Below are 56,991 nucleotides of genomic sequence, written 5' to 3'. Positions count from 1 at the left end.
ACCTACGGCACCACCGAGACCGCCGAACGCGCCGGCGCCCGGGTGCGTGCCATCCACCGCACGCTGTCCGCCACCGATCCGGACACCGGCGAGCGCTTCCCCGTGGACGACCCCGCTCTCCTCCTCTGGGTGCACTGCGCACAGATCGACAGCTTCCTGCACGTCCTGCTCCGCTCCGGCGTCCCGCTCACCCCCGCGCAGGCCGACCGCTACGTCGACGAGAACCGGGTCAACGCCCGCCTCGTCGGCCTGGACCCGGCCGGGGTACCGGCCGACACGGCAGCCCTCGCCGCCTACTTCGAAGCGGTCCGCCCGCAGCTCGCCGCCGGCCCCGACGCCCACGACGTGTACGACTTCCTGTGCGCCCCGCCCGTCCACCCGCTCCTCGTCCCTGGCCGAAACCAGCTGTGGCGCCCGCTCGCCGACCTCGCCTACGGAACCCTCCCCGGCTGGGCGCACCAGCTGTACGGGCACCCCGCACCGGCCCCGCGCAGCACCACCCGCCGCCTGCGCCTCACCGGACGCGTGCTGCGCAGCATTCCCGCAGGTCTGCGCTGGCAGCTGCCGCCAGGTCACATCTTGAAGGCGATGCGTCGCATGGGCCCCGGGAGTCGCCCCTCGCCGTACACACTGCGTGCATCAGCGGCCATACTGGACCGGCCGGGGAGGGCATCGCACGACGACGGGGGCGGCTTCAAGACATGGCGGAGTCCAGACTGATCCAGGGCCGGTACCGGTCGCTCGATCTGATCGGCCGCGGCGGCATGGGCGAGGTATGGCGCGCCCGCGACGAGTCACTGGGCCGTCAGGTCGCCGTGAAGTGCCTCAAACCGCTCGGACCGGAACAGGACGCCCACTTCACCCAGGTGCTGCGCGAGCGGTTCCGCCGCGAGGCGCGCGTCGCCGCGTCCCTCCAGCACCGGGGCGTCACCGTCGTCCACGACTTCGGCGACGACAGCGCCGCGGGCGGGCCGCTCTACCTCGTCATGGAGCTCCTCGAAGGCCGCAACCTCAGCCAGCTCCTCGCCGACAACGAGACCCGCCCGCTCCCCGTGGACGTGGTCGTCGACATCGCGGAGCAGATGGCCGCCGCCCTCGGCTACACCCACGACCAGGGCGTGGTCCACCGCGACCTGAAGCCGGCCAACATCATGCGGCTCACCGACGGCACCGTGAAGATCTGCGACTTCGGCATCGCCCGCCTCGCCCACGACATCGGCTTCACCGCCAAGCTCACCGGCGGCGGCATGGCCATGGGCACCCCGCACTACATGTCGCCCGAGCAGATCGCGGGCGGCGAGGTCGACCACCGCAGCGACCTCTACTCCCTCGGCTGCGTCCTCTACGAGATCGCCACCGGCGCCCCGCCCTTCGACCTCGGCGACTCCTGGTCGGTACTGGTCGGCCACCGGGACACCGCGCCCGTGCCGCCCCGAGAGCACCGCCCCGAACTGCCCGGCTACTTCGAGCAGGCCGTCCTCGACCTGCTCGCCAAGCGCCCCGAGGACCGCCCCGGCGACGCCCGCCACCTGCACCGGCGCCTCGTCGAGGCACGCCTCGGCCCGGGCGGCCTGCCCGGCGCCCAGGCCCCGCTCCCGGCCTGGGCCCGCGGGATGACGGCCGGGCGCAAGGCCGGGATCGACGCCCGCCCCGCGAGCGGCGCATGGGCCGTGCTCACCGGCTCCTGGACGGCCGCGCGCTCCAGCGGCGAGCAGCCCGCCCAGCCGGCCGGGCCCGCCGAGCCGGCTCTCGCGGCCCCGGCGGTGCTGCCCGCGCAGTCCGCCCAGCCCGCCCCCCGGCCGAGCGGCGGGCACGCCGCCCCGCACGCGAGCGGCCCCCAGCGGATCGTCCGCCCCGCCCCCGACGAGGACCCGCGCCTCACCGCCGCGTACGGGATCCCGCGCGTCCCCGGCCCGCGGGAGAACGGCCCCGAAGCCCTCGCCGCCAGCCACACCCGGGCCTTCGCCCTCAGCCGCGCGGGCCGGCCGGAGGAGGCCCTGGCCGTGTACGAAGCCGTGGCCGAGGGGCGCACCCGGGCACTCGGCCCGGACCATCCCGACACCCTCGCGGCGCGCCAGGAAGCGGCGTACGAACTGGGCAGGCTCGGACGCCACCGGGAGGCCTACGACATCTACAGCGCGGTGCTCGCCGCCCGTCGGCGCACCATGGGGCCGCGCCACCCCGACACCCTGCGCTGCCGCCACAACCTGGCCTGCGCCCTGGGCGCCCTCGGCCGGTTCACGGAGGCCCACCACGCCGCCGCCGAGGTCGCCGCAGACCGGGCGGCCGTGCTCGGCGCCGAGCACGCGGACACGCTCCTGACCCGCTACGAAGTGGCGTACGCGCTCGGCCGGCTGGACCGCTGGGAGGAGGCCCTGGCCGGCTTCCGCGAGGTTGCCGCCGTGCGGGAGCGCGTCCTCGGCCGCGACCACCCCGACACGCTGGCCGCGCGCTACGAGGTCGGCATCGCGCTCGGCCGCACCGGCAACAGCGCCCAGGCCCTCGACCTCTTCCGGGCCCTGGTCCGCGACCGCACCCGTGCCTACGGGGCCGCCGACCCCGAGACGCTCCGCGCCCGGCACGTCCTCGGCGTCAACCTGGGCCGCCTGGACCGCTGGGAGGAGGCCGTCGCCGAGGCCCGGCAGGTGGGCGCCGCCCGGGCCAAGGCCCTCGGCCCCGAGCACCCCGACACCCTGGTCAGCCGCCGGGAACTCGCTGCGGGGCTCGGCCGGCTGGGCCGCTGGGACGAGGCGCTGCCCATCTACCGGGACCTCGCCGGCATCCGCGAACGGTCCCTCGGCGACGAGCATCCCGACACCGCCCTGGCCCACGCCGACGAGGCGCACTGCCTGGAGCGGCTCGGCCAGGTGTGCTACCAAGAGCCATGACAGCCATGCGGGGCTCCGGTGCCTTCGGGCGCGACGTATACGACGACGTGATCGTGGGCGGCGGACACAACGGCCTGGTCGCCGCCGCGTACCTGGCCCGGGCGGGCCGCTCGGTCCTGGTCCTGGAACGGCTCGGGAACACCGGCGGGGCGGCGATCTCCAGCCGCCCCTTCGCCGGGCTCGACGCCCGCCTGTCGCGCTACTCCTACCTCGTCTCCCTGCTCCCCGCGAAGATCGTGCGCGATCTGGGCCTGCGCTTCTCGGTGCGGCGGCGCACGGTGTCCTCGTACACGCCCGTCGAGCGCGGCGGCCGGCCCGGCGGGCTGCTCGTCGGCGGCGGCGAGGCGCGCACCGGGGAGTCCTTCGCCCGGCTGACCGGCTCGGAGCGGGAGTACGAGAGCTGGCGCGCCTTCTACGGGACCACGGGCCGGGTCGCCGAGAGGGTGTTCCCGACCCTCACCGAGCCGCTGCCCACCCGGGAGGAACTGCGGGCCCGGATCGACGACGACGCCGCCTGGCGGATGCTGTTCGAGGAACCCCTCGGGCGGGCGGTCGAGGCGCACTTCGCCGACGACCTGGTGCGGGGCGTGGTCCTGACGGACGGGCTCATCGGCACCTTCGCGGACGCCCACGACCCCTCGCTCGCGCAGAACCGCTGCTTCCTCTACCACGTCATCGGCGGCGGCACGGGCGACTGGGACGTCCCGGTCGGGGGCATGGGCGCCCTGACGGACGCCCTGGCGGCGGCCGCCCGGCAGGCCGGGGCGGAGATCGCCACCGGGCACGAGGTGCTGCGGATCGACACCGATGGGATCGCGCCGGCCGAGGTGGTGTTCCGCACCGCGGTGGGGGAGGGGCGGGTCGTCGCGCGCACGGTGCTGGTGAACGCCTCACCGCGAGCGCTGGCCGAACTCCTCGGCGAAACCCCGGCGGCGGAGCCGGCCCCCGAGGGCGCCCAGCTCAAGGTCAACATGCTCCTGCGGCGGCTGCCGCGGCTGCGGGACACCGCCGTGGACCCGCGCGAGGCCTTCGGCGGCACCTTCCACATCGCCGAGGGGTACGCCGAGCTCGCCCGGGCCTACGCGGAGGCGGCCTCCGGCGAACTGCCGTCCGTACCGCCCTCCGAGATCTACTGCCACTCGCTGACCGATCCGACGATCCTCGGGCCGGAGCTGGTGGAACAGGGGTACCAGACGCTCACCCTCTTCGGCCTGCACACCCCGGCCCGGCTCTTCGGGCACGACAACCAGCAGGCGCGCGAGGTGCTGCTGACCGCCACCCTGGCGCAGCTCGACGCGCACCTGGCCGAACCGCTCACCGACTGCCTCGCCTTCGACGCGGACGGCCGCCCGTGCATCGAGGCGAAGACCCCGCTGGACCTGGAGCGGGACCTGCGGCTGCCCGGCGGCCACATCTTCCACCGGGACCTGTCGTGGCCGTACGCCGGTGCGGGCGGCCGGTGGGGTGTGGAGACCGCCCACCGCAACGTACTGCTGTGCGGTGCGGGGGCGGTCCGGGGCGGCGGTGTGAGCGGCGTTCCCGGGCACAACGCGGCGATGGCGGTGCTGGGGCACTGACCGCCCGCCTCGCTAGCGGGCCGTTTCGATGACGACGATCGGGATCTCGCGGTCGGTCTTGGCCTGGTACTCGTCGTACGGGGGCCAGTGCTTGACCATGAGCGGCCAGTACGCGGTGCGCTCCTCGGGGGTCGCGGTGCGGGCGGTGCCGTGCAGGGTCTCGGGGCCGACCTGGATGCGGACCTCGGGGTGCTCGGTCAGGTTCCGGTACCAGAGCGGGTGTGCCGGGTCGCCGCCCTTGGAGGCGACCAGGAGGTAACGTCCGTCGTCCTCCCCGTAGATGAGGGGGGTCCGCACGGGGTTCCCGGAGACCCGGCCCACGGTGGTCAGCAGGAGCGTCTGGGTGCCGTTCCAGTAGTGGCCCTCGGCCCCGTTCGAGCCCACGTACAGCTTGACGTGGTCCAGCTGCCAGCTTCCCGGCCTGGGGTCGGTCGGGTCGTCCCAGTCGATGTCGACGGTCATACGGTCAGCCTGCCTTCGTGTTGAACGGTCAACGAACCTCAACAACGAGTGCCAACGCCCGCAGGCACGTTCTTCATCCCGGGACGGCGGAGCGCGCGCCCGGCCGGTCTAGGATCCAGCCATGATCGCTGAACTGCAGTGCGTGGTCCTGGACTGTCCCGATCCGCGGCGGCTCGCCGGGTTCTACCGGTCCCTGCTGGGCGGCACCGTCAACCGCCAGGACCGCCGGTGGCAGACCGACGAGGACTGGGCGACGCTGCACACCCCGGCCGGCCTGGTCCTCGCCTTCCAGCGGTCCCCGGACCACAGGCCCCCGCAGTGGGGTGACCCCGCCCGCCCGCAGCAGTTCCACCTGGACTTCGGCGTCCCCGACCTGCACGCGGCCCGGGAGGAGGCCCTGTCGGCCGGCGCGGCCCTGCTCGACGAGGGCCCCGCCGACCGCGGCTGGCACATCTACGCGGACCCGGCGGGCCACCCCTTCTGCCTGGTCCGCCACTGAACCCGGGCCACGCGCGAACCGCCTGCTAGTCCGCCGACCTCGTCCAGCCGGTCGCCTCGATGCGGGCGGCGTCAGCGGGGCGGTCCTCCGCGAAGAGCAGGCGGGCCGGTTCGGATACGCGGATGGCGTCCACGTAGATGCCGCGGCCGACGTAGCGGCCGGTCGCGGTGTGGCGGAAGCGGAGCCGGACCTCGCGGCCCGCCCAGGCGGACGTGAGGGGGGCCTCCAGGCGGTGCCAGATGCGGCCGGACCAGCCGCCCGCGGAGCCCCGCGGCCACGGCTCGGCGGCGCCGCCCGTGGCCCGGACCGTGCTGAACGGCAGCGGCTCCCAGCTCTCCCCGTCGGGCGAGGCCTCCAGGTGGAAGGCGCCCTCGCCGGGCACGGTGTCCCACCACACGGCGCAGCGCAGCCGGGCGGAGCCCGTGGCCGGGGTGAGCGGCGGCAGGGTGAGGGTGCCCGAGCCGCCCGTTTCCATGCCGGAGTACCAGGCGGGGCCGCCGTGCCGGGTACGGACGGGGACGGCGCGCGCGAAGCGGTTGCCGACGGCGACGCGGGGCGCGCTGCCGGCCCGCCAGGTGCGGACGGGGTGCACGGAGTTGCCGAGCAGGATCAGGAAGGAGTCGGTGGAGGGGTCCAGGACGAGGGAAGTGCCGGTGAAGCCGGTGTGGCCCGCGGAGTGCGGGGTGGCCATGGCGCCCATGTACCAGTGCTGGTAGAGCTCGAAGCCCAGACCGTGGTCGTCGCCGGGGAAGGCGGTGTTGTAGTCGGTGAAGAGCAGCTCGACGGAGGCGGGGCGCAGGATGCGCCTGCCCGCGTAGACCCCGCCGTCGAGGAGGGCGCGGGCCAGGACGGCGAGGTCCCAGGCGGTGCCGAAGACCCCGGCGTGGCCGGCGACACCGCCGAGCGCGTACGCGTTCTCGTCGTGGACCTCGCCCCACACCAGCCCGCGGTCCAGGCCGGACCAGGGCGGGCGCTGCACCTCGGTGGCGGCGGTGACCCGGCGCCAGGAGCGCGGTGGGTTGTAGCGAGTGCGGTGCATCCCGAGCGGAGCGGTGATCTCGTCGTGGAGCAGGACATCCAGATTGCGACCGGTGATCCGTTCCAAGAGCAGCTGGAGGGTGATCAGGTTCAGATCGGAGTACCGGTAGACGGTCCCCGGAGTCTCCTGCGGCTGCACCGACCACAGCAGCCGCAGCCGGCCCTCGCGTGTGGTTTCCCGGTAGAACGGCGCCCACGAGCGCAGCCCCGAGGTGTGCGTGAGCAGCTGACGGACCGTGATCAGCTCCTTTCCGCCGCCGGTGAACTCGGGGAGGTACCGGGCCACCGGAGCCTCCAGCTCCAGTCGGCCCCGCTCCATCTGCTGCACGGCCAGGACGGAGGTGAACAGCTTCGTCAGCGAGGCCAGGTCGAAGACGGTGTCCTCGGCCATCGCGATCCGCTCGGCCGCCGGGAACTCGCTCACCCGGTCGGTCCGCCCGTCGTAGTCCGCGTACCGCACGGCATCGCCCATGGCCCGGTGCAGGGCGATGGTGCGGCCCCGGCCGGCGAGGACCACCGCCCCCGCGTAGTAGGGGTGCACGGGCGAGGGGCCCAGGAACCGCCGGGCCTCGTCCGCCACCGCCTCCAGGTGCCGTTCCACCAGCCCGGCCTGGCGCGCGGATCCGTAGCGCAGCTGCAGTCCTTGCAGCGCGCGCCGCTCCGCCGGGTTTCCGGCCGCCCCGGCGCTGCCGGGGAGCGCGGCGTGCAGTACGAGCACCCCGCCGAGCGCGAGCAGCCGCGCCCCCAACCGCCGCCGCGTCAACCCCGGCCCGGGCGAGTCCGTGTCCTCGCACCCAGGCACGTCCCCCCACCCCGGCGAGTCGGTGTCCCCGCACCCGGGCACGTCCCCCTGCCCCGGCGAGTCGGTGTCCCCGCGCCCGGGGACGTCCCCCTGCCCCGACGCGCCCGTGTCCCCACGCCCCGGCAAGTCCGTGTCCCCGCACCCGGGTGCCTGCCGCAGTCCGTCGGCCCCCGTCACTCCTGCCATCTCCGGCCCTCCTGTCCGCTCACGCGCTGCCAGCCGCCTGCTGTCCGCCGCCTGTTGCCCGCTGCCATCCGCAACGGCCCGCACTGCCGCTCCGGGAGGGGGCCACCCCGGGAGCGGGCGCCGCCCCGAGATCCGGCCCCGGGACCCCGAGTCATGCCGAGCGCGCCGCAGGCGACCCGCACGCTAGTGGGTATCTGCCCCTCCGTCGGCCAACGCCCGCACCGACCGCCCCGTAAAGAATCTGACACTGCATCAGAAAATCTCTTCCCTCGCATGCCGGGCTGCGGCATCCTGCCGCCCATGGAGACGGAGCTGAGCAAGAAACTGGGAGTCGAACACGCCATCTTCGGCTTCACGCCCTTCCCGGCGGTCGCCGCCGCCATCACCCGGGCGGGCGGATTCGGCGTCCTCGGCGCGGTCCGCTACACCGCGCCCGACGACCTCAAACGCGACCTCGACTGGATGCAGGCGCACACCGACGGCAAGCCCTACGGCCTCGATGTCGTCATGCCGGCCAAGAAGGCCGTCGACGGCATCAGCGAAGCCGACATCGAGGCGATGATCCCGGCGGGGCACCGCGCCTTCGTCCGCGACACCCTCGCCAAGCACCACGTGCCCGAGCTCGCCGAGGGCGAGGCCTCCGGCTGGCGGATCACCGGCTGGATGGAGCAGGTCGCCCGCAACCAGCTGGACGTCGCCTTCGACTACCCCATCAAACTCCTGGCGAACGCCCTCGGTTCACCGCCCGCAGACGTCATCGCGCGCGCCCACGACCACGGCGTCCTCGTCGCCGCTCTGGCCGGCAGCGCCAAACACGCCCGCCGCCACGCCGAAGCCGGCATCGACGTCGTCGTCGCCCAGGGCTACGAGGCCGGCGGCCACACCGGCGACATCGCGACCATGGTCCTGGTCCCCGAGATCGCCGAGGCCGTCGCCCCGCTCCCGGTGCTCGCCGCCGGCGGCATCGGCAGCGGCGAGCAGATCGCCGCCGGCCTGGCCCTCGGCGCCCAGGGCGCCTGGCTCGGCTCCCTCTGGCTCACCACCACCGAGGCCGACCTCCACTCCCGCGCCCTCACCGAGAAGCTGCTCGCCGCCGGCTCCGGCGACACCGTCCGCTCCCGCGCCCTCACCGGCAAGCCCGCCCGCCAGCTGCGCACCGAGTGGACCGACGCCTGGGACGACCCCGAGGGTCCCGGCGCGCTCCCCATGCCCCTTCAGGGCCTGCTCGTCGCCGAGGCCGTCTCCCGGATCCAGAAGTACGAGGTCCAGCCGCTGCTCGGCACCCCCGTCGGCCAGATCGTCGGCCGGATGAACACCGAACGCAGCGTCCAGGCCGTCTTCGACGACCTCACCAGCGGCTTCGAGCGCGCCATCGACCGCGTCAACCGGATCGCCGGCCGAGTCCGAGAGGTGTGAGCAGCATGACGACGACCACCACGACCGCCACGACCGACCGGCAGCAGCCCCCCAACGGCTTCTGGGCGCAGGCCGCCGCCGACCCCGGGCGCACCGTCCTCATCACATCCGAGGGTGAGGAATGGAGCGCGGGCCGGCTGCACGCCGACGTCAACCGCCTCGTCCACGGCCTGCGCGCCGCCGGCCTGGAGCGGGGCGACGTCTTCGCCGTCGTCCTGCCGAACGGCGTCGAGTTCTTCACCGCCTACCTCGCCGCCGCCCAGGCCGGTTTCTACCTCGTCCCCGTCAACCACCACCTCGTCGGCCCGGAGATCGCCTGGATCGTCTCCGACTCGGGCGCCAAGGTCCTCATCGCCCACGAGCGCTTCGCCGACGCAGCCCTCGCCGCGGCCGACGAGGCCGGCCTGTCCGCGAGCCACCGCTACGCCGTCGGAGCGGTCCCGGGCTTCCGGCCGTACGGGGAACTCCTCGACGGACAGCCCGCCACCCCTCCCAGGGGGCGCACCCTCGGCTGGGTCATGAACTACACCTCCGGCACCACCGGCCGCCCGCGCGGCATCCGGCGCCCGCTGCCCGGCAAGCTCCCGGAGGAAACGTATCTCGGCGGCTTCCTCGGCATCTTCGGCATCCGCCCCTTCGATGACAACGTGCACCTGGTCTGCTCGCCGCTCTACCACACCGCGGTCCTGCAATTCGCGGGCGCGGCCCTGCACATCGGGCACCCGCTCGTTTTGATGGACAAGTGGACCCCGCAGGAGATGCTGCGGCTGATCGACCGGCACGCGTGCACGCACACCCACATGGTCCCCACCCAGTTCCACCGGCTCCTCGCGCTCCCCCAGGAGACGAAGGACGCGTATGACGTCTCCTCGATGCGCCATGCCATCCACGGCGCCGCGCCCTGCCCCGACCACGTCAAACGGGCCATGATCGACTGGTGGGGCCGGTGCGTGGAGGAGTACTACGCGGCGAGCGAGGGCGGCGGGGCCTTCGCCACCGCCGAGGACTGGCTGAAGAAGCCGGGAACCGTCGGCAAGGCCTGGCCGATCAGCGAACTCGCCATCTTCGACGACGACGGCAACCGGCTGCCGCCCGGGGAACTGGGCACCGTCTACCTGAAGATGAACACCGGCGGCTTCAGCTACCACAAGGACGAGGGAAAGACGAAGAAGAACCGCATCGGCGACTTCTTCACGGTGGGCGACCTGGGCCTGATGGACGAGGAGGGGTACCTCTTCCTCCGCGACCGCAAGATCGACATGATCATCTCGGGCGGGGTCAACATCTACCCCGCCGAGATCGAGTCCGCCCTCCTCAGCCATCCGGCGGTCGCCGACGCCGCCGCCTTCGGCGTCCCGCACGCCGACTGGGGCGAGGAGGTCAAGGCCGTCATCGAACCGGCCGAGGGATTCGAGGCGGGGGACGCGCTGGCCACGGAGATCCTGCACCACTGCGCGCAGCAGCTCGCCGGCTACAAGCGCCCCAAGACGGTCGACTTCATCAAGACGATGCCCCGCGACCCCAACGGCAAGCTGTACAAGCGGCGGCTGCGCGACCCGTACTGGGAAGGCCACGACCGCGCCATGTGACGGCGTCTGCCGCGCCCGGATATCTGGTGAGAAGTGCCACGTCGGGGCCCCGGAGGCGCGCCTTGCGCCGCACGGGAGGAACAGTTCTGGCAACTTGGCTGACATGAGTACGGCAACGCGCACCTCCCCCCTGACCGACTGGACCCTCCTGGTCCCCGTGGTGGCCCTCGTGGCGCTCGTCTTCAGCTGGGGGCGCGACCTGCCCGGGTTCGCGGTGGCGCTGGTATCCCTCTGCCTGGCGGGCGCGGTGCTGGCGGCCGTCCACCACGCCGAGGTCGTCGCCCACCGCGTCGGCGAACCCTTCGGCTCCCTCGTCCTGGCCGTCGCCGTCACCGTCATCGAAGTGGCGCTCATCGTCACCCTGATGGCCGACGGCGGCGGCAAGACCGCCTCCCTCGCCCGGGACACCGTCTTCGCCGCCGTCATGATCACCTGCAACGGCATCGTGGGCCTGTCCCTGCTCGTCGGCGCCCTGCGCAACCGCGTCGCCGTCTTCAACGCCGAAGGCTCCGGCGCGGCCCTCGCCACCGTCGCGACCCTCGCCGTCCTCAGCCTCGTCCTGCCGACCTTCACCACCTCCAAGCCGGGTCCCGAGTTCTCCACCGCCCAGCTGACCTTCGCCGCCGTCGCCTCGCTCGCGCTCTACGGCCTGTTCATCACCGTCCAGACCGTCCGCCACCGGGACTACTTCCTGCCTGTGGACACTGGGCGGAGACCCGGCACGCACGCCGACGACTCCGCCCACGCCACGCGGCCCACCGCCCGCGCCGCCCTCGCCGGCCTCGGCCTGCTGCTGGTCGCGCTCGTCGCGGTGGTCGGCAACGCCAAGGCCGTCTCGCCGACCATCGAGAAGGGCGTCGCCGACGCCGGCCTGCCCAACGCCGTCGTCGGTGTGATCATCGCCCTGCTCGTCCTGGCCCCCGAAACCCTGGCCGCCGTCCGCGCGGCCCGCCGCGACCGCGTCCAGACCAGCCTCAACCTGGGCTACGGCTCCGCCATCGCCAGCATCGGCCTGACCATCCCGGCCATCGCCCTGGCCTCGGTCTGGCTCTCGGGCCCGCTGACGCTGGGCCTCGACCCGGTCCACATGGTGCTGCTCGCCCTGACCGTCGTGGTCAGCGCCCTGACCCTCGCCCCCGGCCGCGCCACGCTGCTCCAGGGCGGTGTGCACCTCGTCCTGCTGGCCGCGTACCTCTTCCTGGCCGTCAGCCCGTGAGGGCCGCGGCCAGGAAGAGGGAACGGGTCACCGGCGCTCGCGCGGCCACACCACCTTCAGCTGCGGCGAGGTGAGGATGTCCCGCTCGCAGAACCTCGAGGTCACCCAGCGCTCCTGCGAGAACAGCCGGGTCTGGTCCGCGTAGGAGGGCGAGTTCGGGTTCGCCGACTGGCTGTACGTCAGCAGGGTGCGCGCCACCGGGCAGCGCCCGCCGTCCCAGCCCACCGCCTGGATGTGGCTGGAGCCGTGCACGACCTCCGGGTAGCCGCCGGCCGCCGCGTTCCACGGCGCCTCGATCTTGTTCCAGACGCCGAGCCCCTCCGTACCGCCGCCCACCGGCAGCTTCTGCCCGCCGCGGACCACGAACTGGTGCTCGCCCAGCGGGGCGTCCAGCGCGATCCCGGCCCCCCTCAGCTCGGCGACCGCGTCCGCGAGGGACCGCCCGATGCCGGGCGCGGCCTGGTTGAGCGTACGGGGCGTGTGTACGGGATCGGCCGCCGAGAACGGCACCAGCCACAGGTCCTTGGCCGGGGTCGTGGCCGTCACCTTGCGCCAGAACCGGTCGAAGAGCAGCGCGCCGCGACTGGAGCTGTCGGCGGTACGGTCCCAGCCCGCCAGCACCCCGCACGCCGCCGAGACGTCCACGGCGCTGCCGTCGCTCGCGGTCGCCGTACCACCGGGCAGGGCCGCGCAGGCCCGCGCCGCGTCGGCGGCCGCCAGATCACCGGCCGGCACCCGGTTCGCGAACTGCTGCTTCTGCAGGTCGGCCACGGTCAGCCGGCCCTTCGCGGCCATCGCCGACACGTCCTCCACCGCACCGCGCGTACGCATCGAGCGCGGGGTGGAGACGTTGCCCCAGACCCGCTCGTAGCCGGTCAGCGGACGGTCGGCATTGGCCAGCCAGGCGCTGTCGTTGGAGTTCTCCACGTACGGGGCGTCGCGCAAGGCCGGCGCCTTCCCCGGCCCGAACACGCCCGGCTGTACGGCGTCCGGATCCGCGCCAAGCGCGCAGTCGCCGCGTGAACCGTCCAGGACCGCCAGCCCCGAGGCCGGATACGTGGCCCGGCCGAGCGGGGTGGAGCAGCGGGCGGCGAGCTCGTCGGTGATGCGGGGGAGCACCTGGGACTGGGTGAAGAGGGTGCCGCCCGCGGAGTCCGCGGCCACCGTGTTGACCCAGGGCAAGCCCTGCGTGCGCCGCAGGGCGTCCTGGATGCCCGTGACCGAGCGGGCCCTGCCCATGGCGAGGGCGGTGTCGGAGCCGCGCAGGTTCGCCGCGTTGGGGTCGTTCAGCGCGTACGCCGTCCCTGCCGTCCAGGGCAGGGGCAGGCTCGGGCCGAGGCCCGTGATCACGGGCCCGTAGCGGGTCCACCACTGGGTGCGGGTGACCGGATCGCCCGTCGCCACGGGGACGGTGACGGTCCGCCGGGTCATCTTCTCCGGCTTCCCGTCGACCAGGTAGGCGGTCGGATCGGCCGGGTCGAGGGCCAGCTGGTGCAGGTTGACGGGGGTGCCGGTGGCCACCGTATGGCTCCAGGCCACCTTCTCGTTGAAGCCGATGTTGACCACGGTGGTGCCGAGCAGGGAGCCGCCCGAGACGTTCAGCTCGCCCGGTATGGTCTGCTGCGACTGCCAGAAGCGGCGGCCGCCCTGCCAGGGGTAGTGCGGGTTGCCGAGCAGCAGACCGCCGCCGCTCGCCGTGGTGGAGCCGGCGAAGGCCACCGCGTTGGAGCCCATGTCGTAGCGGGTGGTGTCGAAGAACTCCCGGGCGGCCTCGGCAGCGGCGGCCGGATCCGCCTCCTGTGCGTCCGCGGTACGGGCACCTGACGCGCTCGGCGTCTGCGGGGCCGGCGCCTGAGCGCCCGGTGGCTGCGCGCCCGTGATGCCGTCGATGCCGCGCCCCTGGCCGCCGAGGACCGAGACCGCGAAGCCGCGGGCGGCCACGTCCGTGGCGGTGACCGGGTGGACCCAGGCCGCGCCCTTGCAGGCCGGGTCGGTGACCTCGTTCTGGGCGAGCCAGGCGTTGTAGCCGGCGGCCCAGCCGCGCATCAGCTCCTTCAGGTGCGTGCTGGGACCGGCCGGAGCGGGCGTCGAGAGCAGCCGCTCGACCGTGCCGGACTCCCGTACGCCCTTGAAGTACAGGTCGCTGGAGAGGTTCCCGGTGGCGGACGAGAGCGACCCGTCGGGGGCGGCTTCGGGGCCGAACCAGTGCGAGCGCTCCCCCGCGACGGTCACGAACCCGTCGGCCAGGACGCACACCTGGTCGGCGGCCTGCGCCCAGCCGGTGCCGAAGCCGAGGTGCGCGTAGTCCCGGGCGACTATGTGGGGTATGCCGTTCTCGGTGTAGCGGATGACCGCCGAAAGCCCGCCGCCGGAGGCGGTGTTGTCGTCGGTGGCCGCCGCGGCCTGCGGGATCGCAGCGGTGGCGGCTAGGAGGGCGGCGCCGAGCAGGGCGACGCGGCGGAATACGGGTCGGGTGGGGCGGTGTGCATCGAAAGCGCGCAACATGTCTCCCAAGTAGCCTGCGATCGAGCGTGGTTGCTCGTGAAGCCGGTGGTGCTCGGGCTGCCCCACACTCATGCAGGTGATCGGATGATCTGTCAACATCCCGTTTGGTATCCAACGGGGGAGACGAGGTTCGCGTCATGAAGGCAGTGCGGCAGAACACGGTCGACGGACTGGTGCGGGACAGCGCGCGGCGGACCCCGGACCGGACGGCGCTCCGCTACCGGGAACGGAGCTGGAACTACGCCCGGCTCGACGCGGCCGTCTCCACCGCCGCGGCGCTCCTCAGGGGGCACCACGGGCTGGCCCCCGGCGACCGGGTCGCCACCTTCGCGCACAACTCCGACGCCTACCTGATCGCGTTCCTCGCCTGCGCCCGGGCCGGGCTCGTCCACGTCCCGGTGAACCAGAATCTGACGGGCGAGGACCTCGCCTACATCCTGCGGAACTCGGAAAGCGCCCTGGTGCTCGCCGATCCGGAACTGGCCGGCCGGGTGCCGGCGGGGTACGAGGTACGGCCGCTGCGGGACCTGGCCGATCCGGAGGCGGAACAGACGCCGTACGAAGGGACCGGCGACCCCGACACCGTGGTCCAGCTGCTCTACACCTCCGGCACCACGGCCCTGCCCAAGGGCGCGATGATGACGCACAAGGCCCTCGTCCACGAGTACGAGAGCGCGATCGAGGCGCTGGACCTGGCCGAGGGGGACCGGCCGGTGCACTCGCTGCCGCTCTACCACTCGGCGCAGATGCACGTCTTCCTGCTGCCGTACCTGGTGGTGGGGGCGGAGAACACGATCCTGGACGCGCCGGTCGCGGAGCAGATCTTCGACCTGGTCGAGGCGGGGCGGGCGGACAGCCTCTTCGCCCCGCCGACGGTGTGGATCGCCCTTGCCAACCACCCGGACTTCGGGCGGCGGGACCTGGGCGCGCTGCGCAAGGCGTACTACGGGGCCTCGATCATGCCGGTGCCGGTCCTGGAGCGGCTGCGCGGCCGGCTGCCGGGGCTCGGCTTCTACAACTGCTTCGGGCAGAGCGAGATCGGGCCGCTGGCCACGGTGCTGGGGCCGGCGGAACACGAGGGGCGGATGGACTCGTGCGGGCGTCCGGTACGCCATGTCGAGGCGAAGGTCGTCGACGAGGAGGGCAAGGACGTCCCGGACGGCACGGCGGGCGAGGTGGTCTACAGGTCCCCGCAGCTGTGCCTGGGGTACTGGAACGACCCGGAGGCGACGGACCAGGCCTTCCGGGACGGGTGGTTCCGCTCGGGGGACCTGGCGGTGCGGGACGCGGAGGGCTACTTCACGGTGGTGGACCGGGTGAAGGACGTCATCAACTCGGGCGGGGTACTGGTCGCCTCACGGCAGGTGGAGGACGTGCTGTACACCCATCCGGGCGTGGCCGAGGCGGCGGTGGTCGGGCTGCCCGACGAGCGGTGGATCGAGGCGGTGACGGCGGTGGTGGTCCCGCGCGGGGAGGTGACGGAGGCGGAGCTGATGACGTACGCGCGGGAGAAGCTGGCCCACTTCAAGGCCCCGAAGCGGGTCCTGTTCGTGGCCGCCCTCCCGCGCAACGCCAGCGGCAAGATCCTCAAGCGCGAACTCCGCGACCGCTTCGGGCAGCCCCCGGCCGGCGCCCACTGAGCCCACCCGGCCGCCGCCCCCGTGTGGTGGCCAAGAGCTGACAGGCGGCTCCTGTATATCCCGGCATCGCCGGACCGCTCGGTCAGCCCGGTCCCGGATCATGGGAAGGGGAGTCGTCGGGGGGAAAGACTCCGCTGTGGCGCAGGCGCTGCAGGGTGAGGTGCTCATGGAAGAGGCGACCGACGAGGGCCCCTCCGTAGACCACGAAGCCGATGCCGACCAGCCAGGACTGGACGACCAGCAGGGTTCCGAAGGGGCCGTAGGTCACGGCGTTCGAGGCGATCAGCGGGGAGAACACCAGCTGCGAGAAGACCCGCAGTCCCAGCAGCCCGAGGCTGGTGGCCACGGCCCCCGGGATCAGGGCGCGCCAGCGGACCCGGCCGCCCAGCAGCAGCCGCTGCGAGCCCCAGAAGAACAGGCAGGTTCCGAGGAGGTCGCCCATGGTGCCCAGGATCGGGCCCATGGCGTTGTCCGACGGAGCCGGGATCTCGACGAGCAGGGCGAGGTAGCAGACCAGCAGGGCCAGCCAGATGACGTGCCGCCACATGGTGTGCCAGCGGGCGGTCGGAAGGTCCCAGACCTTCTCGTAGCCGGTCTGCACGGCCGAGCCGAAGGTCAGGCCGAAGACGGCCAAGGCCGCGAGCCCGAAGGCGGTGGTCCGCTCCAGCGCCAGGTCCGCCGCGCTGAACAGCATCTCGACCCGCGCCCGCGAGGACTCCGTCACCCCGAGGGCCTGGCCGAGCCATCGGCCGAACCCCGAACCGCTGCCGGGCGCGGCGGCCGCCACCACCACCAGCAGCGGCACCAGGGTGAGGAACCCGAGGGCGGCGAAGCCCATGGCCCGGTGCATCAGCTCCATCTCCCGGCCGCGGCTCCAGGCCAGCCCGACAGGGGAACCCTGGAGACGGTCGTAGAGCTGCCGGATGAGGGAGATCACGCCTCATGCACTACCCGGCAGCGCCCGCCGGCTCCCGGGAGCCGCCTCGAAATAGACCCGAAGGGGTGGTTTCAGCCGCCCCCAGGCGCATCTCCTCCCTCTCCGACCCCGCGGAGGTCCACCAGCCGCTTGATCTTCCCCACGGAGCGTTCCAGCGTCTCCGGATCGACCACCTCGACCTTCACGGAGACCCCGATCCCCTCCTTGACGGACCGGACCACGGCGGCGCCCGCGGTCTCCCGCCGGGCGGCGTCCGCCTCCCGGCGCGCCTCCACCCGTACCGTCAAGGCGTCCATCCTGCCCTCCTTCGCCAGCCGCAGCTGGAAATGGGGAGCGAGACCGGCCGTCCGCAGGAGGATCTCCTCGATCTGGGTCGGATATATGTTCACCCCGCGCAGGATGATCATGTCGTCGCTGCGGCCCGTGACCTTCTCCATCCGGCGGAAGGCCGGACGGGCCGTCCCGGGCAGCAGCCGCGTCAGATCCCGGGTGCGGTAGCGGATGACGGGCATGGCCTCCTTGGTGAGGGAGGTGAACACCAGCTCTCCGGGCTGGCCCTCCGGCAGGACCGCGCCGGTCAGCGGATCGACCACCTCGGGGTAGAAGTGGTCCTCCCATATGTGGAGCCCGTCTTTGGCGGAGGCGAATTCCTGCGCCACGCCCGGACCCATGACCTCGGACAGCCCGTATATGTCCACCGCGTCGATGCCGAGCCGCTCCTCGATCTCCCGGCGCATCTCCTCGGTCCACGGCTCCGCGCCGAATATGCCCGTTCTGAGCGAGGTCGCACGCGGGTCCACCCCCTGGCGCTCCATCTCGTCCAGCAGGGTCAGCATGTACGAGGGGGTCACCATGATGACCTCCGGGCGGAAGTCCTGGATGAGTCGGACCTGCCGGTCCGTCATCCCGCCCGAGGCGGGCACGACCGTACAGCCGAGGCGCTCGGCGCCGTAGTGCGCGCCGAGGCCCCCGGTGAACAGTCCGTAGCCGTAGGCGATGTGGATGATGTGGCCGGGCCGTCCGCCCGCGGCCCGTATGGACCGGGCGACGACATCTGCCCAGGTTGAAAGGTCCCCGTCGGTGTATCCGACGACGGTGGGGCGCCCGGTGGTGCCGCTGGAGGCGTGGATGCGGCGCACCTGCGCGCGGGGAACGGCGAACATGCCGAAGGGGTACTGGTCGCGCAGATCGGTCTTGGTGGTGAAGGGGAACAGGGCGAGATCGGAGAGGGAGCGGCAGTCGTCGGGGTGCAGGCCGGCCTTGTCGAAGGCCTCCCGGTAGAACGGCACCCGGTCGTAGGCGCGGTGCAGGGTCGCGCGCAGTCGCGTCAGCTGGAGCGCGGCCAGCCCGTCGCGGCTCAGCCGCTCGCCTTCGTCGTGGAGATCCGCGTAAGCCGCCATGCCGTCACCTCATCGTGGAGAAACCGACCGATCATTCGGTAGATTGCCAGTCGCCGGCCGGGTAAATCAATGACTCGAACGAGTGATCGTCTGTTGTGATGAGCCGCATGCCTACCTCCGTCCGGGCTGGATGGTTGGCCGGTCTGGACGGTTTGACCGGGGACGGGGACGGGGCGGGGTGTTGTCCGGGACGTAAAACGTGATTTGTGGCGCGCGCCGAGCCTGTACAGGGCACCTCCGATGGGGCGCCGCAAATCATGAGTCCCGGACAACACCCCACCCCGGCACCGGCCCCGGTCCCCGCGAAGCTTCCGTCAGGGACCCCGCCCCGCCGCGGCTCCGAATAGGGACCCGCTCCGCCGCAGCCCCCGGCCCGGGGACCCTCCCGGCGGCGACCCTGGCCGGGTACCCGTTGCGGCCCCCGGCCGGGGACCCGTTGCGGCCCCGGCGGCCGGGGAGCCCGTTGCGGCCGCGGCGGCCGGGGAGCCCGTGAGCCCCCGGCCGGGACGCCGCCGAGGTCCCGTGGAGCCCCCGCCGGGGGAGACCGCCGAGCCCCCCGCAGGGGCTACGCGTTTGCCTCCGTTGCCACCGTTTTTGCCCAGCGGTAGTCCGCCTTGCCGCTCGGGGAGCGTTGGATGGTGGGCGTGATGACCAGCTGGCGCGGGATCTTGTAGCCCGCCAGCCTGGTGCGGCAGTGGTTCTGGATCTCGTCCAGGGTCGGTTCCGGGGCGCCCGCGCGGAGTTGGACCACCGCGGCCACGTGGCTGCCCCATTTCGGGTCCGGGACGCCCGCCACGAGGGCGTCGTACACGTCCGGGTGGGACTTGAGCGCCTGCTCGACCTCCTCCGGATAGACCTTCTCGCCACCCGTGTTGATGCACTGCGAGCCGCGCCCGAGGACGGTGACGATGCCCGCCTCGTCCACCGTGGCCATGTCGCCGAGCAGCACCCAGCGCTCCGTGCCCTTCTGGAAGAAGGTCTCGGCGGTCTTCGCCGGGTCGTTGTAGTAGCCCAGCGGGACATGCCCGCGCTGCGCGAGACGCCCCGGTACGCCCACCGGCACCGGCTCGTGCGTCACCGGGTCCACCACCTGCGTACGGTCGTTGACCTCCAGGCGGAAGCCCTTCTCCGGGCTCGAGTCGCTCGCCGCCCGCCCGTTGGAGCCGGACTCCGACGATCCGAAGTTGTTCAGGAGCAGCACGTTCGGCGCCAGCCGCTGGAACTCGGCCCGTACCGTCTCCGACATGATCGCGCCTGACGAGGAGACGCTGAACAGCGAGGACAGGTCGGTCCCCTTGAGCGGGCCGTTCAGGGCGTCGATGAGCGGCCGCAGCATCGCGTCACCCACCAGCGACACGCTGGAGACCTTCTCCTTCTCGATCGTACGGAGCACCTCTTCGGGCGCGTACTTGCGGTGGATGACCACCCGCTGGCCGTAGTTGAAGGCGATGAACGAGGTGAGGGTGGACGTGCCGTGCATCAGCGGAGGGGCGGGGAAGAAGGTCAGCCCGGCGCCCTTCGACGCGACCCGCTCCGCCAGCTCCTCGGGCCGTTTGACCGGCTCCCCCGAGGGCTCGCCGCCGAAGAGCCCGGCGAAGAAGAGGTCCTCGGCCCGCCACATGACGCCCTTGGGCATACCGGTCGTACCGCCGGTGTAGATGATGAACAGGTCATCGGGCGACCTGGGTGCGAAGCCGCGCTCCGGTGAGCCGGCCGCCTCGGCGTCCGGGTACGCGACCGGCGCGATCGAGGGCTCCGGCGCCCCCTCGGGGGCCGCCCCGACGCGGATCAGGTGGCGGAGCTTCGTCGTCTGCGGGAGGGCGGCGGCCACCCGCTCGGTGAACTCGCCCTCGAAGACGAGCGTGGCGAGGCCGGCGTCGTTGTAGAGGTAGACCAGCTCCTCCTCCACGTACCGGTAGTTGACGTTCACCGGAACCAGCCGGGCCTTCAGGCAGGCCAGTACGGTCTGCAGGTACTCGATCCCGTTGTAGAGGTGCAGGCCCACGTGTTCGCCGGGCTTCAGCCCGCTGTCCAGCAGGTGGTGCGCGACGCGGTTCGCCGCCGTGTCCAGCTCCGCGTACGTGAGGCGGCGCTCGGCGCCGGTCCCGGGGTGGTCCACGTACACGAGGGCCTCGCGGTCCGGAACCACGTCCACGACCGATTCGAACAGGTCGGCAAGGTTGTACTCCACCGTTCCTCCTGACCCCGAAAAATGCCCATGGCTGGTCTGCTCCGGCGGTCATTAGAGCGCCGCCGACCGCAAGTGGGAAGGGAGCGGCCCAAGAAATCTGACTGAGTGTCAGAAAACTATTGAACTGCACCGGCCCCTACTGCAACCTGTTCTAGGTCTTGAGACGGGAGGACGGCAATGGGTGGGACGGAACACCTGACCGTGGAACGCCACGGCGCCACGCTGGTGCTCACCATGAACAGGCCCGAGGCGAAGAACGCGCTCTCGCTGCCGCTGCTGGTGGGGCTGTACGACGGCTGGCTGGAGGCGGACGCCGACGACGAGATCCGCTCCGTGGTGCTGACGGGCGCGGGCGGGGACTTCTGCGCCGGAATGGACCTCAAGGCGCTGGCCGGGAAGGGGATGGCGGGCGACCAGTACCGGGACCGGCTCAAGGCCGACCCCGACCTGCACTGGAAGGCGATGCTCCGCCACCACCGGCCGCGCAAGCCGGTGATCGCGGCGGTGGAGGGCTACTGCGTGGCAGGCGGGACCGAGATCCTGCAGGGCACGGACATCCGGGTGGCGGGGGAGGGGGCCACCTTCGGGCTGTTCGAGGTCAAGCGGGGGCTCTTCCCGATCGGGGGCTCCACGGTGCGGCTGCCGCGGCAGATCCCGCGGACGCACGCGCTGGAGATGCTGCTGACCGGGCGGCCGTACCCCGCGGAGGAGGCGGCGCGGATCGGGTTGATCGGGCGGGTGGTGGAGGAAGGGACGGCGCTGGAGGCGGCCCTGGAGATCGCCGAGCGGATCAACGCGTGTGGGCCGTTGGCGGTGGAGGCGGTGAAGGCGTCGGTCTACCAGGCCGCGGAGCTGACGGAGGCGGAGGGGTTGGCCGCGGAGCTTGTGCGGGGGTGGCCGATTTTTGACACCGCGGATGCGAAGGAGGGGGCGCGGGCCTTTGCGGAGAAGCGGGCCGCGGTGTATCGGCGGGAGTAGGACCGGGGCGCTGCCCCGGACCCCGCGCCTCAAACGCCGGCGGGGCTGTAGGTGTCCCGGCCGGGGTCGGGGTGCCGCGGCTGAGCTTGAAGATCTGGGGCACCCCCCAGACCCCGCGCCTCAAACGCCGGCGAGCTGGATTTGTCCCCGGCCGGGCTGGAAGTCCCCCCGGCCCGGGCTGGTTCGTGCCCCCAGGCTGAGCTTGAAGATCTGGGGCGCCGCCCCAGACCCCGCGCCTCAAACGCCGGCGAGCTGGATTTGCCCCCGGTGTGGGTGGGGAGTTGGAGCTGTTCGTTACCCCGAAGTGAGAATCGGAGAGTCGCCCATGACAGCCGCCGCGTCACCGCCAGAGGTGCTCCGTGCGCCTCTCGTCGTCGAGTTTCCCTTTACGCGGTCCCTGGGACCCGTTCAGTCCGCGTTCCTCACCGGGCTGCGCGAAGGTGTCGTGCTCGGGGTCAGGACCTCCGGCGGCAAAGTGATGGTTCCGCCCGTCGAGTACGACCCCGTCACCGCCGAGGAGATCCGCGAGCTCGTCGAGGTCGGCGCCACCGGCACCGTCACCACCTGGGCCTGGAACGGCCGGCCCCGCCCGAACCAGCCCCTGGGCACGCCGTTCGCCTGGGTGCTGGTCAGGCTCGACGGCGCCGACACCGCTCTGCTGCACGCCCTCGACGCCCCCGGCCCCGAGGCCGTGCGGACCGGGATGCGGGTGCGGGTGCGGTGGGCCGCCGAGCGGGCCGGGGCGATCACCGACATCGCCTGCTTCGAGCCGTACGAGGGAGCCGAAGCCGAAGCCGAAGCCGCCCCGCACGACGGGGTCTTCGCGGAGCCCGTCACCGGCATCGTCGCCCCGGCCCGCCTCGACTACACGTACAGCCCCGGCCGCGCCCAGACCGCCTACATCAACGCCCTCTCCGAGCAGAAGACCGTCGGCGAGCGCTGCCCCTCCTGCCACAAGGTGTACGTCCCGCCGCGCGGTGCCTGCCCCACCTGCGGGGTCGCCACCACCGACCAGGTCGAGGTCGGCCCGGCCGGTACGGTCACCACCTTCTGCATCGTCAACATCAAGGCCCGCAACCTCGACATCGAGGTCCCGTACGTCTACGCCCACATCGCCCTCGACGGCGCCGGCCTCGCCCTCCACGGCCGGATCGGCGGCATCCCGTACGACCAGGTCCGCATGGGCCTGCGCGTCGAACCCGTGTGGACCGAAGGCGGCCGCTACCCCGACCACTACCGCCCCACCGGCGAGCCGGACGCGGACTACGACGCGTACAAGGAGCTCATCTGATGCCCAGGACGAGCAGGCACGCACGCGACGTGGCCGTCGTCGCCTTCGCGCAGAGCGACCACCTGCGCCGCACCGACGAAGTCAGCGAAGTCGAGATGGTGATGCCGGTCCTCCACCAGGTGCTGGCCCAGACCGGCCTGAAGGCCGGCGAGATCGGCTTCACCTGCTCCGGCTCCAGCGACTACCTGGCCGGCCGCGCCTTCTCCTTCACCATGACCCTCGACGGAGTCGGCGCCTGGCCGCCCATCTCCGAGTCGCACGTCGAGATGGACGGCGCCTGGGCCCTCTACGAGGCCTGGGTCAAGATCCAGACCGGCGAGGCCGACACCGCGCTCGTCTACGCGTACGGGAAGTCCTCGCCGGGGCCGGTACGCGACGTGCTGACCCGCCAGCTCGACCCCTACTACCTCGCCCCCCTCTGGCCCGACTCCGTGGCCCTGGCCGCCCTCCAGGCCCAGGCCCTGATCGACGCCGGCGAGACGGACGAGCCCGCCCTGGCCGCCATCGGCGCCCGCAGCCGCGCCGCCGCCGAGGCCAACCCGCACGCGCAGCTGCGCGGTTCGGTGGCCCAGGGCGACTACCAGGTCCGCCCGCTGCGCACCGGGGACTGCCCGCCCATCGGCGACGGCGCGGCCGCGGTGATCCTCGCGGCCGGAGACACCGCGCGGCGGCTGTGCGAGCGCCCCGCCTGGATCACCGGCATCGACCACCGCATCGAGGCCCACAGCCTGGGCCTGCGCGACCTCACCGACTCGCCGTCCACGCGGACCGCCGCCGAGCACGCCGGGGTCTTCGAAGCCCCGGTGGACACGGCGGAACTGCACGCGCCCTTCTCCTCCCAGGAGGTCGTGCTCCGCAAGGCCCTCGGGCTCGGCGACGGCGTCACCGTCAACCCCTCCGGCGGAGCACTCGCCGCCAACCCGGTCATGGCCGCCGGCCTCATCCGGATCGGCGAGGCGGCCGCCCGCATCCACCGCGGCGAGTCCGACCGGGCCGTCGCCCACGCCACCTCCGGCCCCTGCCTCCAGCAGAACCTGGTCGCCGTCCTGGAAGGGGACCGAGCATGAGCACCTCGGGCAAGGAGCCGGTCGCCGTCGTCGGGATCGGCCAGACCAAGCACGTCGCCGCCCGCCACGACGTCTCCATCGCAGGCCTGGTGCGCGAGGCGGCGGCGCGCGCCCTCGCCGACGCCGAGCTGACCTGGGCGGACATCGACGCGGTCGTCATCGGCAAGGCCCCCGACTTCTTCGAGGGCGTGATGATGCCGGAGCTCTACCTGGCGGACGCGCTCGGGGCGGTCGGCAAGCCGATGCTGCGCGTGCACACGGCCGGTTCGGTCGGCGGGTCCACGGCGCTCGTCGCCGCCAACCTCGTCGCGGCGCGCGTCCACCGGACCGTCCTCACCCTCGCCTTCGAGAAGCAGTCCGAGTCGAATGCCATGTGGGGGCTCTCGCTCCCCGTTCCCTTCCAGCAGCCGCTGCTGGCGGGCGCGGGCGGATTCTTCGCCCCGCACGTGCGCGCGTACATGCGGCGCACCGGGGCGCCGGACACGGTGGGCTCGCTGGTGGCGTACAAGGACCGGCGCAACGCGCTGAAGAACCCGTACGCGCACCTCCACGAGCACGACATCACTTTGGAGAAGGTCCAGGCCTCGCCGATGCTGTGGGACCCGATCCGGTACTCCGAGACCTGCCCCTCCTCGGACGGGGCCTGCGCGATGGTCCTCACCGACCGGGAGGGCGCGGCCCGTTCGCCGAAGCCGTCGGCCTGGGTGCACGGCGGGGCGATGCGGAGCGAGCCGACGCTCTTCGCGGGCAAGGACTTCGTGTCGCCGCAGGCGGGCAAGGACTGCGCGGCCGACGTCTACCGGCAGGCCGGGATCACCGACCCGCGGCGGGAGATCGACGCGGTGGAGATGTACGTGCCGTTCTCCTGGTACGAGCCGATGTGGCTGGAGAACCTGGGCTTCGCGGAGGAGGGCGAGGGCTGGAAGCTCACCGAGGCCGGGGTGACCGAACTCGACGGGGACCTCCCCGTCAACCCGTCCGGCGGGGTGCTCTCCACCAACCCGATCGGCGCCTCCGGCATGATCCGCTTCGCGGAGGCGGCCCTCCAAGTCCGCGGCCAGGCCGGGGAACACCAGGTTCCGGGCGCCCGCCGGGCCATGGGGCACGCCTACGGCGGCGGCGCGCAGTTCTTCGCGATGTGGCTGATGGGGGCCGAACCTCCCGCCTCCTGACCACGATCGTGGGTCCGGCCGCGGGTGCCGGACCGGTCACAGGTGACTCACCGTGGCCTGTGCGGCACCCGCTGCGGTGGTTAACCTTGCCCCCGGATGACGTACCGGGAGGAGCACGCAGGTGGCAGAGAGCATGACTTCACAAACCCGCGCCGGCTGGGGCAAGCCGGACCTCGACCTCACCGAGGCGGACTGGCAGTCGAGCAGCCGGGGAGCGGGGGACGTCCAGATCGCCTTCGTCGAGGGCTTCATCGCCATGCGCAACGGTGACCGGCCGGAGAGCCCTTCGCTGATCTTCGCGCCGGACGAGTGGCGCAAGTTCGTGCTGAACGCGCGGGGCGGGGAGTTCGACCTCACGTAGTTCCCGCACGGGTACGCGGCGCACCACCGGGCGCGGGGCCGCCGCCCCGGTGGCTGCCGGCGCTGCGCCAGGGAACATCGTCATCCGGCTCGCCCAGGTCATCGCCCACAGCGACCGGCTCGCCGAGGCCTCGGACTCCCTCGCACGGGAGACCCCCCACCCAGGACGTCCGGCCCGGCTGCGCCTGCAGTCCGAGCAGTCATGTGGGACGCCTTCAACGCCGCCGGGACCGACTCCCGGACCACCGAGACCTTGCTGGGCCTCGGCGGCGGCCTGCCGTGCCGGTCGTCCTGGGAGGGCGGGCTCACGGAGAAGGAGCTCCGCGCAGCGCGGCGCGCGGCGGCCGGGCCGGCCGGGACGGCCCCGGCCTGGGCGGTCCCGGCCATGACTGGGTGCTGTCCTCGGCCTGCCGCAAGCTCGGGGCCGGCCTCTCGGGCTCCCGGCCGCCGTGGCGGCGTACGTGCCGTAGGCCGTCGGCGGGGACGTCGGCTCCTGTCGTTCACGCCGAACGTCGGCCGGGCCCGGAACGGGGGCGTGATCGGATTCACGGCGCACCGAGAGGGGAGGAACCGCGGGAGCGTGGGAAGGGTGATCCCATGGACCACACCGAGCGGATCAACCACCTCCGCGCCGAGGCGTCGGCCTTCGAGCAGGCCGTCCGCCGCGCCCTCGAACCGGGCCGGGCGGCGCCCCTGGTCCCCTCCTGCCCCGGCTGGTCGGTCTCCGACCTCATCGGGCACCTGGGGGGAGTGCAGCGCTACGTCGCCCACATCCTGCGGGAGCGCCTCACCCAGGCGCCGGACCCGAGCGATCTCTCCCTGTACGGGCTCCCGGCCGACCCGGACGTGCTCGCCGCCTGGCCGCGGCCCGAGCGGGCGCCGAACCGCGGGCCGGCGCCGGACGCGCTGACCGCCTGGTACGCCGAAGGCGCCCGGTCGCTGGCCGGGCTCTTCCGCGAGCTCGGCCCCGACGTGCCGGTGTGGTCCTGGTCGGCCGAGCAGAGCTCCGGCTTCTGGCTGCGGATGCAGACCATCGAGCTGGCCGTCCACCGCTGGGACGCGCAGTCAGCGACCGGCACACCCGGCCCCCTCGACCCGGCGCTGGCGGCCGACGCCGTGTCCCAGGCCGTCGAGGTGATGGCCCCGGCCCGCCACTCCCAGGAGGCGGCCCGGGCGGGCGCCGGCGAGCGGTACCGCTTCCGGCGTACGGACGGCCCCGAATCCTGGACGGTCCTCTTCTCCGGGGACGAGGTCGTGGCGGAGCCAGGCTCCGAAGTTCCGGCGGACATCGAGGCCGAAGGCTCCGCGTCGGACCTGGCGCTCTTCCTCTGTGGCCGGCGGCCGGCCACCGCCCTGCGGGTCCGCGGCGACGCCGGCCTGCTCCCGTACTACTTCACGCTCGTCCCACCGGTGTGACCACCCGGGAAGGGGACCCGGGGCCGGAAAACCCGTCCGGCCACGTACCATGGCGGCATGTCCTTCCTCCGCCGCCACCGCGCCGCCACACCCGCCGGCCCGGACTTCGACGTCCTGGCCATGGACCCGGGGGACTGGCCGGGCAATCTCGGGGCCGGGCTGCTGCCCGCGCCCGACGGGAGCTGCCAGGGCGTGTTCCTCCGCTACGACCTGTTCGGCGGACGCGGCCCCGCGATGATCATCGGCAACCTTCCCGAGGGCTCCCCCGCCAGGGACCTCTCCGACGGCCAGGTCCCCTTCGAGGTGGCCCAGCTCCTCGAAGCCCTGGAGAACGACGAGGAGGTCGAGGTCACCGGCGCCGAGGACTGCCCCGTCATGCAGGGCGACAACCTCCTCATCGTCCGGAAGATCAAGCTGTCGGAGTCCCGCATCTCCTGCGTGCAGTTCGACCGCAGCGACAACGTGCTGGTCACCATCGCCAGCTGGGACCGCCCGATCACCGATGACCTCTACGCCCTCCTGAAGCCGCTCCCCGCCGAGCTCTTCCAGCAGGGCTAGGACCGGTCCCGCGGCTCACGAGTCCGCGATGTCGTTCGCCGCCACGTAACCGAACGTCATCGCGGGGCCGATCGTCGATCCGGCCCCCGCGTAGCTGTGGCCCATCACCGCCGCGCTCGCGTTGCCCGCCGCGTACAGGCCCCGGATCACCGAGCCGTCCGCACGCAGCGCACGGGCCCGCGCGTCCGTCACGATGCCGCCCTTCGTCCCGAGGTCCCCCGGCACGATCTTGAAGGCGTAGAACGGCGGGGCCCAGACCGGCGCCAGACACGAGTTCGGCGTCACCCCGGGGTCCGTGTAGTAGTGGTCGTACGCCGTGTCGCCCCGGTGGAAGTCGGAGTCGGTCCCGTTCCACGCCTGCGTGTTGAACCGGCTCAGCGTCGTCCGCAGCGCGGCCGCCGGGACTCCGATCTGGCCGGCCAGCGCGTCCCAGGTCCACGCCTTCTTCGCCGCACCCGCCTCGTACCAGGAGTCGGGGAAGACGATCGTCGGCAGGATGTCCTTGAACAGGTACTTGTTGCGGTAGTTCTGATCCACGATCAGCCAGGCCGGGATGTGCGAGCCGACCGCGCCCCGGTCCTTCTCGTACATCACGTGCACCACATCGCTGTACGGCGCCGCCTCGTTGACGAACCGCGCGCCGTTCCCGTTCACGATCAGCCCGCCCGGCAGGGTCCGTTCGGCGAGGCAGAAGTACGGCTCCCCGGGCAGCGGGATCGACGGACCCCACCACGCGTCCTCCATCAGGGCCAGCGCCGCCCCGGCCCGCTGCCCCGCCCGGATCCCGTCGCCCGTGTTCTCCTTCGCGCCCACCGACCACTGGGTGCCGATCGGCTGCTGATGGTACTGGGCCCGCATCTCCGCGTTGTGCTCGAAGCCGCCCGAGCCGACGATCACCCCGCGCCGGGCCCGTACGGTGCCCTGTACGCCCTCCTTCTCCACCACGACCCCGGCGACCGCCCCGCCCTCCTGCACCAGGTCGACCAGCGGGCTGTTCAGCCACACCGGCACCCCGGCGCGCATCAGACCGGCCCGCAGCCCGGCCGCCAGGGCCTGGCCCATCGTCAGCGGCTTCTGCCCGAGCAGCGCCGCCTTCGTGCCGCGCGCCAGGCACTCGGTGGAGACGGCCAGGCCCTTGGCGTTCACCGCCGCGAGGTTCAGCCACTTGTAGTCCTGGCTGAAGACCACCATCCCGGCCGGGACGGGCATGTACGCCGGGTTCAGGCGGGCCAGTTCGGCGCCCAGGATGTTCCCGTCGATCTGGTCCGGCTCGATGGAGCGGCCGTTCGGCAGCCCGCCCGGCAGGTTGGGGTAGTAGTCGCTGTACCCCTCCATGAAGCGGAACCTGAGCGGGCTGTTGGCCGTCACGAAATCCAGCATCCGCGGCCCGTTGGCCAGGAACGCCGCCTGGCGGTCGGCCGGCACCTCGGACCCGACGACGGCCGCCAGGTACGCCGCCGCCTTCTGCGGGGTGTCCGGCACGCCCGCGCCCAGGATCACCGAGTTGTTGGGCAGCCAGATGCCGGCCCCCGAGCGCGCGGCGGATCCGCCGAAGGTGGGCGCCTTCTCCACCACCAGCACGCTCAGGGCCCGACGGGCGGCGGTGAGCGCCGCGGTCATCCCGGAGGCCCCGGAACCGACCACGACGACGTCGTACTCGCTGAGCGGGGCTCCCACTTGGGCGTCGGCGGCTCGCGCCGCGGCGGCCGGCAGCACGGTGGCGGCGAGCACCCCGGCGCCCGTCCCGGCGAGGACGGTACGTCTGGACGGGAGGGTGCCGGGGGAGGTGCGTGAAGCGCTTGCGGACATGGGCAGGCTCCAGCGGTGTGGGGAGGAGGCAAGTGGCTCCAGCACGTCTGATGCTGAGTCAGAAAAGGTGTTCGGGGGATCATGTGATGTCAAGGCATCCGGCGCCGCCGCCTCCAGTACGCCACCGTCACCACGCCCAGCAGCCGCTGTCCGCTCGGAGTGGTCGACGAAGAGCAGGCCGAGCCGCCAGACAGAAGACGGCAGGACGGTGAAGGGGATGGCGGCCGCCGCGAACCAGGCGTAGCGGGGGACTCCCGCGACCGGGGTGTGCGCGGCCTTCCAGGCGGCGCGTGCGCGACCGCCCGAGGGTCTGGACGCCCTCGTCTCGGCATGCACGGACACGGCTTCCTCCGGAGTGGCGGGCACTGCTTGCCCGGTCTGCTCCTAAGATCGCAGCCGCGCCGGCGCCCGCGGAACGCCCGCCGGGCGGATCCGGTTCCACCGTGCGGGGGAGGCGGGTCGGCCTCGCGGCGTACGAAGGCAACGTACGCACCCGCGTACGAGCGAAGTCCCGTGGCGGCGGGGGCCACGGGACTTCGCGTCAGGGGAGGCGGGACGCGTCAGCGGGTGCCGACCGCCGCGCGGATCGCCCCGCGGGCCATCCCGGCGTCGTCGTGCAGGCGGCGCAGCAGCAGCCGCTGCTCCTCTCCCGAGGAGAGGGCCCCGGCCTGCAGGGGCTGGGTCGGGGCGGTCGCCAGCATGGAGCGCTGGACGGCCGTCTCGGACATCCGGATCTCCCGGGTCAGCACCAGCATCAGGTTGATCAGGAAGGAGTCCCGTACCGCCGGACCGGCCGACTGGGCGAGCCGGCTGATCTGGCTGCGCGCCGCCGGGGCGTCGCCCAGGACAGTCCACAGGGTGGCCAGGTCGTAGCCGGGCAGGTACCAGCCCGCGTGCTCCCAGTCGAGCAGCACCGGCCCGGCCGGGGAGAGCAGCAGGTTCGACAGGAGCGCGTCACCGTGGTTGAACTGGAGCGCCGTGCCCGACAGCTTCACGCCGTGCAGCAGCTTCTGGAGGTCGCCGAGGTCCCGGTCGGTCAGCAGGCCCAGCTCGTAGTCACGGGCGATCCGCCGCGCGTAGTTCAGCGGGGTCCCGAAGAGCTCGGCCGGCGGACGCCACTGGTTGACCCGGCACACCGCGCCCAGGGCCGCCCGCAGGTCGACCCGCGGCGGGGCCTCCACCGGGTGCCGCTGGAGCGCCGCGACCCGGCCCGCCATCCGCTCGACGACCAGTACGCAGTTCTCCGGGTCGGCCGCGATGAGCCGGGGCACCCGGACGGGCGGGCGGTGCCGGACGAAGGTCCGGTACGCCGCTATTTCGTGCCGGTAGCGCTCGCGCCATTCCGGCGAGTGGTCCAGTAAAACCTTCGCGACGGCGGTCATCCGTCCCGTGGTCCCGACCAGGAGGACCGAGCGGCCGCTGCGCCGCAGCACCTGCACCGGTGCGAACTCGGGACAGATCCGCTGCACCGAGGCGAGCGCGGTGCGCAGTTGCGCCCCCTGGGGCCCCGAGAGGTCGATTCTTCCGCTGAGCGGCTGAGGACCGGTTCCCGGCATCCGCCGCGCCCGTACGGCGCCCGGTGCCGGAGCGGCGGCGGGGCAGCCGGGTTCGAGGTAGGGGCCCCCGCCAGCCGGGAGCGTGCGGTGCGGCCGGACCGGGGCGGACACGGAGGACGTTGATGCGTACATGGCGTTACGGATCCCTTCGTGCGCCGACGAGTTGCGTACGCCGCCCCGCCGATCCCGTACTTCACCCTGGGGAGTTCCGCCGGTGACCGGGTCGGGGAGGCGCATTCCTACCTGACACCCGGCCGTGGGTGGCGGACCACGGAGCGTGCCCTGGCGAAGCCTGGCGAATAGTCGCTGGGCATCTGACGCCGGGTTACTGTCAACTCAGCCGAGAACCTGGGGGCTTGACGTGAGCAAAGGTCCGAACACCCGCCTCAACGACCTGTTCGGCCTCGCCGGCTGGTCGAAGGGCGAGCTGGCGAGGATGGTCAACCGGCAGGCGGCGGCCATGGGCCACCACCAGCTGGCCACCGACACCTCGCGGGTGCGGCGCTGGATCGACATGGGGGAAGCCCCGCGCGAACCGGTGCCCACGGTACTGGCAGCACTGTTCACCGAGCGGCTCGGTCGTGTCGTGACCATCGAGGACCTCGGGTTCGTACGACAGCGGCGCGCATCCAAACGGCAGCCGGACGGGGCTCAGGAGAACCCCGACGGAATGCCCTGGGCGCCCGAACGCACAGCCGCGGTCCTCACCGAATTCACGGGAATGGACCTCATGCTCAACCGTCGCGGTCTGATGGGCGCGGGCGCCGTGCTCACCGCCGGCTCCGCCCTCAGCAACGCCATGTACGACTGGCTCCACACCGACCCCGCCCCCGCCAAGGAGGCGCAGCGCTTCGGGGACTTCTTCCAGGGCGACCCCGCGGCGTACGACCGCTACGAGGCGGCCCCGATCGGCTCCCAGGAGATCGAGGCGCTGGAGCGCTCGGTCGAGGTGTTCCGCGCCTGGGACGCCTCCAGAGGGGGCGGACTGCAGCGCAAGGCCGTCGTGGGCCAGCTCAACGAGGTGGGCGGAATGCTCGCCTACCACCACCCCGACCACCTCCAGCGCCGGCTGTGGGGGGTGGCGGCCAACCTCGCAGTGCTCGCGGGCTGGATGTCCCACGACGTGGGACTCGAACCCACCGCGCAGAAGTACTTCGTCATCGCGGCGCACGCGGCCCGCGAGGGCGGTGACCGGCCCCGCGCCGGCGAGGCGCTCTCCCGGGCGGCCCGCCAGATGGTGCACCTCGGCAAGCCGAACGAGGCCCTGGACCTGATGAAGCTGGCCAAGTCCGGCTCCGGCGACCAGACCCTCCCGCGCACCCGCGCCATGCTGCACACCATCGAGGCCTGGGCGCAGGCCGCGATGGGCAAGGGCCAGGCCATGCGGCGCACCCTGGGCGAGGCGGAGGAGCTCTTCGTCTCCGACAAGGGCGATGTCCCGCCGCCAAGTTGGATGCAGCACTTCGACGAGGCGGACCTGCACGGCATGCAGGCGCTCGCGTACCGCACCCTCGCCGACCATGACGCCACGGCGGCGCCGGTCGCCGCGCGCCACGCCAGGGAGGCCCTGCGGCTGCGCGGGGACGGCTACCAGCGCTCGCAGATCTTCGACTACATCTCCATGGCCTCGGCCTGCTTCATCGCCGACGACCCGGAACGGGCCGACCGCTACGCGCGCCTGGCCCTCGTGTCGATGAATGAGACCTCCTCGCACCGGACATGGGACCGGCTGCGCGAGATGTACCGGCTCACCGGCCAGTACGCCGGCTACGCGCGCATCGAGGACCTGCGCGAGGAGATCGAGCTGGCCCTGCCCGACAGCCCCGCGCCGCGGGTTCGGGGTACGGCCGTCTGACCCGGGAAGCACGAAGACGGGAAGCGGGAAGACGGGAAGCGCGAACAGGGGAAAGGCCGCGCCCAGTGGCGCGGCCCTTGGCCCCCGTCCGTTCGGCCTACGGCCTGTGATCGGCCTCCGGCCACCGTCCCGAGGGGCGCGACCTCAACCGCCGACCCGTGCGACCAGGACGCACGCGTCGTCCTCGCGCTCGCTCTCCCCGAACTCCTCGATCACCATCCGTACGCAGTCCTGCGCCGACCGCGCCGCCGAGAACCGCGGCGCCAGCGCCAGCAGCCGCTCGGTTCCGTCCGCCCGGCTGAACTCGATGCTGCGCGGCGTGAGTCCGTCCGTGTGCAGGACGAGTACGTCGCCCACCTCGAGCCGTTCCTCGGCCTGCCCGTACGAGGCGCCGGAGGTGGCGCCCAGCAGGACGCCCTCGGGCGGCAGCAGGGAGCGACCGGACCCGCGGCGGAACAACAGGGGCGCCGGATGTCCGGCCTGCGCCCAGGACAGGACCCGGCGCGCGGGATCGTAACGGCAGCACACGGCCGAGCCGAGCGCGGGCTGTACGGAGGTCTCCAGCAGCTGGTTGAGCCAGCCCATCAGCGGGCCCGGCTCGATGCCGGCCATGGCCATGCCGCGCAGGGCGCCGAGCATCATCGCCATCCCGGAGGTGGCGGTCACTCCGTGCCCGGTCAGGTCACCGACCGTCAGGAGCGAGCGTCCGTCGGGCAGTTCGAGTGCGTCGTACCAGTCGCCGCCGATCAGCGCGCTGGTGGCAGACGGCAGGTAGTGCGCGGCCACGTCCAGGGTGCCGGTACTGCTGTGCGGGAACCGCAGGGAGCCGCGCCACGGGGGGAGCACGGCTTCCTGCAGCTCGACCGCCAGCCGGTGTTCGGTCTGCGCGATCTCCCGCTGGCGCTGGAGCGAGTCCCGGGACTCGCGCACCGCCCGCTGGCTCCGGCGCAGTTCACTCACGTCCCGCAGTACGGCCCACATCGAGGCCGTGCAGCCGTCGGAGTCGAGTACCGGCTCGCCCCTCATGTGCAAGGTCCGGACCCGGCCGTCGGCCCGGACGATGCGGAACTCGCCGTCGATCGCCTTGCCGTCCACCAGGCAGGCGGTGACCCAGGCAGTGAGCAGCGGCTGGTCCTCGGAGAACAGCGTCGAGCCCAGTTCGTCGAGGGGGAGCGCGCCCGCCTCGGGGGACCGGCCGAAGATCTGGAACAGTTCGTCGGACCAGCTGACCTCGTCGGTCAGCAGGTTCCATTCGGCGCTGCCGACGCGCGTGTGCGCCTCGGGTCCGGCCTCGGGGGCCGCCTGCGGCAGCTCGAGGGTCTCGGGCGCGGGCGGCAGACCTTCCTTGAGCTGGCCCAGGTGCTCGCGGAGGTCGTCGAGGTGGTGCACGGCAAGATCGCACAGCGCGCGCTGCCAGCGGCCCTGGGCGTCGTCGTCGTCGACGACGGTGTCGCGGCGGACCGCGTCCACTTCTCCCCGCAGTCGGCGGGTCTGCGAGATCAGCGCGTCCACCGACCCTGGCTCTGGAGGCTGCGCGGGACGGTCCGCGAACAGATGGGACGGCATGAGAACTCCGATACAGGCGCGGCACGGCCAAGTCTGAAGGAAGGACCGGTTACGACTGTTGCACAGGCAGCAACGGCGTGTAAGGCGTTTGGCAACATCCGTAACGGGCTTGCTCATGGCATATGCCGCAGGCCTCCAGCCCCCCCTGCCGTGTGCGAATGAATCCGGTCAGCCGGCCATCCCTACACGCTGAGCGGCACCGGGTGAATCTCGTTCGCCGGGTGCCCGGTCCGCTCGTGGATGCGCTGGACCGCGTCAGCGGACGGGGCCGTCGACAGGCAGTAGACCGTGCCCGCCTCGGGATCGGCCCATGCCTTCTCGAAGTGCACGCCCTCCTCGGCCTCGATCGCCAGGTCTGCGCGGTGCGCGGCCATCAGCTGCTCGGACGTGATGCCTTTCATGCCCGTGTGGACATCCATGAAGGTGGCCATCTCGGTGCACCTCCTTCCCTCCCCTCCATCGTCCGCCCGCGGCCGGAAACCGGCCTTTCGGCGGGGCCGGATCGATCGTACGGACGAGGTGTGCGAGGCCCCCGGACCGCCGTACTCGTGTAAACACGGGATCAAGGCGGCGCCCGCGGTACCCCTCGAACGAAGGACCCCACCGGCCGGCGGATGCGGGCCGACGTCGGGAAGCGGCGGGTGCCCGTAGCCTGCGCATGGTGTGAATTCCCCGTCGTCTGACGGTATGTCCGCAATCCTGGCGGGGTCCCTCCCGGCTTCCCACCCCACCCCCGATCGCTACTCTACGTGTCGGTAAGGAGCCGGGGGAGGTCCGCGCGAGCACGGACCCGCGCAGGGACCTACGTGGTGGGGCACTGGTGGGAGCAGCCCCTGCACACCCAGAACGCGCTGCGGCTGAAGGCGCGGCTGCTGTTCACACCCGGGGTCGCGGTGATCGACGTGCCGTACCTGCTGGAGTCGGCGCGCCGGGAGGACCCGCAGTAGCGGGCTCCGCCGCGGCGTGCTGCACCACCGCCGCGTGCGCCAGCGTCAGCTCCACCACGTGCCGGGGGTCGGCGAGGGACCGGCCGGTGAGCTGCTCCAGGCGGCGCAGCCGGTTGGAGACGGTGTTGCGGTGGCAGTACAGCCGCTGGGCGGCCGACGTCGTGGAACCCCGGCAGGCCAGCCAGGTGCCCAGCGTGGTCAGCAGCAGCCGGCGGTCCTCCGCGGGCAGCGCCAGTACGGGCCCCAGCACCACCTTCCGCAGCCGGCCCGCGAGTTCGGCCTGGGCCGCGACCAGCGCCGCGGGCAGCCCTTCGTCGAGCAGCGCGGTGCGCGGGCCGCCGGACGCGGGGGCGGTGCGCAGTGCCAGGGCCGCCAGCCGGTGCGCCCGGGCCAGCTCGGCCGGCGCCTCCACGACCGGGCTGACCCCTGCCCGGACCCCGAGCGGCGCGAGCAGGTCCCGTACGGACTCCAGTGGATGGTGGCCCAGCTCGACCAGGCCGCTCTCCCCGCCGGCGCGGACCCGCCACAGCACGCGCGGCGCGCCGGTGGCCCCCGGCCTCTGTGCCGGGTGGGACGGACCGTCCGCGGCGGCCACCACGACCACCGCGAAGCGGCCCCGGGCGGGCAGGCCCAGCTGCGCCGCGGCCTCCGAGGCGGCGGGCCCGTCGCCGCCGGCCCCGTCCAGCAGGGCGTCGAGCAGGGCCGCGCGGCGCTCGCGGTCGCGGTCGGTGCGCGCTGCCTCCGTACGCCGGTAGGACTCGGACACCGCGTCCGCCATCTGGTCCAGTACGTCCCACAGTGCGGTCGCGACCGGGAGCAGCCGGGGCAGCGCGGCCCGGTCGTAGGAGGCCACGGCTTCGGTGAGGGTCTGCCAGAGCAGCTGCCCGCCGCGGCGGTAGGTGCGCAGCAGCGAGGCGAGCGGCAGCCCCTGCTCGGCCCGCAGGGCGCCGGTGGCCCGGGCGTCGGCGAGCTCCACGGGCAGGCCGCGGGAGCTGCGGATCAGGCCCTCGACGGCCTGGCGGAGGGTGTGGTGGATCCGCTCGCGCAGCTCGGCGCGGCCGAGCAGGGCTGCGTACGCGGGATCCTCGGTCAGCGTCCGGTCGGCGAGCCGGTCCGCCGCCACGGCGATCCGGCGGGACAGGTCCTCGCGTATCTCCTCGATGATCCGCTCCATGACGGGCAGCCTGACACGGGGGAGGGTGCGGTGGGGAGGGCCGGGACGGGCCGCGTCCGCCGGCGTGGGCGAAGCACTGCACGCGCAGGGCTCACCGCCGGTCCCCTCGCGGTGCCGGGCCTGATCATGGACGAGCTGACGGCGCCGGCCACGCTGGAGGGGTCTCGATCAGTTGAACAGCCGTGGCGTGTCCGCCCGGTACAGCACCGGCTCGTCCTTCGGCAGCCACCGCGGCGGGGGCCGCAGGACCGGCCATGATCCCCCTCCCTGCCGCGATCCCCCTGGATCCGCGGTCCGGGAAGCATAAGGGGCGGATATGGGGCCCTCGCACCTGGGTTGACGTGCTGCGATGCCGCTTTGCCTAGGGTGGGGTGGTTTGCAGGCGTCGGCCTGACTGCCGGACGCGCGGGGCCGGGCCCGCGCGAGACGCGTCTCACGTCGCCGGGATCCCGTCGCCGCCGCGGACACGCCTGGCGGTCGACGGCCGGACCGGGTCGGTGATCTTATGCTCGGGTTTACGCGCGTCGGCCGCGTTAGCGGGCGGTGAGCGACTTTGATGGGTTGGCCAGGCCTGGCCTCGTACCGGAGCAGGGGGACTACTCATGGGCGCCGACCACCACAGTCAGAAGGACAGCACACCCACGCTGATCGGTTCCGTGCAGCGCGCACTGCGCCTGGTGGAAGCGATGTACGCCGAAGGCGGGGCGACGGCCAAGCGGCTCGCCCGGCTCACCGGCATTCCGCTGCCCACCGTCTACCACCTGCTGCGCACCCTCAGCCACGAGGGCTACGTCCAGCACGAGGGCGGGTCGTTCCGGCTCGCGGACGATCTTCCGCTCGCTTCGTGATCAGAAGGCGACGGGTTCCGGCCAAGGTGTCGCGCGGTTCCGCGCATGTTCCAGCGGAAAATGCCAGAACGCCCTTCCGCTCTGTGGAAGTTGAGTAAGTTCCCTCCTGTCGCGCCGTACGACCGTGCACCCAGCACGTCCGGCCGGGAGGGGAGCCCGCGTGCCCGGGATCGACGAATGCCTGCTCGAAGCCATGGCCCTGCCTGGTGCGCGGGGGGCCGCGCTGGTCGACTGGAGCAGCGGACTGGCCCTCGGCACCGCCGGGGACTCGCCCGTCGGAGACCACGAGACCACCGCCGCCGAAACCGCCGAGCTGGCCCGTGCGGCCGCCGAGTACGAGTCCTTCGCCCCGGCGGACGACGCTCCCTTGGGAGGTGACGCCGCCGGCCTGCCCGTCGAGGACCTGATCGTCACCACCCGCACCGGCTACCACGTGCTCCGCTTCGTCGAGACGAGCTTCGACAGCAGCGTCTTCCTGCACCTCTGGCTCGACCGCGCCGACGGCAACCTCGCCCTCGCCCGCCACAAGCTCCGCGCCCTCGCCGAGGGGCTGGTGCTCAGATGACCACCCCGGCACCCCGCCAGGCCCCGGCCGCCGCCCCGGCCCCCACCGCCGCCTCCGCCGTCTCGCCCCTGCTCACCCGGCTCGCCGCCGAGCGCGCCACCGGCGCCCTGCTGCGCGACCGGGGCACCCTCTTCCTCGAGGACGGCCGCATCGTGCACGCCGAGAGCCCGGCCACCCCCGGCCTCGACGTCCTGCTCACCACCGGCGGCGCCCTCGCCCCCGAGCGCTGGCGCGAAGCCGTGGACCGGGCCGGCGCCCGCCGCCAGGTGGCCCGCTTCCTCGTGGACAGCGGCGGCCTCGCGGGCGGCGAGCTGGAGATCTGCCATCTCGCCGCGATCTTCGATGCCGCCTTCTTCGCCCTGTCCCCGGGCAGCGGGCCCTCCCGGTTCCGCCGCGGGGCCACCCACTGGATCGGCTCCGTCCGCTCGGTCCCGGCCGCCGCAGTGGAACGGGAGACCCGCCGCCGCCGGGAACTGCTCGACGCGGTCTGGCCGTACCCGCTGCTCGACACCGCCCCGGTGGTGCCCCGGCCCGCCGCGCCCGGCCAGACCGTCACCGCCCGGCAGCGGATCCTGCTGGGCCAGGCCGACGGCGTACGCACCCCGGCGGACCTCGCGTGGGTCCTGGGCCGGCCCGCCTTCCACACGCTGCTCGACGTACGGCGCCTGGCGGCGGCCGGACTGGTCGAGACCCCGCACACGCCGGCCCAGCCGCCGACCGCGGAACGCCTGCCCGACTGGATGACCGAGACCCAACCCCCGGACGTGGCGCTGCTCCGCCGGTTACGCGACGCACTGGAGGCAAGCCTGTGAGGCTCCCGCTGCGACCGGCCCTGCGCGCCGACCGCTCCGAGCGGAGGCAGCCCGAAAGGAGAAAGGCCGACATGAGCACGGTGCCCGCCGAGGCGGAGGCCGAGATACTCGCCGAGCTCCGCAGGCTGCGGGCCCGGGTACCCCAGCTCACCGGCGCCCTCGCCGCCAGCGCCGACGGCCTGGTGCTCGCCCAGGACAGCGCCGCCACCGAGGCCGAGACCGTCGCCGCGCTGACCGCGGCCGCCCTCGGGGTCGCCCAGCGGCTGAGCGACAGCACCGGTCAGGGCGGATTCCGGGAGCTGCTCGTGCGCGGCGAACTCGGATACGTGGCCACCTACGCCGCGGGCGAGGCGGCCGTCCTCACGCTGACGGCCGAGCCGCGCGTCAACGTGGGGCGCCTCCACCTGGAGGCCCGGCGCTCCAGCCTGCGCATAGCCGAACTCATCGACCACACCCTCGGGCGGCGGGGCGCCGTCGGCCCGCCCGCCTGAACCCCGTAGAGCCAAACCGGCAGGACCGACCCGAAGACGGAAACAGAAAGAGGAATCCCTCATGGCAAACGTCGAGACCGCCCTCAAGGAAGCCACCACGACCATCGACGGCGCGCTCGGTGCCGCCCTCGTCGACTACGGCAGCGGCATGGCCCTCGGAACCGTCGGCGGTGGCAAGGACCTCGACCTCGCCGTCGCGGCCGCCGGCAACACGGACGTGGTGCGCGCCAAGGTCCGCACGATGGAGATGCTCGGCCTCGCGGACGAGATCGAGGACATCCTGATCACGCTCGGAAGCCAGTACCACCTGATCCGTCTGCTGAAGGGCCGGGGTGCCTCGGGCTTCTTCCTCTACCTGGCTCTCGACAAGGGGCGGGCCAACCTCGCGATGGCCCGCCACCAGTTGAAGAAGATCGAGGCCGAGCTGGAGGTCTGACCGGGAATCGCCTGGGTGGCGGACGGCTTAATTCTTTGCCGTCCGCCCCGGCGATCAGCCGCCGTATGTCCGAAATGGGGGGAGTTCGTGATTCCGCTACCGAGTACGATGCTGTGAGCAGCTGATCATCGGTAAAGCATAAAACGCTGGAGAACCCGCCACCCATGCCCCCGCGCCTGAGCATCGTCGTCCCCGTCTACAACGTCGAGCTCTACCTCGACGAGTGCCTGGAATCCATCGCAGCCCAGACCTTCGACGACTTCGAGGTCATCCTCGTGGACGACGGTTCCACGGACACCAGCGCCGTTCTCGCGAAGGCCTTCGCCGCGCGGGACAAGCGCTTCCGGGTCGTGATGCAGGACAACGCGGGCCTCGGTGCGGCCCGCAACGTGGGCGCCCGCCATGCCCATCCGGACAGCGAATACCTGGCCTTCGTCGACAGTGACGACACCATGCCGGACTACGCCTACGAGCGGCTCATCGGAGCGCTCGACGAGACCGGCTCGGACTTCGCCGGCGGCAACGTGAAGCGCTTCCGCTCCGTCGGCATGCAGCAGTCCTGGGGTCATCGGGCCGCCTTCGCCAAGACGCAGCTGAAGACCCACATTTCGAAGTTCCCGGCACTGGTCACCGACCGCACCGCGTGGAACAAGGTCTACCGGCGCACCTTCTGGGACGAGCACGGCTTCCAGTACCCGGAGGGCATCCTCTACGAGGACGCCCCGGTCAGCATCCCCGCGCACTACTTCGCCTCCAGCGTCGACGTCATCAGCGACTGCGTCTACCACTGGCGCGTCCGCGAGACCGGCGAGCGCTCCATCACCCAGCGCTCCACCGACCCGGTCTCCCTCATCGACCGCGTGACGTCCGTCCGCCTGGTCCGCGAGTCCCTCAAGGCCAGGCAGGGCGCCAAGTACGCCCGCTACCTGCGCGACTACGACTACAACGTACTGAGCGAGGAACTCCCGCTCATCTACAAGTACGTCCCCGAGGGCGGCCCCGAGTTCCGCGCCGCTTTCGTCAAGGAGGTCGGCGGCCTCGTCCGCGAGATCGGCACCGGCCCCTGGTCCGACCTGACCGTCGCCGACCGCCTCAAGGCGTACCTGGCGAGCGAAGGCCGCGTGGAGGACTTCATCGCCCTCCTGCACCACCAGCGCGACTACCAGTACAGCGTGCCGGTCAAGGGCCTCGCCCGCCCGCAGGCGGACTACCCCTTCCTCCAGGGCCGCCCGCCCGTCCCCGCCAAGATCCTCGCCCTCGGCCCGCGCGAGCGACGCGTCGTCAGCCGCCTGGAGCAGGCGGCCTGGGCCGACGGCAAGCTGCTCCTGCGCGGCTACGCACTGCCCGGCCACCTCGGCGCGGAGAGCCGCCTCGGTTCCCGCAAGATGCTGATCTTCCGCGAGGGCGGCAAGCGCCGCCGCTCGGTCGTCAGCACCCGAACCGTCGCCTCCCCCATGGCCACCGTGAAGTCCCCGCACCTCGCCCTGCGGCACGCCGACTGGGCCGGCTTCACCGCCGTCGTCGACCCCTCGATCTTCCAGTCGGGCGGCAAGTGGCACGAGGGAATATGGACCACCTCGATCGCCGTCACGGGCGCCGGCGGCCTCCACCGGGCCCGCCTCAAGGGCGGCGAGCACGACACCGGCCAGAACCCGCCCGCGCACTGGGTCGCCCCCGATGTCCGGATCATCCCGGCCGTCAACGGCGCGCTGACCATCCAGGTCGAGATCGTCCGGGCCCGCGCCCTGGACGTCCGGCCCGCCGGCGACGACACCGTCGAGATCACCGGCGAGCTCTCCGCCGCGGCCGGCGCCGGCGCCGCCACGCTCAACGCCGTGCACGTCGGCACCGGCACCGTCGTCAGCGTCCCGCTCCACACCGGCGACGCGGCGCCCGGCGGCCGGATCCCCTTCACCGCCCGCGTGCCGCTGGCCGATCTGGCCGCCGTACCGGACGCCCCGTGCGCGCCCGGCGAGTGGACCCCGGAGCCCTGGAGCCTGTCCGTGCTCGGCGCCGACGGCTCCGAGCACCGCCTCGCCCACGACGAGCGCGGCGGCTTCAACGGCCTGGTCCTGCCCCTGCCCGGCGAGGACGCGGACCGCACCCTCTTCGCCAAGCGCGGCAGCACCGGCCACCTCACCCTCTCCGTGCAGCCCTCGCCGCCGCTCGTCGACGCCGTCGAGGCCCAGGACGGCACCGTGACCCTGCGGGGCCGGTTCGCCGCGCCGACCGACGAGCTGTACGAACTCGTCCTGCACAACGCCTACGGCGTGGAGTTCAGCTACCCCGTCACGCGCGACGGCGACGGCTTCGAGGCCACCTTCGATCCCGTGCTCCCCGAGTCGTACGCGGGCCGCACCACGCTCCCCGAGGGCCGCTGGTGGCCCACGATGCGCCCGGTCTCCCAGGGCGGCACCACCGCCGGCCTGCTCGGCGTCGACCGCGGCGCCCCCGTGCAGATGGGTACCGGCCGGCTCGCCTCGGGACCGCACCCCTTCACCACGCAGGGCCGCCGGATGCGGATCGAGACCCGCCTGTACGACCGCATGGTGCTGGTCGCCGACCCGCTGCTCAGCCCGCACGACCGCTCCCACTACGCCCAGCGCGTCGCCCGTTTCGAGACCTACCCGGCGCAGCGCGCCCTGCCGGTCAAGGACGTGGTCCTCTACGACACCTTCAAGGGGACGGGCGCCGGCGACTCCCCGCGCGCCATCCACGAGGAACTGGTGCGCCGCGGCGAGAAGCTGGAACACGTCTGGCTCGTCCGCGACGGCCGCACCGAGGTCCCGGCGACGGCCCGCGCCGTGCAGTACGACAGCGTGGAGTACTGGGACCTGCTCGCCCGCGCCCGTTACTTCGTGACCAACGACAACGTCCCGATCCGCTTCCAGCGGCGCCCCGGCCAGGTCGTCGTACAGACCTGGCACGGCACGCCGGTCAAGCAGATCGGCCACGACTTCGTGCACGACTACTACACGAGCCCCGAGATCCTGGAGGGGCTGGCGCACGACAGTGCCCAGTGGTCCCTGCTGGCCTCCCCGAGCTCGTACGCCACGCCGCTGCTCAAGCGCGCCCTGGGCTACGACGGCGAGGTCATCGAGGCCGGCAGCCCGCGCACGGACGCCCTCGTGCGGCCCGACGCGGAGCGCATCGCCGAGGTCCGGCGGCGCCTCGGGCTCCCCGAGGGCAAGAAGGTCGTCCTCTACATGCCCACGTGGCGGGAGAACTGCGAGGGCTGGTCCGGCGGCTACAAGCTCGACCTGCAGATCGACCTGGACGCGGCCCGCCGCGAGCTGGGCGAGGACCACGTCCTGCTGATCCGCGGCCACCACCACGTGACCGAGCAGGTCCGCGACGGCGTCCGGGACGGCTTCGTCGTCGACGTGTCCCGCCGGCCCGACGCGGCGGACCTGCTGCTCGTCGCCGACGTGCTGATCTCGGACTACTCCTCCGCGCTCTTCGACTTCGCGCTCACCGACCGGCCGGTCCTGCTCTTCACCTACGACCTGGAGCGCTACCGGGACACCCTGCGCGGCTTCAACTTCGATCTGGCGGAGAAGGCGCCCGGACCCCTGCTGGCGGACTCGGCGAGCCTGATCGAGGCCGTACGCAACGCCGACGCCCTCGGGGAGCAGTACGCACAGGCGCGCGCCGCCTGGCGCGAGGAGTTCTGCGACCTGGACGACGGCCACGCCACGGAGCGCGTCGTCGACCGCATGCTGGAGCTGGGTGCGGGCCCCGCGAAGTAGCCCGTACGGGCGAATTCCCCGCTGAACGCGAACCGGCCCCGGGCCCACCGATGAATTTCGGGCCCGGGGCCGGTCTGTATGTGAGGGACGCACTACACATCCACGCATACCCCGCATACGCGCTACGCGCCAGGAGGCAGTCATGAGCAGCAGGGGCTTCACCACGTGCCTGTGGTTCGACGGCAACGCGGAGGCCGCCGCCGACTACTACGTGTCCGTCTTCAAGGACGGCAAGATCGGCAGGATCTCCCGCTACCCGGACGGGGGCCCCGGCCAGGCCGGCTCGGTGATGGTCGTGGAGTTCGAGGTCAACGGGCAGAAGTTCATCGGGCTGAACGGCGGTCCGGAGTTCCACTTCACCGAGGCGATCTCCTTCATGATCCACTGTGACGAGGTGGCGGAGTCGGACTACTACTGGGACGCGCTGACCGAGGAGGGCGGCCAGGAGGTCGCCTGCGGCTGGGTCAAGGACAAGTTCGGTGTCTCCTGGCAGGTCATCCCGCCCGGGGCCCTCGAGGTGATCAATGACCCGGACCCGGAGCGGGCCGCCCGGGCGTTCGCCGCCATGATGAAGATGAAGAAGCTCGACGTGGCGCAGATGCGCCGGGCGGCCGCGGGGGAATGACCCGGTCCCGTGGGGGACCGGCCCGCCCCGAACCGGTCACAGCACTAGCCGCTGATCCGGGCCAGCAGCGCCGGCAGGGCGGTCCCGATGGGCTCGCGGACGACCTCGTCGGCGAGGGAGTCGTACGGGGTCTCCTCCGCGTTGACGATGATCAGCCGGGCCCCGGCCTCCGCGGCCATCCCGGCCAGGGACGCGGCGGGCTGCACCTGAAGAGTGGACCCGACGGCGATGAACACCTGGCACCCCTTGGCCACGGCCATCGCCTGTCCCAGCACCACGGGGTCGAGCCGCTGGCCGAACATCACGGTCGCCGCCTTCAGGATCCCGCCGCACGCCAGGCAGGCGGGATCCGGTTCCCCGGCGGCGACCCGGGCCAGCGCCTCGTCCATGCCCGAGCGGGCGTGGCAGGCGGTGCAGACCACCGAGCGGGCGCTGCCGTGCAGCTCGAACACCTTGCGCGCGGGCATCCCGGCGAGCTGGTGCAGCCCGTCCACGTTCTGCGTGACGACCCGCACGGGGGTGCCGCCGCGCTCCAGTTCGGCCACCGCCAGGTGCGCGGCGTTGGGCCGGGCCCCGAGGGCGCCGAGCTCGGCCCGCATCAGCCAGGACCGGCGGCGGATGTCCGGGTCCGCCATGTAGTACTCGTAGGTCACGAGCTTCTCGGCGTCGGGTTCCCGACGCCACAGGCCCTGCGGCCCCCGGTAGTCCGGGATCCCGGAGTCGGTGGACATCCCGGCCCCGCTGAACACTGCGACGAGCGGCTTTCCCATGGGCCGACCGTACGCATTCCGGCCACCGGTCCGCGACCGAATTCAGTGCTCCGGCGTCCAGCAGTCCCGGAGGCGCGGCACGGCCGGGGTTCCCGTCGGCCCGACGGCCTCGGGGCCACCGCTTCACTCCTTCGGTCCCGCGCGGCCCGTCCGTTTCGTACACCGTGCGTCGATCACAACGTTTCCGGGCGGGTGCCGGTGCGGCCTGGGTCCGGGAGGGGCGCGGAGAGTCGTTTCTGCGGTGAATCCCGCCCTCCACAGGAGTGAGATCCTGACGGCGGCCTCCCGAGGGGCCGGGCCGTCGGGTACAAAACGGACATGAAGCTCATGACGTACCGCCTTGGCGCCCTGCTGCCGACCCTGCTCGCACTGTCGGCCCCGCTGTCCGTCGCCGCTGCCCATGCCGCCCCGGCCGCGGTTCCGCCGCCGCACGACGCCGGCCAGATCAGCACCTTTCTCGCCGGCTTCTACGGTCACCACGGCCCTTCCGACTACGACCGGGACAACCGGGTCTCGCAGGTGCTCAAGGACAGGCAGCGGGAGCGCGCGGACGCCGACGTCCTGCTCTGCGCCCAGGGCCAGCCGCAGGACATCGCCATCGGCCCGGTCACCGTCGCCGAGACGGCGGGGGTCGGCTGGGCCACCGTCACCACCCACTGGGATTCCGGAAAGGCCGACACCTTCACCGCGTACGTACGCCTCGACTCCCAGCCCATTTACCTCGACGACGTGATCTGTGCGGGCTGAGGCTCCGCACCTCCGCCGGGAGGCCGAACGCGCCATCCCCCGCAGGGTTCCTGACGACCGATCAGGCCTTGCTGTGCATCCCCTCCCGGTCTGGTACAACACGGGGCATGACGGGATTCGAGATCACCGGCGCGAGCGCCGCCGACATGGACATGATCCGCGGCTGGGCCGATGAGGAGGGCTGGAATCCGGGACACTCGGACCGGTTCGCCTTCGCGGTCGCCGACCCGGAGGGCTTCCTCGTCGGCCGGCTCGACGGTGAGCCGGTGGCCAGCATCTCCGCCGTCCGCTACGGCCAGGGCTTCGGTTTCATCGGCTTCTACATCGCCCGCCCCGCCTTCCGCGGGCAGGGCTACGGCATCCGGGTGTGGCATGCGGGGATGGAACGGCTGCGCGGGCGGCTGATCGGACTGGACGGAGTCGTCGCCCAGCAGGACAACTACCGTAAGTCGGGGTTCCGTTCCGCCTGGAACAACATCCGCCACGAGGGCGTACCGCACGCCGGGGACGGTGCGGCCGAGGACTTCGAGGTGATGGACGCGGCCGGACTGCCGTTCGGCCGGCTCGCCGCCTATGACCGGCGGTTCTTCCCCGAGTCGCGCGACGCCTTCCTGTCCGCCTGGACCACACTGCCCGGCCGCACGGCGCTGGCTGCCGTCCGCGACGGCCGGATCGAGGGGCTCGGCGTCATCCGCCCGTGCAGCGGCGCCGCCCGGATCGGCCCGCTGTACGCGTCCGGTCCCGGCGTGGCGTCCGGCCTGCTGCGGCGGCTCGCGCGGCACGCGCCCGGCGGGCTGGTCTCGGTGGACGTGCCGGATGCCAACCCGGGCGCCGTCGAGCTGTTCACCGGTCTCGGCCTGGCCCCGACGTTCGAGGCCGCGCGGATGTACACGGGCCCGACCCCCGAGGTCGAACTGGCCGGGATCTACGGGGTCACGAGCCTCGAACTCGGCTGACCGGGAAGGGGCGAGGCCCGGGCTGCCGGGCTGGGCCTCAGAAGTTGAACAGCGTGCCCGCGGTGTGCCGCAGACCGCACGGGTTGGCGAAGGTGTACGAGTAGCTCAGCCGGCGGCCCTGCCACACCCCGTCGGCCGTCACCGTCACGGGGTTCCACTCCCGGGTACACGCGGCGCCGGCGCCGGGCGCCGCGAGCTCGTCCAACTCCGCGGCGCTCGCCCGTAATTCGGCGCAGGCGGCGGCCGGGTTCGGGTGCGTACCGCCCGGCGTCGGCGCGCACACCAGTGTCACCGCGCGCACCACGGTGCCGGTCGCGGCGTCCTCTCCGGCGGTCACACCGAGCACCAGCGCGGAGGGCGCGTAGAGGCTCTGCGTACCGGACGGCGCGGCTCCGGCGGTTCCGGGCCAGGCCAGCGCGGTGAGCGCGGTGAGCGCCATGGCGGCGGAACCGAGCCCGAGACCCTTTGCGATGGACCGCATTGCGAACACTCCTTTGGGTTGGTGTTTCGGATAGCGGACGAGAGTCTTGCCCACGCGAGCCGCGAACGCTCGTTCGCCCGCAATTTCTCGTCACTGATCGTGTACGGATGAGCGCAGACCGCAGCGCTGGGGAGGCGCTGACCAGTGGGGGAGCGGGCCGCCGAATCGGCCGAACACCGACCGGGAGACACGCGTGAAACCTTTGCGAAGGGCTGCCCGACGGCTCCCGGGAGCTGCCCGGATGGGGCTGCGATGGCGCCCAGTCGGGCTCCGGCGGGGGCTGCGATCGGGTTCGTTTCGGGTGTCCGGGGTGGCGGGGAGTCCCTGATGGTCGTCCTCATCGGGGCGGTCATGAGGCGTGTCTGCATGCGGTCGTGTCCGGATGTGACAGGGAATCGTCATTGCGGCCATGCGCCGCAGCCGTGAGGATCGGTGCATGCCCCCTTCGCACCGTGTCGTCATCGCGGTCTTCCCCGATGTCGATCTCCTCGACGTCACCGGCCCGGCCGAGGTCTTCGCGCTGGCCAACCGGGAGACCGCGGGCCGCGCCGGCTACCAGGTCCGCCTCGCCGGACCGGCCGCCGGAGCGGTCCGCACATCGGCGGGCGTACGGCTGCTCGCCGACGTGGCCTTCGAGGAGGTCGGCGCGCAGGTGGACACCCTGCTGGTGCCGGGCGCGGTCGACATGACCGACGCCGGCCCGGTCGCCCGTATCGACAGCGAGGTCGTGGCGTGGGTGAAGGACACCGCCCCGCACGCCCGGCGGGTCGCCTCGGTGTGCGTGGGCGCGCACGTCCTGGCCGCGGCCGGGCTGCTGGACGGGAAGACGGCCACCACCCACTGGTCGACCGCCGCCCAGCTCGCCGCCGACCACCCGGAGATCACGGTCGACCCCGATCCCATCTTCGTCCGGACCGACCGCGGCCGGCTGTGGACCGGGGCCGGGATCAGCGCCTGCCTGGACCTCGCCCTGGCCCTGGTGGCCGAGGACCTGGGCGAGCAGACGGCGCTGGCGGTGGCCCGGCAGCTGGTGGTGTACCTCAAGCGGCAGGGTGGCCAGAGCCAGTTCTCCGTACCGCTCAGCCGCCCCGCCGCCGAACGCCGGGACATCGACGAGCTGCGGCTGTGGATCGCCGAGCACCTCGACGAGGACCTCTCCGCGCCGGCCCTGGCCGCCCGGATGTGCCTCAGCGAACGGCACTTCGCGCGAGTCTTCACCCAGGAGACGGGCACCAGCCCCGCCGCCTACGTCGAAGCGGCCCGCATCGAGGCGGCCCGGCGTCTGCTGGAGACCACCGACGCCCGGCTCGACCAGATCGCGGCCGCCGCCGGACTCGGCTCGGCGGAGACCCTGCACCGGGCGTTCCGGCGGCAGCTGGCCACGACCCCGGCGGCCTACCGGCGCCGCTTCCGCACGCAGGCCGGCTGACGCCGCGCCGCCCAGCACCTGTTTCCCCTGGCACGGAGGAGGCGGACGGCTTCGCCCTGCCCTTTTCCCCGATGAGAGGCATCCGATGAGCACGAACACCGCGTCCAAGACCCTGCGCGACGTGAGCGGACTCGACAACCAGCCGCCCCGGCTGAGCGAGTCCGTCCTGATCATGATCGACTACCAGAGTGCGAGCTGATAAGCCGCTCGCACCAGCGGGGAGCGCCGTGAGGATGGTGCTCCCTCCAGCCAAGTGACCAACATGGCTGGTCCCCTAAGGCACATGCTCGCCGGGTAACTAGCGGGTGTGAAGCTGCCTGACAAGAAGCCCCAAGGGGCCGACGGGTCGTCGTCGGCGACAGGGCAAGGGGAAGACCTGAAGGGCGAACGCAAGTGAACTCCTGATGAGGCTTCGTCATCGATAACCGCGGCAACGACTAGCAATCGGCGGAAGGGTCGTCGGGTGAAATACCCGAGGTGGCTGACCGGACTTTGGAACGGGCAGCGTGGTCACCATTGACCCCGGAGTATAGGGAGCGCCCCACCCAGGTCGTATCTGGTGCGTGTGGAACAGTGAAAACCCGTATGGGTCCGGTGCAAGCCGGTAGGCCGGAGGTAACGAAGGCACAGATCCTATGCGGGAACAGGATGTCCCGAGAAGCGAAGGCCGCTAAGGCGAAAGCCTAGGGGAAAAGGCAGAGATACGGCTCCTTGGCCGCTGTCCATAACCTGGCGGATACCGCGCACATGCGCGGACTCGAAAGAGGGCTGACGCGGGACAGGTGGGCCTTTGAAGAGGCCGAAGCAATGACGACAGAACCAGGAACTGGACGTAGACACGGAGGTGGACAAGATGACCGGAACAACGGCCGACGCGGCCACCCGAGTGACGAAAAGCCTGGGCGATGCCAAAGCATGGCGCAGCGTGAACTGGGCCGAGGCAGAGGCGGACGTACGTCGACTGAGGCGGAGGATCTTCAAGGCTGCGCAAGATGGGGACGCCAAGCGTCTCCGCAACCTGCAAAAGCTGATGCTGCGGTCTCGTCACAACACGGTGGTGTCCATCCGCCGGGTGACGCAGCTCAGTCAAGGACGCCGTACTCCCGGTGTGGATGGGAAAGTGGCCCTGTCGGATCAGGACCGTGGACAGCTCCTTCGGGAGCTGGAGGCGGCGCCGCGATGCCGGCCGGTGCCCGTACGGCGCGTGCACATCCCGAAGGCGAACGGAAAACTGCGGCCACTCGGAATCCCGACGATTCGGGACCGTGTGGAGCAAGCCAGGGTGAAGAACGCCTTGGAGCCGGAGTGGGAGGCACTCTTCGAGGAGCGGAGCTACGGTTTCCGACCGGGGAGGAGTTGCCATGATGCGGTAGGACGCATTCACACGACGATGACGCGCAAGGACTCGAAGAGAACCTGGGTCCTCGACGCTGACTTGTCGAGTGCGTTCGACCGGGTCAACCATGATCGCCTGCTGGACGCCATCGGAGACTTCCCGGCTCGCCGGGAGATCCAGGGATGGCTGACAGCCGGGGTGATGGAGCAGGGGCGCTTCGCGCCTACGGAGGAGGGCACGCCGCAAGGTGGGGTCATCAGTCCGTTGCTGCTGAACATCACGCTGCACGGCATGGGGAACGCCGCAGGGGACATAGACCGACAGCCGATCTGGCAGAAGTCGGTCCAAGTGACCCCGACCTTTGTTCGGTACGCCGACGACTTCGTGGTGATGTGCGCCACGGAAGAGCAGGCATACACGGTAAAGCAGAGGCTCACCGAATGGCTGGAGCCGAGAGGTCTGGCTTTCAACGATGAGAAGACCCGCGTGGTCCACATCGACGAAGGCTTCGACTTCCTCGGCTTCCACGTCCGCCGGTTCGAGGGGAAGCTGCTAACCAAACCGAGCGAAGAAGCGGTGAAGCGATTCAAGGAAAAGGCCACGGCGATCTCCAAGGAGATGGCCACGGCCAAGACGGCAGATGTCATACGCCGTCTCAATCCCTTGATCAAGGGGTGGTCCACCTACTACCGAGGTGCGGCAGCGAGCAAGGTCTTCGGAGACCTCGATCACTGGATGTACAAAAGGATGTTCAGGTGGGTCAAGCGAAGGCATCCGAAAAAGTCGACCGCGTGGTTGCGGAACAACTACTTCGGAGCCTTCCACCCGCATCGCAGAGACAACTGGGTCTTCGGTGACAAGGAGACCGGTGCATATCTGGTGAAGCTCAGCTGGACACACATCGTTCGCCACACCGTGGTGAAAGGGGCGGCATCTCCGGATGATCCGTCTTGTGTGGACTACTGGGCCGAGCGGCGCAACAAGCGCAAGCATCCAGAGGCTCACGGCCGGAAGGTCGTGGGGATGGCAGCCCGACAAAAGGGTCTGTGCCCGCTGTGCGGCACGGATCTCATCGACGGGGCCGGGTATGAGCCCGAATCGGTACGCGAATGGGCGGACTGGTTCCATGCGAATTTCCGGCGTCTGCACAAGCACCATCTGACCTACCGCTCGCGCGGCGGATCGGATCAGGCCAACAACCTCGTGCTCATTCACTCCGATTGCCACAGGAAGCACCACGCTTCCGACAACAAGGAGATGCAGGAAATTGCGTAGCCATTTGGGCCTGCTTGAGCCGGGTGCGGTGAAAGTCGCACGCCCGGTTCTGAGGGGGGACTCTGTGCCGAGAGGTCAGGGTCCTACCCGACACACCTACCGCAGCGGCGTCATGGCCCTGGACGGCGCCGAGGAAGCCCTCGCGGCCGGCGCCCGCCTGCTGGAGCGGGCCCGCGCCGCGGGCACCCCGGTGATCCACATCATCAATGACGGAGGCGAGGGCACCCCCTACGACATCCGCGCCCGCATCGGCTCCCTCAGCGACGAGGTCGCGCCGGCCGACGGCGAACCGGTCGTGGTCAAGCAGGTCCCCAATGCCTTCCACGGCACCGACCTGGAGAAGACCCTGACCGACCTGGGCGCCGGCCCGGGCAGCGGCAAGGACCTCGTGCTGGCCGGGTTCATGACGCACATGTGCGTCACCTTCACGGCGGAGGGGGCCTTCTACCTCGGCTACCGGCCCACGGTCGTGGCCGACACCACCGCCACCCGCGCCCTCGCCGCCCCGGACGGCACGGTCCTGCCCGCCGCAGCCCTGCAGGCCGCTGCCCTGACGACCGTCACAGACCTGTTCGGCCTCGTGGTCCCCACCGCGGACGCCCTGCGCGACTGAGCGGGGCGCGCAGGTTTGGGGGCGCGGCTGGAAGGAAACTCCGCCGCGCCCCCGCCGGGAGCGGGCCGACGGCCTACTGGGCCGCCGCGGCGCGCGGGGCGTACAGGTCGAGGAGCCGGGTGCGGGTCTGCTGGAGCCGCAGGGAGAGGACCCGGCCGACCCAGTGCCCGATCGCGGAGCCGAAGGCGGGATCGGCGTCCATGAGCATCCGTACGCCCGGGCCGTCGAACTCGTACGCACGCACCGGCGTCATCGCCTCGGCGCTCAGCTGCCACACGTACGGCGGGAACAGCCACGACCAGCCCACCAGCTCACCCGGGCCGAGGTTCTCCACCGGCGCGGGCCGGCGGCCGGCCATGGGGATCTCCAGGGTCACCGTGCCGGAGCGCACGATCCAGAAGGAATCCGCCTTGGCGCCTTCGTCGAAGATGCGCGCGCCTTCGCGGAAATTGACCTCACGCGCCTGGGACATCAGTCGTCCCCGGTGCTCGGTGGACAGCATGGCAGCGATGCGTACGGGGGAAGGTGTGCTCACGACGGCCTCCGATCAGACCCCCCACGACACGACTGCTATCCCCAGTGTCGCCGACGCCCGCCGAATCCCGGCCGGGTCGGGCATGGCCTCTTCCGGATCGGCCCGATCCGGCCCAGCGCCCGCCCCGCCGACCGCCGCCGTCTAGTCCTCGGTATTCGCCTCCAGACAGGCCAGCTCCATGGCGTCCAGCACCGCCTCGTGGCTGCGCCCGCTCAACTCGGCGACGTTCTCGATCTGGGCGGTCGCCCAGGCCGCCAGCGTCATCACCAGCACCCGGAGCCCGTCGGTGCCGTGCTCGGCCAGGATCGCGTCGGCGACCACCATGGCATCCTCGGGCACTTGTTCGGGTGGTTCCAGGCCCGCGAGACCGCGCAGCATGGTGAGGGTGCGGCGGGAGATCTCCGGCGTCATCCCCGCCAGCCGCATGTCCTCTTCGTCGTCCATCCGCCCCGCCCTCCGGTGCCGTGCCCATCACCTCAGGGCACGGTAGAGGGGCGCGGGCCCGCGCGGGGCCGTTTCGCCAGGGTGACCCTGCGTACGGGGATGGCGGCGGCGGGTTCCCCATGGGTGCCATTCGGATCAGAACCGACCGAATCGAGTCCTTCCTACCCGTCCCGTCAGCGGCCGGCTTGACCCGGCAGCGGGCGGTCCCAGTAGTCCGGGGACGCCGGCGGCAGCCCGTTCGGCCCCTCCCTGTCCGGCGCGATTTGGCATCCGATGGGTCAAGTGGCGTGGACTGTACGTCGATTCACCCTAGGGTGCGGCCGTACGCATGGCTGCGACGGCTGTTCGGCGGTTTTCGGCCATGCCCCGCACACCGCACACCGAACTGGGGGGTTCATGCGCAGATCCAGTAGGTCCAGAGGGTTCGCCGCCGCTCTCGCCCTGTCCATGGCCGGAACCGGCGCGGGCATCGGCCTCGGCCTCGCCCCACCGGCGGCGGCCCTCACCCCGCCCGTCGCCTTCACCGCCGACGCCCTGCCGGCCTGGCAGCCCGACGGAGTCGTCTGGGCCCTCGCAGAAGCGGCCGGCCAGGTCTTCGTCGGAGGCACCTTCTCCGCCGTACGCCCGCCCGCGGGCGGCGCCGGCAGCGAGCAGCCCGCTGTGAACTTCACGGCGCTCGACGCCGCGACCGGCGCCCCGACCTCCTGCACCCTGTCCTTCACCGTCGGCTCGGGCACCGCCACCGTCCGCGCGCTCACCCTCTCGCCCGACAAGAAGACCCTTTACGCCGGCGGCTACTTCGGCGCCGTCAACGGCACCCCGGTCTCCAGCCTCGCCGCCATCGACGTGGCGAGCTGCACGGTCAAGACCTCCTTCCGGCCGGCCTTCGCGGCCACCGTCCGCGCCCTCGCCGTCACTTCGGACACCGTCTACGCGGGCGGCGACTTCCTCACCGTCGCCGGCCGGCCGCGCGAGCGCTTCGCCGCGGTCGACGCGGCCGACGGGACGCTGCGGCCCTTCACCGCCGACGCGGACGAGCCCGGGCGCGCCGTCGAGGTCACCCCGGACGGCAACAACGTCGTACTGGGCGGCGACTTCTTCACCGTCAACGGTGCGAACACCCACGCGCTGGCCGTCGTGAACGCCACCAGCGGCGCCCTCACCAGGGCATACCCCGGCTTCATCGAGACCAACTCCGTCGTCAAGGACATCGCAACCGACGCGACCGGCTTCTACACCGCCAACGAGGGCACGGGCGGCGGCGTCTTCGACGGCCGCATCGCGCTCAACCTCAGCGACCTGGGCCAGCGCTGGCGCGACACCTGCCTCGGCGCAACCCAGGCCGTACTGCCCTACCAGAGCGTGCTCTACAGCGCCTCGCACGCCCACGACTGCTCCAGCGTCGGCGAGTTCCCCGACGGCCAGCGCCACCACCTGCTCGCCCAGCCCACCACCGGCACGGGCAAGCTGGGCTGGGCCCCCGACACCAACGACGGCGTCGGGGAGGGCATCGGCCCGCGCGTGATGGCGGTCGGCTCCAAGGGCGGCGTCCAGTACCTCTGGGTCGGCGGAGAATTCACCACCGTCAACGGCGCAGCGCAGCAGAGCCTGACGCGCTTCGCCTCCACCGGGGACACGGGCGCGCCCACCGTGCCCGTCGCGAGCGCGGTCAGCTTCAAGCCCGGCGAGGCCCAGGTGCGCTGGCGCACCAGCCTCGACCTGGACGACAGCGCGCTCACCTACAGGATCTACCGCAACGGCGCGGCCACCCCGATCGCCACGGTCACCGCGGACTCACTGTTCTTCCGGCGCCCGCAGGCCTCCTGGACCGACACCACCGTCACGCCGGGCCAGACGTACACCTACCGGGTGACGGCGACCGACGCCGCGGGCAACACCAGCGCCCTGTCGGGGACGGCCGCCGTGACGGTCCCGACCTCGGTGGACGGCTACCCCCACCAGGTCCGCACCGACGGCGCCGAGCAGTACTGGCGCTACGACGAGTCCGCCCTGCCGTTCGTCGCGGACTCCTCGGACGGCGGCAACCAGAGCGGCGTGCACCTGAACGCGCCCGCCCTGCGCCAGACCCCCGGCGCGGTCGCCGGCGCGAGCACGGCGATCGGATTCAACGGCACGGACACCCAGGTGTACGGGGACAAGCGGCAGACGGTGGGCAGCACCTACACCATCGAGACCTGGTTCAAGACGAACACCACCCGGGGCGGCAAGCTCTTCGGCTTCGGCAGCAACCAGGCGCGCGGCAGCAACCAGTACGACAAGCACCTCTACATGACCAATGACGGGCGCCTGGTCTACGGCGTTTACACCGGGGCCACCCGCACCCTCACCACCACCGGCACCTACAACGACAACCAGTGGCACCACGCCGTCGCCACCCAGGGCCCCGGCGGGATGGTCCTCTACGTGGACGGCGCCCAGAAGGGCACCCTCGCCGTCACCACGCACGAGAACTTCTCCGGCTACTGGCACGCAGGCGGGGACAGCCTCGGCGGCTGGCCCGACCGCCCCACCAGCGAATACTGGGCGGGCCTGCTCGACGAGACCGCCGTCTACCCGACCGTCCTGAGCGCGGCGCAGGTGCAGCACCACTACGCCCTCGCCACCGCCCCGGGCGACTCGGTGGTCCAGGTGACCGCCGCGGAGGACACCTACGCCAACGCGGGCGCGCCCGACGGCAACTACGGGACCTCGGGATCGCTCGCCGTGCGCGGCACCTCGTTCTACGCGAGCTACCTCCGCTTCAACCTGCCCGCCGCGCCCGCGGGCACGGTCCTGAAGTCGGCCGTGCTCGCCGTCAAGACGAGCACCATGAGCGGCGCCGGAACGACGGACACCGTCTCGGTCGTCCCGGTCACCGGGTCGTGGACCGAGGACGGTACGACGTACAACAACCGCCCCGCACTGGGCGCTCCGGCACTCGGCAGCTTCGCGGGGATCCCGGACGGCTCGGCGGTGCACACCACCGAGTTGAACACCCAGACGGTCGCCACGGCGCTCGGCGGCGCCTACAGCCTGGCCCTGAGCAGCACCGGTACGGACGCCCTGTGGCTCTGGTCCTCGGAGGCCCAGGCCAACGAGGGCACACCGCGCCTGACGCTGACCTTCGGCGCCCCGTAGCCGTAACCGTAGCCTCGGCACGTCGCCGTCCTCGTCCCGGCGACTGCCCTGGGCCCGGGCATCGGCCCCACCGCCCTCGCGGTGGCCGCCGGTGCCCTGCGGCTGCCGTGCCCCCCGGCCGGCGCCTCAGGCGAGCGCGTACGTGAAGGCGTACGCGACGGAGGTGTCGCCGTGGCGGTAGGTGAACCCGCCCGAGCCGGTCAGTCCGGCCAGGTCCCCGGTGGCGGAGCCGGGGACGACCTCGAAACGGCAGGTGGTGCCGGTGGCGTCGAAGCTGCCGCGCTCCTCCAGGACGAAGGCGCCCTTGCGGCCGTCGACGCTGCCGGAGAGCAGTTCCATGCCGGAGTAGGTGCCGACGCTCTCCCCGGTGTAGGCGATCACGTACGAGCAGGAGGTCGCGGCCGCCTCGATCCCGCCGGAAAAGGCGTTGGTGACGGTGGCGTGGGCGAGGCGCGGAGCGGAGTCCGGGGAGCCGACGGGCTGCTCCTGCCAGTCGGCGAAGGTGAAGCGGCCGGCGGTCTCGACGGTGGTCGGCGTGGGCATGCGCGTCCTTTCGGCGGGCCGGACGGTCTGTTCCGCCCGGCATGACCCCAGGCTGGCAGCCGTACCTGACACCTCCTGTCAGGTACGGCGACAATGGCCGCCATGCGCGCCGACCGGCTTCTCTCCCTGCTCCTGCTGCTCCAGAACCGCGGCAGGATGACCGCGCCCGAGCTCGCCGGCGCGCTGGAGGTGTCCGTCCGCACCGTCTACCGGGACGTCGAAGCCCTCGGCGCCTCCGGAGTCCCCGTCCTCGCCGACCGCGGTCCGGCCGGCGGGTACCGGCTGGCGGACGGCTACCGCACCCGCCTCACCGGCCTCACCGACACCCAGGCCGGCTCCCTCTTCCTCGCCGGCGCCCCCGGCCCGGCACGGGAGCTCGGCCTCGGCGCCGACCTGGCCGCCGCCCAGCTGAAACTCCAGGCCGCGCTGCCCGCCGCGCTGGCCGGCCGGGCCCGGCAGATCCAGGACCGCTTCCACCTCGACGCCCCCGCCTGGTTCCGGGACGCCGACCCCGTACCGCACCTCGCGCAGATCGCCCAGGCCGTCTGGGACCAGCGGATCCTGCGCACCCACTACCGCCGCTGGCGCGGGGAGGTGCACCGCGAGCTGCATTCGCTCGGCCTCGTCCTCAAGGGCGGCATCTGGTACCTCGTGGCCCGGACCGAGGGGGCGGTGCGTACCTACCGCGTCTCCCGGTTCCTGGCGGTCGACACCGTGGAGGACGGCTTCGAGCGGCCCGCCGGCTTCGAACTCGCCGCGTACTGGCAGGAGTCCACCGACCGCCTCGACACGGCCCTCCACCAGCAGACCGCCGAGCTGCGCCTCTCGCCCCGCGGGCAGCGGCTGCTGCCGATGCGGTTCGGTGCCGCGGGCGTACGGGCCCTCGCCGACGCCGGCCCGGCCGACGCGGACGGGTGGGTGCGGATCGGCCTGCCGGTCGAATCCCCGGCCGTCGCGGTCGGCGACCTGCTCCGGCTGGGTACGGACGCCGAGGTGCTCGGACCGCCCGAACTGCGCGCCGCCCTCGCGGAAACGGTCGCGGCCCTCGCGGACCGCTACCGGTCGCGGCCCTCTCCGAGCCTCTAGTAGGGCTTTGTTAGGTC

Annotated in this window: 46 protein-coding genes (1 of these 46 only partly in view); 30 read left to right on the top strand and 16 right to left on the bottom strand. The window is 72.3% G+C overall.

Translation table 11 applies throughout. The features are described from left to right. The 3 genes in view from J7E94_RS27190 to J7E94_RS27180 are tightly spaced (each overlapping or abutting the next) and all read left to right on the top strand, a layout consistent with a single transcriptional unit that may run on beyond the window. Window positions 1-720 carry the 3' portion of an oxygenase MpaB family protein gene (locus tag J7E94_RS27190; RefSeq protein ID WP_215019449.1) on the top strand. Its footprint begins 252 nt before the window's first position, so 720 of the gene's 972 nt are visible here — the last part of the coding sequence; the start codon falls outside the window, past its left edge; its stop codon occupies window positions 718-720. Continuing rightward, window positions 702-2,888, top strand: coding sequence for a serine/threonine-protein kinase (locus tag J7E94_RS27185; RefSeq protein WP_215019448.1), 2,187 nt, complete (start codon window positions 702-704; stop codon window positions 2,886-2,888). Before J7E94_RS27190 ends, J7E94_RS27185 begins: the two co-directional genes overlap by 19 nt. Continuing rightward, window positions 2,885-4,465 (top strand): NAD(P)/FAD-dependent oxidoreductase, encoded by a 1,581-nt coding sequence (locus tag J7E94_RS27180; RefSeq protein WP_251057282.1) that lies wholly within the window; start codon window positions 2,885-2,887, stop codon window positions 4,463-4,465. Before J7E94_RS27185 ends, J7E94_RS27180 begins: the two co-directional genes overlap by 4 nt. Window positions 4,466-4,477: 12 nt before the next feature. On the opposite strand, the gene J7E94_RS27175 is transcribed toward J7E94_RS27180, so the two are convergent. Continuing rightward, window positions 4,478-4,927, bottom strand: a complete 450-nt coding sequence (locus J7E94_RS27175) for a nitroreductase family deazaflavin-dependent oxidoreductase (RefSeq protein ID WP_215019447.1) — start codon at window positions 4,925-4,927, stop codon at window positions 4,478-4,480. Window positions 4,928-5,048: 121 nt separating this feature from the next. Between J7E94_RS27175 and J7E94_RS27170 the strand changes: the two genes are divergently transcribed. Continuing rightward, entirely contained in the window at window positions 5,049-5,426 is a 378-nt protein-coding gene (locus tag J7E94_RS27170) for a VOC family protein (protein ID WP_215019446.1), read from the top strand. Window positions 5,427-5,451: 25 nt separating this feature from the next. Here the strand turns inward: J7E94_RS27170 and J7E94_RS27165 are convergent, their stop codons facing one another. Continuing rightward, window positions 5,452-7,452 (bottom strand): serine hydrolase domain-containing protein, encoded by a 2,001-nt coding sequence (locus J7E94_RS27165; RefSeq protein WP_215019445.1) that lies wholly within the window; start codon window positions 7,450-7,452, stop codon window positions 5,452-5,454. Window positions 7,453-7,752: 300 nt separating this feature from the next. On the opposite strand from J7E94_RS27165, the gene J7E94_RS27160 reads away from it, so the two are divergent. From J7E94_RS27160 to J7E94_RS27150, 3 genes are all read left to right on the top strand, one after another. Continuing rightward, window positions 7,753-8,868 carry a nitronate monooxygenase family protein gene (locus J7E94_RS27160; protein ID WP_215019444.1) on the top strand — a complete coding sequence of 372 codons (1,116 nt, stop codon included), beginning with the start codon at window positions 7,753-7,755 and terminating at the stop codon, window positions 8,866-8,868. Window positions 8,869-8,873: 5 nt separating this feature from the next. Beyond that, window positions 8,874-10,457, top strand: a complete 1,584-nt coding sequence (locus J7E94_RS27155) for an acyl-CoA synthetase (protein WP_215019443.1) — start codon at window positions 8,874-8,876, stop codon at window positions 10,455-10,457. A gap of 103 nt (window positions 10,458-10,560) precedes the next feature. Continuing rightward, on the top strand, window positions 10,561-11,673 hold the full coding sequence (locus tag J7E94_RS27150; RefSeq protein WP_215019442.1) for a calcium:proton antiporter: 1,113 nt from the start codon (window positions 10,561-10,563) through the stop codon (window positions 11,671-11,673). A gap of 27 nt (window positions 11,674-11,700) precedes the next feature. Here the strand turns inward: J7E94_RS27150 and J7E94_RS27145 are convergent, their stop codons facing one another. Next, window positions 11,701-14,178 carry a penicillin acylase family protein gene (locus tag J7E94_RS27145; RefSeq protein ID WP_215019441.1) on the bottom strand — a complete coding sequence of 826 codons (2,478 nt, stop codon included), beginning with the start codon at window positions 14,176-14,178 and terminating at the stop codon, window positions 11,701-11,703. A 137-nt stretch (window positions 14,179-14,315) separates the two neighbouring features. Between J7E94_RS27145 and J7E94_RS27140 the strand changes: the two genes are divergently transcribed. After that, window positions 14,316-15,818 (top strand): fatty acyl-CoA synthetase, encoded by a 1,503-nt coding sequence (locus tag J7E94_RS27140; protein WP_215019440.1) that lies wholly within the window; start codon window positions 14,316-14,318, stop codon window positions 15,816-15,818. A gap of 82 nt (window positions 15,819-15,900) precedes the next feature. Here J7E94_RS27140 and J7E94_RS27135 read toward each other — a convergent pair whose 3' ends face one another. The 3 genes from J7E94_RS27135 to J7E94_RS27125 all read right to left on the bottom strand — a co-directional run bounded on the left by J7E94_RS27135 (window position 15,901) and on the right by J7E94_RS27125 (window position 20,346). Then, window positions 15,901-16,677 carry a YhjD/YihY/BrkB family envelope integrity protein gene (locus tag J7E94_RS27135; protein ID WP_251057288.1) on the bottom strand — a complete coding sequence of 259 codons (777 nt, stop codon included), beginning with the start codon at window positions 16,675-16,677 and terminating at the stop codon, window positions 15,901-15,903. Window positions 16,678-16,826: 149 nt separating this feature from the next. Next, the gene (paaK, locus tag J7E94_RS27130; protein ID WP_215019438.1) at window positions 16,827-18,155 is read right to left on the bottom strand and encodes a phenylacetate--CoA ligase PaaK; all 1,329 of its coding nucleotides are present in this window, start codon (window positions 18,153-18,155) and stop codon (window positions 16,827-16,829) included. A 565-nt stretch (window positions 18,156-18,720) separates the two neighbouring features. Then, window positions 18,721-20,346 (bottom strand): acyl-CoA synthetase, encoded by a 1,626-nt coding sequence (locus J7E94_RS27125; RefSeq protein WP_215019437.1) that lies wholly within the window; start codon window positions 20,344-20,346, stop codon window positions 18,721-18,723. Window positions 20,347-20,523: 177 nt separating this feature from the next. On the opposite strand from J7E94_RS27125, the gene J7E94_RS27120 reads away from it, so the two are divergent. From J7E94_RS27120 to J7E94_RS27090, 7 genes are all read left to right on the top strand, one after another. Then, window positions 20,524-21,324 carry a crotonase/enoyl-CoA hydratase family protein gene (locus tag J7E94_RS27120; RefSeq protein ID WP_215019436.1) on the top strand — a complete coding sequence of 267 codons (801 nt, stop codon included), beginning with the start codon at window positions 20,524-20,526 and terminating at the stop codon, window positions 21,322-21,324. Between the two features lie 325 nt (window positions 21,325-21,649). After that, window positions 21,650-22,615 carry a Zn-ribbon domain-containing OB-fold protein gene (locus tag J7E94_RS27115; RefSeq protein WP_215019435.1) on the top strand — a complete coding sequence of 322 codons (966 nt, stop codon included), beginning with the start codon at window positions 21,650-21,652 and terminating at the stop codon, window positions 22,613-22,615. Beyond that, window positions 22,615-23,682 carry a thiolase domain-containing protein gene (locus J7E94_RS27110; protein WP_215019434.1) on the top strand — a complete coding sequence of 356 codons (1,068 nt, stop codon included), beginning with the start codon at window positions 22,615-22,617 and terminating at the stop codon, window positions 23,680-23,682. The genes J7E94_RS27115 and J7E94_RS27110 overlap by 1 nt, the downstream gene beginning before the upstream one ends. Next, window positions 23,679-24,854, top strand: a complete 1,176-nt coding sequence (locus J7E94_RS27105) for a thiolase domain-containing protein (RefSeq protein ID WP_215019433.1) — start codon at window positions 23,679-23,681, stop codon at window positions 24,852-24,854. The genes J7E94_RS27110 and J7E94_RS27105 overlap by 4 nt, the downstream gene beginning before the upstream one ends. 133 nt (window positions 24,855-24,987) lie before the next feature. Beyond that, entirely contained in the window at window positions 24,988-25,215 is a 228-nt protein-coding gene (locus tag J7E94_RS27100) for a DUF397 domain-containing protein (RefSeq protein ID WP_251057281.1), read from the top strand. Window positions 25,216-25,811: 596 nt separating this feature from the next. Then, entirely contained in the window at window positions 25,812-26,630 is an 819-nt protein-coding gene (locus J7E94_RS27095) for a maleylpyruvate isomerase family mycothiol-dependent enzyme (RefSeq protein ID WP_215019431.1), read from the top strand. Window positions 26,631-26,687: 57 nt separating this feature from the next. Continuing rightward, on the top strand, window positions 26,688-27,188 hold the full coding sequence (locus J7E94_RS27090; protein ID WP_215019430.1) for a hypothetical protein: 501 nt from the start codon (window positions 26,688-26,690) through the stop codon (window positions 27,186-27,188). Between the two features lie 15 nt (window positions 27,189-27,203). Here J7E94_RS27090 and kstD read toward each other — a convergent pair whose 3' ends face one another. Next, a complete protein-coding gene (gene kstD / locus J7E94_RS27085; protein ID WP_215019429.1) occupies window positions 27,204-28,997 on the bottom strand; it encodes a 3-oxosteroid 1-dehydrogenase in 1,794 nt (597 codons plus the stop codon). A 560-nt stretch (window positions 28,998-29,557) separates the two neighbouring features. Further along, window positions 29,558-30,685 carry an aminoglycoside phosphotransferase family protein gene (locus tag J7E94_RS27080; RefSeq protein ID WP_215019428.1) on the bottom strand — a complete coding sequence of 376 codons (1,128 nt, stop codon included), beginning with the start codon at window positions 30,683-30,685 and terminating at the stop codon, window positions 29,558-29,560. 229 nt (window positions 30,686-30,914) lie between these two features. Here J7E94_RS27080 and J7E94_RS27075 point away from each other — a divergent pair, with 229 nt between their 5' ends. Beyond that, a complete protein-coding gene (locus J7E94_RS27075) occupies window positions 30,915-32,408 on the top strand; it encodes a hypothetical protein (protein WP_215019427.1) in 1,494 nt (497 codons plus the stop codon). 144 nt (window positions 32,409-32,552) lie between these two features. Here J7E94_RS27075 and J7E94_RS27070 read toward each other — a convergent pair whose 3' ends face one another. From J7E94_RS27070 to J7E94_RS27060, 3 genes are all read right to left on the bottom strand, one after another. Then, complete coding sequence (locus J7E94_RS27070; RefSeq protein ID WP_215019426.1) at window positions 32,553-33,974, bottom strand: PP2C family protein-serine/threonine phosphatase; 1,422 nt, start codon at window positions 33,972-33,974, stop codon at window positions 32,553-32,555. Window positions 33,975-34,156: 182 nt separating this feature from the next. Continuing rightward, the gene (locus J7E94_RS27065) at window positions 34,157-34,405 is read right to left on the bottom strand and encodes an SCO4226 family nickel-binding protein (protein WP_215019425.1); all 249 of its coding nucleotides are present in this window, start codon (window positions 34,403-34,405) and stop codon (window positions 34,157-34,159) included. 445 nt (window positions 34,406-34,850) lie between these two features. Then, window positions 34,851-35,699 carry a helix-turn-helix domain-containing protein gene (locus tag J7E94_RS27060; RefSeq protein ID WP_251057284.1) on the bottom strand — a complete coding sequence of 283 codons (849 nt, stop codon included), beginning with the start codon at window positions 35,697-35,699 and terminating at the stop codon, window positions 34,851-34,853. Window positions 35,700-36,697: 998 nt separating this feature from the next. Here J7E94_RS27060 and J7E94_RS27055 point away from each other — a divergent pair. The 7 genes from J7E94_RS27055 to J7E94_RS27025 all read left to right on the top strand — a co-directional run bounded on the left by J7E94_RS27055 (window position 36,698) and on the right by J7E94_RS27025 (window position 43,621). Further along, on the top strand, window positions 36,698-36,943 hold the full coding sequence (locus J7E94_RS27055) for a helix-turn-helix domain-containing protein (protein WP_215019423.1): 246 nt from the start codon (window positions 36,698-36,700) through the stop codon (window positions 36,941-36,943). A gap of 160 nt (window positions 36,944-37,103) precedes the next feature. Next, a complete protein-coding gene (locus J7E94_RS27050; RefSeq protein WP_215019422.1) occupies window positions 37,104-37,508 on the top strand; it encodes a hypothetical protein in 405 nt (134 codons plus the stop codon). Further along, window positions 37,505-38,320 carry a transcriptional regulator gene (locus J7E94_RS27045; protein ID WP_251057280.1) on the top strand — a complete coding sequence of 272 codons (816 nt, stop codon included), beginning with the start codon at window positions 37,505-37,507 and terminating at the stop codon, window positions 38,318-38,320. The genes J7E94_RS27050 and J7E94_RS27045 overlap by 4 nt, the downstream gene beginning before the upstream one ends. Window positions 38,321-38,391: 71 nt before the next feature. Continuing rightward, complete coding sequence (locus J7E94_RS27040; protein WP_215019421.1) at window positions 38,392-38,811, top strand: roadblock/LC7 domain-containing protein; 420 nt, start codon at window positions 38,392-38,394, stop codon at window positions 38,809-38,811. Between the two features lie 61 nt (window positions 38,812-38,872). Then, window positions 38,873-39,247: a hypothetical protein gene (locus J7E94_RS27035; protein WP_215019420.1), complete on the top strand. Its 375-nt coding sequence runs from the start codon at window positions 38,873-38,875 to the stop codon at window positions 39,245-39,247. Between the two features lie 164 nt (window positions 39,248-39,411). After that, a complete protein-coding gene (locus J7E94_RS27030; RefSeq protein ID WP_215019419.1) occupies window positions 39,412-42,996 on the top strand; it encodes a bifunctional glycosyltransferase family 2 protein/CDP-glycerol:glycerophosphate glycerophosphotransferase in 3,585 nt (1,194 codons plus the stop codon). A gap of 142 nt (window positions 42,997-43,138) precedes the next feature. Further along, window positions 43,139-43,621 (top strand): VOC family protein, encoded by a 483-nt coding sequence (locus J7E94_RS27025; protein ID WP_215019418.1) that lies wholly within the window; start codon window positions 43,139-43,141, stop codon window positions 43,619-43,621. A 44-nt stretch (window positions 43,622-43,665) separates the two neighbouring features. Here J7E94_RS27025 and J7E94_RS27020 read toward each other — a convergent pair whose 3' ends face one another. Continuing rightward, the gene (locus tag J7E94_RS27020; protein WP_215019417.1) at window positions 43,666-44,391 is read right to left on the bottom strand and encodes a Sir2 family NAD-dependent protein deacetylase; all 726 of its coding nucleotides are present in this window, start codon (window positions 44,389-44,391) and stop codon (window positions 43,666-43,668) included. A gap of 318 nt (window positions 44,392-44,709) precedes the next feature. Between J7E94_RS27020 and J7E94_RS27015 the strand changes: the two genes are divergently transcribed. Beyond that, window positions 44,710-45,138 carry a hypothetical protein gene (locus tag J7E94_RS27015; RefSeq protein ID WP_215019416.1) on the top strand — a complete coding sequence of 143 codons (429 nt, stop codon included), beginning with the start codon at window positions 44,710-44,712 and terminating at the stop codon, window positions 45,136-45,138. 107 nt (window positions 45,139-45,245) lie between these two features. After that, window positions 45,246-46,094 (top strand): GNAT family N-acetyltransferase, encoded by an 849-nt coding sequence (locus J7E94_RS27010; protein WP_215019415.1) that lies wholly within the window; start codon window positions 45,246-45,248, stop codon window positions 46,092-46,094. Window positions 46,095-46,131: 37 nt separating this feature from the next. Here J7E94_RS27010 and J7E94_RS27005 read toward each other — a convergent pair whose 3' ends face one another. Next, window positions 46,132-46,575: a subtilase-type protease inhibitor gene (locus tag J7E94_RS27005; protein WP_215019414.1), complete on the bottom strand. Its 444-nt coding sequence runs from the start codon at window positions 46,573-46,575 to the stop codon at window positions 46,132-46,134. Window positions 46,576-47,011: 436 nt separating this feature from the next. On the opposite strand from J7E94_RS27005, the gene J7E94_RS27000 reads away from it, so the two are divergent. The 3 genes from J7E94_RS27000 to J7E94_RS26990 all read left to right on the top strand — a co-directional run bounded on the left by J7E94_RS27000 (window position 47,012) and on the right by J7E94_RS26990 (window position 51,228). Beyond that, the gene (locus J7E94_RS27000) at window positions 47,012-48,004 is read left to right on the top strand and encodes a GlxA family transcriptional regulator (RefSeq protein ID WP_215019413.1); all 993 of its coding nucleotides are present in this window, start codon (window positions 47,012-47,014) and stop codon (window positions 48,002-48,004) included. Window positions 48,005-48,857: 853 nt separating this feature from the next. Beyond that, entirely contained in the window at window positions 48,858-50,615 is a 1,758-nt protein-coding gene (gene ltrA / locus J7E94_RS26995) for a group II intron reverse transcriptase/maturase (protein ID WP_215019412.1), read from the top strand. Window positions 50,616-50,643: 28 nt separating this feature from the next. Next, window positions 50,644-51,228: an isochorismatase family protein gene (locus J7E94_RS26990; protein ID WP_374224510.1), complete on the top strand. Its 585-nt coding sequence runs from the start codon at window positions 50,644-50,646 to the stop codon at window positions 51,226-51,228. 73 nt (window positions 51,229-51,301) lie between these two features. On the opposite strand, the gene J7E94_RS26985 is transcribed toward J7E94_RS26990, so the two are convergent. Beyond that, window positions 51,302-51,763, bottom strand: a complete 462-nt coding sequence (locus tag J7E94_RS26985) for a cyclic nucleotide-binding domain-containing protein (RefSeq protein WP_308345472.1) — start codon at window positions 51,761-51,763, stop codon at window positions 51,302-51,304. 141 nt (window positions 51,764-51,904) lie between these two features. Then, a complete protein-coding gene (locus J7E94_RS26980) occupies window positions 51,905-52,207 on the bottom strand; it encodes a hypothetical protein (RefSeq protein WP_215019410.1) in 303 nt (100 codons plus the stop codon). Window positions 52,208-52,603: 396 nt separating this feature from the next. On the opposite strand from J7E94_RS26980, the gene J7E94_RS26975 reads away from it, so the two are divergent. Next, window positions 52,604-55,345, top strand: coding sequence for a DNRLRE domain-containing protein (locus J7E94_RS26975; RefSeq protein WP_215019409.1), 2,742 nt, complete (start codon window positions 52,604-52,606; stop codon window positions 55,343-55,345). Window positions 55,346-55,471: 126 nt separating this feature from the next. Here the strand turns inward: J7E94_RS26975 and J7E94_RS26970 are convergent, their stop codons facing one another. Further along, window positions 55,472-55,888, bottom strand: a complete 417-nt coding sequence (locus J7E94_RS26970) for a DUF3224 domain-containing protein (RefSeq protein WP_215019408.1) — start codon at window positions 55,886-55,888, stop codon at window positions 55,472-55,474. A 102-nt stretch (window positions 55,889-55,990) separates the two neighbouring features. Between J7E94_RS26970 and J7E94_RS26965 the strand changes: the two genes are divergently transcribed. Beyond that, a complete protein-coding gene (locus J7E94_RS26965) occupies window positions 55,991-56,974 on the top strand; it encodes a YafY family protein (protein WP_215019407.1) in 984 nt (327 codons plus the stop codon). The last annotated feature ends 17 nt before the right edge of the window (window positions 56,975-56,991 follow it).

Source organism: Streptomyces sp. ISL-94, from assembly GCF_018614075.1.
GTDB lineage: Bacteria > Actinomycetota > Actinomycetes > Streptomycetales > Streptomycetaceae > Streptomyces.
This window is presented reverse-complemented; position numbering and strand designations above follow the sequence as displayed.

Coding starts and splice junctions, on each gene's coding strand:
- J7E94_RS27070 (WP_215019426.1), bottom strand. CDS start 33,974: ATGCCGTCCCATCTGTTCGCGGACCGTCCCGCGCAGCCTCCAGAGCCA.
- J7E94_RS27015 (WP_215019416.1), top strand. CDS start 44,710: ATGAAGCTCATGACGTACCGCCTTGGCGCCCTGCTGCCGACCCTGCTC.
- J7E94_RS27150 (WP_215019442.1), top strand. CDS start 10,561: ATGAGTACGGCAACGCGCACCTCCCCCCTGACCGACTGGACCCTCCTG.
- J7E94_RS27040 (WP_215019421.1), top strand. CDS start 38,392: ATGAGCACGGTGCCCGCCGAGGCGGAGGCCGAGATACTCGCCGAGCTC.
- J7E94_RS27025 (WP_215019418.1), top strand. CDS start 43,139: ATGAGCAGCAGGGGCTTCACCACGTGCCTGTGGTTCGACGGCAACGCG.
- J7E94_RS27100 (WP_251057281.1), top strand. CDS start 24,988: ATGACTTCACAAACCCGCGCCGGCTGGGGCAAGCCGGACCTCGACCTC.
- J7E94_RS27105 (WP_215019433.1), top strand. CDS start 23,679: ATGAGCACCTCGGGCAAGGAGCCGGTCGCCGTCGTCGGGATCGGCCAG.
- J7E94_RS27180 (WP_251057282.1), top strand. CDS start 2,885: ATGACAGCCATGCGGGGCTCCGGTGCCTTCGGGCGCGACGTATACGAC.
- J7E94_RS27005 (WP_215019414.1), bottom strand. CDS start 46,575: ATGCGGTCCATCGCAAAGGGTCTCGGGCTCGGTTCCGCCGCCATGGCG.
- ltrA (WP_215019412.1), top strand. CDS start 48,858: ATGACCGGAACAACGGCCGACGCGGCCACCCGAGTGACGAAAAGCCTG.
- J7E94_RS27065 (WP_215019425.1), bottom strand. CDS start 34,405: ATGGCCACCTTCATGGATGTCCACACGGGCATGAAAGGCATCACGTCC.
- J7E94_RS27035 (WP_215019420.1), top strand. CDS start 38,873: ATGGCAAACGTCGAGACCGCCCTCAAGGAAGCCACCACGACCATCGAC.
- J7E94_RS27000 (WP_215019413.1), top strand. CDS start 47,012: ATGCCCCCTTCGCACCGTGTCGTCATCGCGGTCTTCCCCGATGTCGAT.
- J7E94_RS27110 (WP_215019434.1), top strand. CDS start 22,615: ATGCCCAGGACGAGCAGGCACGCACGCGACGTGGCCGTCGTCGCCTTC.
- J7E94_RS27095 (WP_215019431.1), top strand. CDS start 25,812: ATGGACCACACCGAGCGGATCAACCACCTCCGCGCCGAGGCGTCGGCC.
- J7E94_RS27090 (WP_215019430.1), top strand. CDS start 26,688: ATGTCCTTCCTCCGCCGCCACCGCGCCGCCACACCCGCCGGCCCGGAC.
- J7E94_RS27120 (WP_215019436.1), top strand. CDS start 20,524: ATGGGTGGGACGGAACACCTGACCGTGGAACGCCACGGCGCCACGCTG.
- J7E94_RS27055 (WP_215019423.1), top strand. CDS start 36,698: ATGGGCGCCGACCACCACAGTCAGAAGGACAGCACACCCACGCTGATC.
- J7E94_RS26975 (WP_215019409.1), top strand. CDS start 52,604: ATGCGCAGATCCAGTAGGTCCAGAGGGTTCGCCGCCGCTCTCGCCCTG.
- J7E94_RS26980 (WP_215019410.1), bottom strand. CDS start 52,207: ATGGACGACGAAGAGGACATGCGGCTGGCGGGGATGACGCCGGAGATC.
- kstD (WP_215019429.1), bottom strand. CDS start 28,997: ATGTCCGCAAGCGCTTCACGCACCTCCCCCGGCACCCTCCCGTCCAGA.
- J7E94_RS27140 (WP_215019440.1), top strand. CDS start 14,316: ATGAAGGCAGTGCGGCAGAACACGGTCGACGGACTGGTGCGGGACAGC.
- J7E94_RS27030 (WP_215019419.1), top strand. CDS start 39,412: ATGCCCCCGCGCCTGAGCATCGTCGTCCCCGTCTACAACGTCGAGCTC.
- J7E94_RS27115 (WP_215019435.1), top strand. CDS start 21,650: ATGACAGCCGCCGCGTCACCGCCAGAGGTGCTCCGTGCGCCTCTCGTC.
- J7E94_RS27010 (WP_215019415.1), top strand. CDS start 45,246: ATGACGGGATTCGAGATCACCGGCGCGAGCGCCGCCGACATGGACATG.
- J7E94_RS27165 (WP_215019445.1), bottom strand. CDS start 7,452: ATGGCAGGAGTGACGGGGGCCGACGGACTGCGGCAGGCACCCGGGTGC.
- J7E94_RS27145 (WP_215019441.1), bottom strand. CDS start 14,178: ATGTTGCGCGCTTTCGATGCACACCGCCCCACCCGACCCGTATTCCGC.
- J7E94_RS27080 (WP_215019428.1), bottom strand. CDS start 30,685: ATGTACGCATCAACGTCCTCCGTGTCCGCCCCGGTCCGGCCGCACCGC.
- J7E94_RS27170 (WP_215019446.1), top strand. CDS start 5,049: ATGATCGCTGAACTGCAGTGCGTGGTCCTGGACTGTCCCGATCCGCGG.
- J7E94_RS27185 (WP_215019448.1), top strand. CDS start 702: ATGGCGGAGTCCAGACTGATCCAGGGCCGGTACCGGTCGCTCGATCTG.
- J7E94_RS27020 (WP_215019417.1), bottom strand. CDS start 44,391: ATGGGAAAGCCGCTCGTCGCAGTGTTCAGCGGGGCCGGGATGTCCACC.
- J7E94_RS26970 (WP_215019408.1), bottom strand. CDS start 55,888: ATGCCCACGCCGACCACCGTCGAGACCGCCGGCCGCTTCACCTTCGCC.
- J7E94_RS27160 (WP_215019444.1), top strand. CDS start 7,753: ATGGAGACGGAGCTGAGCAAGAAACTGGGAGTCGAACACGCCATCTTC.
- J7E94_RS27155 (WP_215019443.1), top strand. CDS start 8,874: ATGACGACGACCACCACGACCGCCACGACCGACCGGCAGCAGCCCCCC.
- J7E94_RS26965 (WP_215019407.1), top strand. CDS start 55,991: ATGCGCGCCGACCGGCTTCTCTCCCTGCTCCTGCTGCTCCAGAACCGC.
- J7E94_RS27135 (WP_251057288.1), bottom strand. CDS start 16,677: ATGGAGCTGATGCACCGGGCCATGGGCTTCGCCGCCCTCGGGTTCCTC.
- paaK (WP_215019438.1), bottom strand. CDS start 18,155: ATGGCGGCTTACGCGGATCTCCACGACGAAGGCGAGCGGCTGAGCCGC.
- J7E94_RS27175 (WP_215019447.1), bottom strand. CDS start 4,927: ATGACCGTCGACATCGACTGGGACGACCCGACCGACCCCAGGCCGGGA.
- J7E94_RS27060 (WP_251057284.1), bottom strand. CDS start 35,699: ATGGCGGACGCGGTGTCCGAGTCCTACCGGCGTACGGAGGCAGCGCGC.
- J7E94_RS27045 (WP_251057280.1), top strand. CDS start 37,505: ATGACCACCCCGGCACCCCGCCAGGCCCCGGCCGCCGCCCCGGCCCCC.